We start from the raw sequence: 57,671 nt of genomic DNA, 5'->3' as shown, positions 1-57,671 counted from the left end.
AGAAGAACACGCCTTCGGTCAGCGTGATGTACGCCTTCACGCCGGACTTGCATGGCTATGTGAGCGCGGGCAAAGGCTTCGAAACCCCGACCCAGGCCGAGTCGGCATATTCGACCACTTCAAATGGCTTCAACTTCGCCTTGAAGCCGTCAGTCAGCAAACAATTTGAAGTCGGCTTGAAGGCAAAGATAGGCCAGGACACGCGAGTCAACGCGGCCCTGTTTCAAATCACCACTGACGACGAACTGGTGGTGCTGTCATCCAAGGACGGCCGCACTACCTACCAGAACGCCGGCCGCACCTTGCGCCGAGGCTTCGAACTGGGCATCGAAAGCCAGCTCTCGGAACAATGGAGCACCAACCTCGCCTATACCCGCCTGCAAGCCACCTATGACAGCGATTTCATGGGCGGCGGCAAGCCTGTGGACAAAGGCAACTACCTGCCGGGCGTACCGCAAACCACGCTCTTCGCCGAGCTGAACTGGAAACCCCGCGACTGGGTCAGCACCGCCCTCGAAGGCATGTACCGCAGCAAGGTTTACGTCGAAGACACCAACCAGCAACGCGCCGCGCCGGGCTACAGCGTGTTCAACTGGCGGGCGCGCTTCGAACAAAAGGTGGAGCACTGGACCTTTCACCAGACGGTGCGCCTGGATAACTTGCTGGATCGCCAGTATGTCGGTTCGGTAATTGTTGGGGACGGCAACTTCCGTTACTACGAGGCGGCGCCGGGAAGGTCGTGGTATGCGGGGGCCGGGGCTGAATACCAGTTCTGAGTATCGGGCTGATCGTTCCCACGCTCCGCGTGGGAATGCATCCCGTGACGCTCCGCGTCACCTTGCACGTGGCTTGAGGAGCGGGACGCAGAGCGTCCGGGGCGGCATTCCCACGCAGAGCGTGGGAACGATCATTGCACCTGTTTGGGCAAACGCTGATCTATAAGCTGGTACAGCGCACTGCTCTCAGGCCAGTTACGCATAAACCGCGCGCGGTCCTTGGCGAACGCCGGCGCGAAGCTTGCGACCGAGCTGTGCTGACACATGGCGTCCAGGTCGATCAACGCCCAGCGATCCTCGGCCCAGAACAGGTTATGGCCCTTGAAATCACCATGGCTGATGCGCTCGCGGATCAGCTCGGCGAACAAGTGATCCAGGGCCAGCAGTTCATTCTCGGGTGCGTCGCCTTTCTCAACATACGGTGCGAAACGCTCGATGATGTCCGGCCCCGGCAGGTATTCAGTCACCAGGTAAGCCCGGCTGCGCAGCCACAAAAAGCGCTTTTCCAGCACCGCCAGCGGTTTGGGCGTGGCGATGCCGAGGAACGCCAGGCGGTTGCCTTCACGCCACGAATGCCAGGCCCGGCTGGGGCGCCAGAAGCGCTTGAGCCAATGGGCAAACCCCTTGATGTTATAGCGCTTGATCACCAAAGGCCGCCCGCCCGCTTCGACCTTGGCGACGGTGGCCGCACCACCGGTTTTGTACAAATGGCCTTGGTCGAGCAGCGCGTCGGCCTGCTCCAGCACCGGCAGCATTGCCGCCTCTTCCTCACGACGAATCGCACGCAAGGCAAAGGCGCCACGCACCACGCTGAACAGCGTGCATTCACGGCCGACCTTGTTCAAAAAGTCTTTCAAGCGCCAGGCGCTGACCTTGCGCACCTGTTTTTCCAGCGCTTGCAGCGGCAAGGCGTGCTCGCCGTTGCCCAGCAGGTAGTACACCAGCAATTCTTCGGTGAACGGCTCGAGGTTTTTCGGCAACTGGGCGAAGAACACGCCAAGGTTTTCCAGCACCCGGTTGCGCGACAGCGGCTTGCCCGCCTCCTCAACACGAATCCCGGCGCCATCAATCAGATACAGCTTGCCGTCCTGGCGCAGCAGGTTGTCCAGGTGCAGGTCTTCCTGCCACAGGCCTTTGGCGTGCATCTGCGCAATTGCGCCCAACGCCTCTGCGAGCACAGCCGTTTGCTCGTCCGCCAATGGTGGCAACCCTTCGACCGCCTGCCAGGCATCGGCGAGGCTTTCGGCACCTTCGATAAATTCAAACAGCAGCCAGCCGCCCTCGCCTTCCTGCAAGCCATCGGCCAGCAATTGTGGCGTGGTCAGGCCTTGCTCGGCCAGCAGGCGCACGCCGCTGAGTTCACGCTGAAAATGCCGCGCGGCCTTGCTGCCTACCAGCAACTTGGCCAACACCGGACGGCCGCGCCAGACGGCGGCGCCCACGTAGCGTTCGCCCGGCAACACGCGCAACAGGTTAAGCAGTTGCAGCTGGCCAGGGCCTGCGGCGTCGGCCAGCTCGAGGGTCAGCGGCAGCTCGGGCGTGCGGCCGGCTTTTTTCAGTTCGGACAAGCGCATCAGCGCTTCTCCTTGTGACTGCGCCGGGCCGTCAGGCGCTCGAACCAGGCGCCCACCCGCGCGCTGTCTTCAGGCTGGTCCAGATACGCTGCCAGCAGCTGCCGCACTTGCGCGTCCGACCATTGCGGCGCACGGCGCAGCAATGGCTCCAGGTCCTTGACCCGATCACGCCGGCCAAACAGCAGCGGGCGGGTTTTCTCCAGGTCGATCAACTGCGCGGCATAACCGTCTCCGAGCGGTTGCAGGAAAATATGCTTGGGGTAAAAACAGCCATGCACTTGCCCTACGCTGTGCAGGTGGCGCGCCAGCTGACCACAGGCCAGCAAGATCGCACGGTGCTGGTCGTCACTCAGCTGCGGCCATTGTTCGAGCAGTGAATCCAGGTCATTCCAGCCATCCAGGGCTCGGGTCAGCAACATCGCGCGGCGCTCGCCTTCAACCTTGCGCTCACCGAAAAACGCCGCCTGCAACGCCGGAATGCCCAGCTTCCGGTAGCGGCTGATATTACGGAACTCGCGGGCAAACGTCGGCTCGCCAAACGGCTTGCTGAGCGTGCGCGTCAGGTAGTTGCTCTGGCGCTTGAGGTAGTAACCCTGGCCATCAAGCTCCAGGCGAAACACGCTGCTCCAGCCGCCGTCGCTGGTATTGGGTTCATCCACCGCGTCCAGTTGCCTGGCCCACAGCGCATCGAAGTCAGCCAGGCCGTGGCGCGCAAGCAATGCGCGATCATCGGCCGCCAGGAAATCAGTCATTCGCGCCCCTCGAAAAACTTCACCACGTGACGGATTCGCTGTTTGTCCGAAGCCGTCAGGTGCTTACGTTGGCGGTATTGCATGTAGAAACGCAGGCGCTGGGTGGCCGACAAGTGATACTTGGCGACTTTATCCAGGCAGGCCAGGTCCTTGGTAATACGGTACTTGAGCCAGAAACCGCGCCAGAAATCGCCGTTGGGGCAATCGATCAGGTACAGCGTACGGTTATCGTCAACCAGCAGGTTGCGCCACTTCAAGTCGTTATGGGTAAAGCGGTGTTCGTGCATCGTGCGCGTGTATTCGGCGAGCTGACGGCTGATCACGTTGACCCACTGGGGGTCTTTCAAGCACGGATCGTTACGATCGGCCAGCACCGACAGGTCTTCGGTCTTGGGCAGCTCGCGGGTAATCATCGCCCCGCGCGCATAGGCCAAACCCTTGCGCTCAAGGCCCCAGGCCACCACGTCGGCGGTGGGAATCCCCCACTTGGCGAAGCGCTTGAGGTTCTGCCATTCGGACTTTACCCGAGGTTTTCCCAGGTAACGGCGCAGGCCTTTGCCGGCGCCTACGTAGCGTTTGACGTAGTAATTGACCCCGCCACGCTCCACCCGAATCACTTCCGACAAGGGGTCGCGCGTCAGTCGCTCACCCTGCAAGGCAAACACCGCCTCCAGGCTGCCGAAATCATCCGCCAGGGCGGCGTAAGCAGGTTCCAGGTTCCAACCCGCCATCAGATCGCATCCCCCAGGCGTTGCTTGCGCGCATACAGCTTGTCTGCCTTGCGCTGCAACAGGCTCAGGGACGCCGACTGCTCGGCCAGGATCTGGCGCAGCGGCTGTCGGAAGTAGCCTTTGAGAAAGCGCAGTTTGTCGCGCTGAGTCAGGCCGATGTCCAGCGCCGAGTAGTACAGCGCGGACAAGTCCTTGTCGCGCCAGCGCAGCGGCAGATGGGCACGCAATTGGGCACGGTGCAGGTCGATCACTGAAAGCTTGATGGTGCGCGCATCGATCGGCCGGGACGTATCCAGCAGGAAGTGGCACAGGTAGCAGTCGCGGTGATTGACGCCGCCACGGTGCATGTCGCCGACCATGCGCGCCAGTTCAGCGGTGAGCGCATGGCGCAATGCCGGTGCCGGCGGCTCGGCCACCCAGTTGACGGTCAGGTCTTCCAGGCTGATGGTCGGGGCCAGTTCTTCGGTGATGATGAACGAGTGCTGGTCGGCCGGGTTGCTGCCTTTTTCACCGAAGGCCACGCCGGTCATGGTCGGCACACCCAGTTCCTGCAAGCGGTGGATGGCCGACCATTCCAGGCCGGCACCCAGCACCGGCAGCTTGGCGGTGATCAGGTTCTTGAAGATCTCGCCCCAACCGATGCCACGGTGGATTTTCACGAAATACGGGCGGCCCTCCACCTCGGTACGCAAGGTGCGACGCGCCGCCAGTTCACGAAATACCTGGCCTTGCAGTTTCTCGACTTCGGCAAAGGCGTCACGCCCGGCCCATAAGGTCTTGAACGGTTCGGCAAGAATCAACTTCATCGTTTCGGCTCCGCCAGAATCACATCTGCCGCGTGCTGCGGCATGCTGTAGAGGTCGGCCGTCTCGGCGAAGGCCAAACCATTACGGCCCCAGGCCGCGCGCTGTGCAGTGTCGGTAAGCATGTGCGTGAGGTACTGGTTGAGCTGCGCTTGTTCAAACGGCTCATCCAGCACCAGCCCGCTGTCGGCTTCGCCAATGTAGTGGGCATACCCACACACCGCCGAGACCAGCACCGGCAACCCGGCCACCAGGGCTTCGAGCAACACGGTACCGGTATTTTCGTTGTACGCCGGGTGAATCAACAGGTCGGCGCCCAGCAGGAAACGCGGGATATCGCTGCGGCCCTTGAGGAACTGCACGTTATCGCCCAGCCCCAATGTGGCGCTCTGCAACTGGAATACTTTGGGGTCGTCCTGGCCGATTACAAACAGGCGCGTACGTTTTTTAAGCTCGGTCGGTAGCGCGGCCACGGCCTTGAGGCTGCGGTCGACGCCCTTGGTCTTGAAGCCGGAACCGATTTGTACCAGCAGCAACTCGTCGTCGCGCAGGTTGAACTCCTTGCGGAAACCTTCGCGGATTTCGGCCGCATTTGGCGGCGCGCGGCGGTCCTGGGCAATGCCCGGCGGCAGCAGGTGGAAGCGCTCCAGCGGCGTGTCGTAATGCTTAATGAACAGCGGTTGCTGCACTTCGGAGATCATCAACACTTCGGTCTTGGCGTCTTTGGCGAACACCGCACGTTCGTACTCGGCAAAGTGCTTGTAACGGCCAAAGCTTTTGTACAGCGAGTGACGCAGGTTTTGCGCCTTGTCTTCAAAGCAGCCGTCGGCGGCGTAGTAAACGTCCAGGCCGGGCATTTTGTTGAAGCCGATCAAACGGTCCACCGGGCGCTTGGCCAGGTCAGCGTCCATCCAGGCCAACAGTTTCTCGTTGCGCCGATGGTTGAAGAACGCCTTGACCGGCGCCACCAGCACTTCAAAGCCGGGCGGAATGTCGCCTTCCCAGATCAGCGTGTAGACCCGGATCGTATGGCCGCGCTGCTGGCACTCCAGGGCGATGCGCATGAAGTCGCGCTGCAGGCCACCGAAGGGGAAATATTTGTACAAAACAAAAGCCAGTTGCATCAGTGCAGCTCCTCAGCCAATAACAACGTGCTCAGCCGGCTTGCCACACGCTCAGGGTTCAAGCGCGTGAAGCACAGGGGTGACTCGCGCTTGATGTCGAACCGACGCAGGTCGTCGGCCGTCGGTTGATAGGTACAGTTTTTTTGCAGGCACGGTGCGCATGGGAAATCGCTGGCCAGGTGAATCTGGCCTTTGCCGTAGGCGCCCGTCAGGCCCGGGTTGGTGGGGCCGAACAGGGAGATAGTCGGCACGTCCAGCGCGGCGGCCAAGTGGCCCAGCCCCGTGTCCACCGCCACACAGGCGCGGGCACCGGCCAGCACACGGGCGACGCCGGCCAGGTTGAGTTTGGGCAGCACTTCGGCGTTTTGCAGGCCTTGGGCCAGACGCTCGGCGCGGGCCTTTTCGGCGGCATTGCCCCATGGCAATTTCACGTCCACACCCAGGCGGCCCATGCGTTCGGCCAGCTCACGCCAGTAGGCTTCGGGCCAGTGCTTGGTGTCCCAGGTGGTGCCATGCAGCAGCAGTACAAAGGGTTTTTTCGGCGGCAGGCCGAGCAACTTGTCGACGCTCAGGCCGTAATCGCCCAGGCCTTTGGGCAAGTCATAACCCAACGCCACGGCGAACAGCTGGCGCAAGCGTTCTACTGCATGCTGCCCACGGGCCACGGCCAGCCGGCGCGAGTAGAAACGCGCAGCCATCGGTTCACGGGCAGAATTCTTATCAAAACCGGCCACCGGCGCGCGTACATAGCGCGTCAGCCAGGCGCTTTTGAGCAGCCCTTGGGCATCGATCACCAAATCGTACTTGGTCGACTGCACGCTCTGCTTGAAGCGCCGCCATTCACCGCTCTTGATGGTTTGCCAGATGTTCTTGCGCCAGCGACGAATCGCCACCGGGATCACTTTGTCCACGGCTGGGTGCCAGGTGGGAATCTCGGCAAAGCCTTCTTCCACCACCCAGTCAAAGCGGATGCCAGGGATCGCCCGCGCCGCGTCGGTCAGTGCCGGCAAGGCGTGGATCACATCGCCCAGGGATGAGGTCTTGACTACCAATACGCGCAAACTAGCGAACCTCGACCGCGGAACCCTGCAACCGCTGCAAGGCTTCATTCACCGGCTGCGGCAGCAACTGACGCATGCAGTTGTAATGGCCAAAACGGCAGGTACGCTCAAAGCACGGGCTGCAATCCAGGCCCAGGCGCACCACCTCAACCTTGTCGGCCAAAGGCGGGGTAAAACCGGGCGACGTCGAGCCATACACCGCCACCAAGGGGCGATTCAGCGCCGCCGCCACGTGCATCAGGCCGGAGTCGTTGGACACCACTGAGTCCGCGCAGGAGAGTAAATCGATAGCCTCGGCCAGCGACGTGTCGCCACTGAGGTTCACCGCTTCTTCACGCAGGCCGGGGATCAGGCGCTGGCGAATGTCTTCGCCGACCGGATGATCCTTCTTCGAACCAAACAGCCACACCTGCCAGCCTTCGCGAATCTTCATCTCGGCGACTTTGGCGTAATGCTCCGACGGCCAGCGCTTGGACTCGCCAAACTCGGCGCCGGGGCACAGCGCCAGCACTGGACGGTCAAGCGCCAGGCCGAACTTGGCCAGCGCCGCGTCACGGCTCACCGGATCGATCTGCAGGCTCGGGCGCGGGTACGGCGTGGGCAACTCGGCGCCGGGCTCGTAGGCCAGCGCCATGAAACGTTCGATCATCAGCGGGTAGCGCGCCTTGTCGAGGGTGCGCACGTCATTAAGCAACACGTAGCGAAACTCGCCGCGCCAGCCGGTACGTTTAGGGATGCCGGCAAAGTACGGCACCAACGCCGACTTGAGCGAGTTGGGCAGCAAAATCGCCTGGTCGTACTGGCCGACCATGGATTTACCGATGCGTCGGCGCGTCGCCAATTCAAGGGCGCCATGGCCGAGCGGGAAGCTCAAGGCCGTGCGCACTTCGGGCATGCGCTCGAGGATCGGCCGGCTCCACTCAGGGGCGAGCACGTCGATTTGGCAGTCGGGATGACGTTGCTTGAGGCACTGGAACAGTGTCTGCGCCATCACCATGTCACCGACCCAACTAGGCCCAACGATCAGAATATTCATGTAGTTTCCACAAACGATGCGGGGAGGCTTATGCCTCCCCGCATCGTTATTTACTGTAGGTCACGGTAGCCACTTTGTGTCAGAGCTGGCTTGTGTGGGAGCTGGCTTGCCTGCGAAGGCATCAACTCGGTATCACTGATAAACCGAGGCGTCTGCATCGCGGGCAAGCCCGGCTCCCACACAAAGCTGTGTGTCCACATTAGATTGGCATCCCACATTTAATCGAGTTTCAGCTTAACCCCAGTTCATTCCAGATTCGCATCACCTGGCGCCGTTCGTCGGCGAACTGATCCCCGGCTACCGTGCCGGCCTCGTTTTGCAAGGCCTGGCGGTGCGCAGCGGAACGGTAGGCCTTATACACCTCCCGCAGCAGATGGGCATCGGCAGCGGGCATCAGCCCGACCTGCTCCAGGCCTTCCAGAATGCGGATATTGTCGGTATAGCGCAGCAACGATGGATGTTGCGCAGACCACGCCAAAGCCGCGTATTGCACCATAAATTCAATATCGACGATACCACCGGCGTCTTGCTTGAGGTCGAACACGGTCGTCGGCTCGAAGGCGTTCGCCCCCGTCCCGGCAGCCGTCGCCTTGGTGCCCAGGTTATCGCGCATCTTGGCGCGCATCTCGCTGACCTCCTGGCGCAGCTTCGCCAAGTCACGTTCACGCCCCAGTACGTTAGCGCGTACCTGCTCGAACGCATGGCCCACATCCTGGCTGCCCACCAGTACCCGCGCGCGGATCAAGGCCTGATGTTCCCAAGTCCAGGCTTCATTTTCCTGGTAGCGCTCAAACGCCCCCAACGAGCTGACCAGCAAACCGGAGGCGCCGGAAGGTCGCAGGCGCATGTCCACTTCATACAATTGGCCGGAGTTGGTCTGGGTGGTGAGCAGGTGAATGATCCGCTGGCCCAGACGCGTAAAGAACTGCGCGCCGTCGATGGGTTTGGCGCCATCGGTCTCGGCCTGGGGATCACCGTCGTGGATGAACACCAGGTCAAGGTCCGAGCCATGCCCCAGCTCGATGCCGCCGACTTTCCCGTAACCCACAATGATGAACCCCGGGTCGCACAGGCTGCCGTCCACGCGCTGCGGTGAGCCATGACGGGCGACCGTCTGGCGCCAGGCCAGGGCCAGCACTTGTTCGAGGATAGCTTCGGCGAGCCAGGTCAAATAGTCGCTGACCTTCATCAACGGCAGGCTGCCGGCGATTTCCGAAGCGGCTACACGCAGTCGGTGGGCCAGTTTGAAGTGACGCAAGGCCTCCATCTGTTGTTCAAGGTCATCTTCGGGGATGCGTGTGAGGCGCTCACGCAGCTCAGCGGCGAGCTCCGGCGCCAAAGGTGGCTTGAACAGGCGGCCTTCGTTGAGCAACTCATCGAGCAGCAGCGGGAAGCGCGTGATTTGCTCGGCAATCCACGGGCTGGCGGCGCACAGCGTTAACAAGCGGCGCAGGGCGTCGGGGTTTTCGGTCAGCAGCACCAGGTAAGCAGAACGTCGCGCCACAGCCTCCACCAGCGGCAGCACGCGCTCGAGCACCAGATCCGGGTTGGCGTGCTCGACGGCCTGGGCCAGCAGGCGCGGGATAAAGGCGTCGAGCCGCTCGCGACCGAGGCGCTGCATGGCGCGCAACTGCGGGCTGCCACGCAGGCCAGCCAAGGCTTTGAGGGCTTTGGACGCGTCAGTAAAACCACCCTCGGCCAGTTGGCGACAAGCGGCGTCTTCGTCCTGGGACTCTTCCCACAACGGTAACCACTCCCCGCCCACCACCAGCTCGCTTTCTTCGCCTTCTTCTTCGTCAGGATCAGCAATCACCTGACGGAAGTGCCAGTCCACCCGGCCACGCCAATACATCAAACGCTCATGGAACGCGGCCCAGTCGACAAAGCCCAGCATAAAGGCAATGCGCGCCTGATCTTCGGGGCTGTCCGGCAGCATTTGCGTCTGACGGTCGGCAATCGCCTGGATCGCGTGCTCGGTATAACGCAGGAACTCATAACCATTGCGCAACTCCGCGATCACCGCAGGCGGCAAGTAGCCCTGGCCTTCCAGCGTGCCGAGCACCATCAGCAACGGCCGCTGCTGCAGGCTCAGGTCGCGGCCACCGTGGATCAACTGGAACGCCTGGGCGATAAATTCCACCTCGCGGATGCCGCCCGAGCCCAGCTTGATATTCTCGGCCATGCCCTTGCGCCGCACTTCCTGCTGGATCAGCTGTTTCATGGTGCGCAATGCTTCAATCGCAGAAAAATCCAGGTAACGGCGGTAAACGAACGGGCGCAGCATATCCAGCAATTGCGCGCCGGCCACCTGGTCGCCGGCCACCACGCGCGCCTTGATCATGGCGTAGCGTTCCCAGTCGCGGCCTTGATCCTGGTAGTACTGCTCCAGCGCATTGAAGCTGAGCACCAGCGCACCGGCCGAACCGTAGGGGCGCAAGCGCATGTCGACACGGAACACAAAACCATCGACCGTCATCGGGTCGAGCGCCTTGATCAATTTTTGACCAAGGCGAATGAAAAACTCCTGGTTGTCCAAGGCGCGCTTCACGCCGACCGTTTCGCCGCCTTCGGGGTAGGCGAAGATCAGGTCGATGTCCGACGACAGGTTCAACTCCACCGCGCCGAGCTTGCCCATGCCGAGGATGACCATGTGCTGGGCTTCGCCGCTGCGCCGGCCAGTGGGCGTGCCGAACTGTACGCAGTGGCGCTGGTACAGCCACTGGTAAGCCTGGTCGATGCTGGCGTCGGCCATGTCGGAAAGGTCGCGACAGGTTTGCACCAGGTCCGCCTGTCGGGTCAGGTCGCGCCAGATAATGCGCACTTGCTGACGTGTGCGTTGGCGGCGCAGCACCCGGCCCAACTCATCTTCTGTTTCGGCCTGTTGCACGGCACCGGCGATCTGACTGCACAGCTCACCGGGCGCAAAGCCGCGGTCCAGCTCGCCCCAGGCCACCAGCTCAAGCAACATCAAAGGGTCACGAACACTCTGTTCAATGACGAAATCACTGGCGGCGCACACCCGGGCAAAGTCGGCCCACCGTTGCGGCGTCCACGCAGAAAGTCCATGATCGGCGTCCAGCGCGGCCACTGCGTCACGAAATGACTGCTCGGCCCGCTGGGCAAAAGGCAAGAGAATGGCCGGCAGTTCGGCCAGCGTTGGAAGGCTCATGGTCTATCCTTGATCGGCGCGCGAAAGGCATGTGGTTGTGAAGGCAAGAACCACGCTTGGTGAAGGACTGTCGAACAAAGGTTAGAAATAGCTGAAATTAATTTCATCTTGGCAGCCAGCATCAAACTTTCACCTTTTCTTGTTCGCAAATGATCAACAATAACGATTATGCTCACCAGCCAGACCGAGCCATACGCTCAGTCTTGTGTAGTTTTACTACTCGTATATACATTCGAAAGGCTGAAATGGCCGACGATTTGTAGTAAAACTACAGGACGCCGAAGCAACCTTCGGTCATCCAAGAATTTATGTCGTCTGCCCACAAGGCCAGTCGCAAACTTCAGGCAACCGATTCTGGTAGCCTTTCCGCCCTGGAGCAAGCCATGCAAGACCTCGATCCCGTCGAAACCCAGGAATGGCTGGACGCCCTGGAATCGGTTCTCGACAAAGAAGGCGAAGACCGTGCTCATTATTTGATGACCCGTATGGGCGAACTCGCGACCCGCAGCGGCTCGCAATTGCCTTACGCCATCACCACGCCATACCGCAACACCATCCCCGTTACCCACGAAGCACGCATGCCTGGCGACCTGTTCATGGAACGCCGCATTCGCTCGCTGGTACGTTGGAACGCCATGGCGATGGTAATGCGCACGAACTTGAAAGATTCTGACCTGGGCGGTCACATCTCCAGCTTCGCTTCCAGCGCAACCCTGTATGACATCGGCTTCAACTACTTCTTCCAGGCCCCGACCGACGAACACGGCGGCGACCTGATCTACTTCCAGGGCCACACCTCGCCAGGCGTCTATGCCCGTGCGTTCATGGAAGGCCGCATCACCGAAGAACACATGAACAACTTCCGCCAGGAAGTGGACGGTAACGGCCTGTCGTCGTACCCGCACCCTTGGCTGATGCCTGATTTCTGGCAGTTCCCGACAGTATCCATGGGCCTTGGCCCGATCCAGGCGATCTACCAGGCACGCTTCATGAAGTACCTGGAAGCCCGTGGTTTCATCCCTGAAGGCAAGCAGAAAGTCTGGTGCTTCCTGGGCGACGGCGAGTGTGACGAGCCGGAATCCCTGGGCGCCATCTCCCTGGCCGGCCGCGAGAAGCTCGACAACCTGATCTTCGTCATCAACTGCAACCTGCAGCGCCTCGACGGCCCGGTTCGCGGCAACGGCAAGATCATCCAGGAACTCGAAGGCGTGTTCCGCGGTGCTCAGTGGAACGTGACCAAAGTCATCTGGGGCCGTTTCTGGGACCCACTGCTGGCCAAGGACGTCGACGGTATCCTGCAACGTCGCATGGACGAAGTCATCGACGGCGAGTACCAGAACTACAAAGCCAAAGACGGCGCGTTCGTACGTGAACACTTCTTCAACACGCCTGAACTCAAGGCAATGGTTGCAGACCTGTCCGACGACGAGATCTGGAAACTCAACCGTGGCGGCCACGACCCGTACAAGGTCTACGCGGCGTACCACGAAGCGGTCAACCACAAAGAACAACCTACCGTCATCCTGGCCAAGACCATCAAAGGTTATGGCACCGGTGCCGGCGAAGCGAAGAACACTGCGCACAACACCAAGAAAGTTGATGTTGAAAGCCTGAAGCTGTTCCGCGATCGCTTCGACATCCCGGTCAAGGATGAAGAGCTGGAAAACCTGCCGTTCTTCAAGCCGGAGCCAAACAGCGCCGAAGCCCGCTACCTCAGCGAGCGTCGCACTGCACTGGGCGGTTTCGTGCCACAGCGCCGCGCCAAGTCTTTCGACATCCCGACTCCGCCACTCGATACCCTCAAGGCTATCCTGGACGGCTCGGGCGACCGTGAAATCTCCACCACCATGGCTTTCGTGCGCATCCTGGCGCAGTTGGTCAAGGACAAGGAAATCGGTTCGCGCATCGTCCCGATCATCCCGGACGAAGCCCGTACCTTCGGTATGGAAGGCATGTTCCGTCAGTTGGGCATCTACTCCTCCGTCGGCCAGCTCTACGAGCCAGTCGATAAAGACCAGGTGATGTTCTACAAGGAAGACAAGAAGGGCCAGATCCTCGAAGAAGGCATCAACGAAGCGGGCGCCATGAGCTCCTTCATCGCTGCCGGTACTTCGTACTCCAGCCACAACCAGCCGATGCTGCCGTTCTACATCTTCTACTCGATGTTCGGCTTCCAGCGTATCGGCGACCTGGCGTGGGCAGCAGGCGACAGCCGTACCCGTGGCTTCCTGATCGGCGGCACCGCCGGCCGGACCACGCTGAACGGCGAAGGCCTGCAACACGAAGACGGTCACAGCCACATCCTGGCTGCCACCATCCCGAACTGCCGCACCTTTGATCCAACCTACGGCTATGAGCTGGCGGTGATCATCCAGGACGGCATGAAGAAGATGACCGAAGAGCAGCAGGACGTTTTCTACTACATCACTGTGATGAACGAGTCCTACCAGCAACCTGCCATGCCGGCTGGTGTTGAGGAAGGCATCATCAAGGGCATGTACCTGCTCGAAGAAGACACCAAGGAAGCGGCGCACCACGTGCAGCTGATGGGCTCCGGCACCATCCTGCGTGAAGTGCGTGAAGCGGCGAAGATCCTGCGTGAAGAGTTCAACGTCGGCGCTGACGTGTGGAGCGTTACCAGCTTCAACGAACTGCGTCGCGACGGCCTGGCAGTCGAGCGCAACAACCGCCTGCACCCAGGTCAGAAACCAGCCAAGAGCTACGTCGAAGAGTGCCTGGCCGGCCGTAAAGGTCCAGTCATTGCCTCTACCGACTACATGAAGCTGTTTGCTGAACAGATTCGCCAGTGGGTCCCGTCCAAGGAATTCAAAGTCCTGGGCACCGACGGTTTCGGCCGCAGTGACAGCCGCAAAAAGCTGCGTCACTTCTTCGAAGTTGACCGTCACTTCGTGGTGTTGGCAGCCCTGGAAGCCTTGGCTGACCGTGGTGAGATCGAACCTAAGGTGGTGGCTGACGCTATCGTCAAGTTCGGGATCAACCCGGAAAAACGCAACCCACTGGACTGCTGAGGAGATTTTTTGTGAGCGAACTCATTCGCGTACCTGACATCGGCAGCGGTGAAGGTGAAGTAATCGAGCTGTTTGTGAAGGTCGGCGACACCGTCGAAGCCGACCAGAGCATCCTGACCCTGGAGTCGGACAAGGCGAGCATGGAAATCCCTGCTCCCAAGGCCGGCGTGGTCAAGAGCCTGAAAGTGAAGCTGGGCGACCGCCTGAAAGAAGGCGACGAACTGCTGGAACTGGAAATCGAAGGCGCCGCTGATGCGGCCCCTGCGCCAGCCCCGGCTGCCGCTGCTGCACCCGCACCTGCCGCTGCTGCACCCGCACCTGCCGCTGAAAAACCTGCTGCTGCCGAGGCCCCTGCGGCCCCGGCTGCTGCTCCGGCCGCTGCCACTGTTCAGGATATTCATGTTCCGGACATCGGCTCGTCGGGCAAGGCCAAGATCATCGAGCTGCTGGTCAAGGTCGGCGACACCGTCGAAGCCGACCAGTCACTGATCACCCTGGAGTCCGACAAGGCCTCCATGGAAATCCCATCGCCGGCTGCCGGCGTAGTGGAAAGCATCGCGGTCAAGCTGGAAGACGAAGTCGGCACTGGCGACTTCATCCTCAAGCTCAAAGTACAAGGCGCTGCACCTGCTGCAGCTGCGCCAGCACCGGCTGCTGCTCCGGCTGCCAAGGCTGAAGCTGCTCCGGCGGCTGCCGCTCCTGCACCTGCTGCAAAAGCCGAGGCCGCACCGGCGGCTGCGTCTGCACCTGCGCCAAGCGGTGCCAAGGTTCACGCCGGCCCTGCCGTGCGTCAGCTGGCCCGTGAGTTCGGCGTTGAGCTCAACGCTGTGTCGGCCACCGGCCCGCATGGTCGCGTGCTGAAGGAAGACGTGCAGGTTTACGTCAAAGCCATGATGCAGAAGGCCAAGGAAGCTCCGGCTGCCGGCGCTGCGACTGGCGGCGCTGGTATTCCACCGATCCCGGTCGTGGACTTCAGCCGCTTCGGCGAAACCGAAGAAGTGCCGATGACCCGCCTGATGCAAATCGGCGCGTCGAGCCTGCACCGCAGCTGGCTGAACATCCCGCACGTGACTCAGTTCGACCAGGCCGATATCACCGACCTGGAAGCGTTCCGCGTTGCGCAGAAAGCCGTGGCCGAAAAAGCCGGTGTGAAACTGACCGTGCTGCCACTGTTGCTCAAGGCGTGCGCGCACCTGCTCAAGGAGCTGCCGGACTTCAACAGTTCGCTGGCACCAAGCGGCAAGGCGATCATTCGCAAGAAGTACGTGAACGTAGGTTTCGCCGTGGATACCCCGGACGGCCTGCTGGTTCCTGTGATCAAGAACGTTGATCAGAAGAGCCTGCTGCAACTCGCCGCTGAAGCTGCTGCGCTGGCTGCCAAGGCCCGCGACAAGAAGCTCACCGCCGATGACATGCAAGGCGCTTGCTTCACGATCTCCAGCCTTGGTCACATTGGCGGTACTGGCTTCACGCCAATCGTCAACGCGCCGGAAGTGGCGATCCTGGGTGTGTCCAAGGCCACTATCCAGCCTGTGTGGGACGGTAAAGCGTTCCAGCCGAAGCTGATGCTGCCGCTGTCGTTGTCCTACGATCACCGTGTGATCAACGGCGCTGCTGCTGCCCGCTTCACGCAGCGTCTGAGCCAACTGCTCAACGACATCCGCACCATCTTGCTATAAGCCTCAAACGGGCCTCCCTGTCACCGGGGAGGCCTGGCACTACCGATTTCCGAGCGCCACGCTCGTACCTCAACCCCGCCACTTGGCGGGGCTTTTTTTGGGTGTCTGTTGAACACGCAAAACAGGTTTGTACACCTTCCATCACCCCGATTGCAGAAATCCCCCACGCGGCCGATAACAGGGTTATAGCACTTAGCCTTCATCCTCTCTTGTCAGTGCGTGCTGCATGATGCAACCTTGCCGCAGGTGACAGTAAAGAGGGCGTGAGCCCGGCGCCGTGCGCATCTTCCCAAGCGAGTTTCCCCCATGAAAAGCCAACCCGATGTCGCCCGTATGGCGGCCGAGGTAGTGACGCAATTACCGGTGCCTTCGCGCCTCGGTATGCTGCGTTTCGAGCGGCTTAATGAGGCAAGCTGGGCGCTGCTGTACCTGGACCCCAATTGCGAGCGCCAATTCGGCCTGCCGGCGGTGGAACTGTGCGCCTTGATCGGCACCCCCTACGCCAGCCTGATGGAACCCCAGGCGCGCTATCAACTGCACGACACCATCCAGCAGCAGCTGGCCCATAGCCCGCATTACCTGGTGCGCTACACCCTGCACACCAACGATGGGCCTTTGAGCCTGCTGGAGATGGGCGAGGCGTATAAACAACACAATCGCCACCTGTTGCGCGGCTACCTGATGGTGGTCGACGGCCTGTTCAGCGAAATCCCCACCGCCGCCCCGACCGCCGACCTGGAAAACCAGAACAGCCGCCTGCAGATTGCCCTGGAACTCAACCAGCGTGCCCAGCAGGAACAGCTGCAGCACCTTGAACGGGTACGCGCCCAACAGGAGCTGATCCTGCTGCTGGCGCGCCAGCGCTACACCACGCCGAATTCGCTGCAAGAAGCCGCCGAGCTGATCACCCGCAGTGCCTGCGATATCTACCAGATCGACTGCGCCAGCATCTGGAACCTCGAAGGCCAGCGCCTGGTGCCGATCTCGGCCTACCACCGCGAAGACCAGCAGCACCACTTGCCCGAAGCGATTGACGCCAGCAACTTCCCGGATTACCTGGAAGCCCTGCATTCGAGCCGTGCCATCGACGCCACCCACGCGATGCGTGACCCGCGCACCCGGGAAATGGCCGAGAGCCTGCGCGCCAAGGACGTCCACGCCATGCTCGACGCCAGCATCCGCGTAGATGGCCAGGTCGTCGGTGTGTTGTGCCTGGAGCAAAGTGGCAGCTCGCGTGCCTGGCAGTCGGATGAGATCGCCTTTGCCGGCGAGCTGGCGGACCAGTTCGCGCAAGTGATCAATAACCACAACCGCCGCACCGCCACCAGCGCCTTGCACCTGTTCCAGCGCGCGGTGGAACAAAGCGCCAACGCCTTTCTGCTGGTCAATTGCGACGGCGTGGTGGAGTACGTCAACCCAAGCTTTACCGCGATCACCCAGTACAGTGCCGAAGAAGTCCACGGCCACCGCCTGGCACAGTTGCCGGCCCTGGAAAACCTCAGCGAACTGCTGTTCGACGCGCCGTCGAGCCTGGCCAAGAGCAACAGCTGGCAGGGTGAATTCAAGAGCCGGCGCAAAAACCTGGAACCCTATTGGGGCCAGCTGTCGATCTCCAAGGTGTATGGCGACAACCGTGAGTTGACCCACTACATCGGCATCTACGAAGACATCACCCAGACCAAGCTCGCGCAGCAGCGTATCGAGCGCCTGGCCTACACCGATAACCTGACCAACCTGGGCAACCGCCCGGCGTTTATTCGCAACCTTGATGAACGCTTCGCCCGCGACAGCGACAGCCCGATCAGCCTGCTGCTGGTGGACATCGACAACTTCAAGCGCATCAACGACAGCCTCGGTCACCAGACCGGTGACAAACTGCTGATCAGCCTGGCCCGGCGCCTGCGCAACAGCCTGAGTGCCGGTGGCAGCCTGGCGCGTTTTGCCAGTAACGAGTTTGCGGTGTTGCTGGACGATACCGACCTTGAGACCGGCCAACAGGTGGCCAGCCAATTGCTGACCACCCTCGACAAGCCGATGTTTGTCGACAACCAGTTGATCAGCGTCACCGGCTCCGTGGGCCTGGCCTGTGCACCGCTGCACGGCCGCGACCCACAGACCCTGATGCGTAACGCCGGTTTGGCCCTGCACAAGGCCAAGGCCAACGGCAAACATCAGGTGCAGGTCTTCACCGAGGCCCTGAACGCCGAGGCCAGTTACAAGCTGTTCGTGGAAAACAACCTGCGCCGCGCCCTGACCCAAAACGAGCTGGACGTGTTCTACCAGCCCAAACTGTGCCTGCGCAGCGGCCGCTTGCTGGGCATGGAAGCGCTGCTGCGCTGGAATCACCCGGAAAAGGGCATGATCCGCCCGGACCAGTTCATCAGCGTGGCCGAAGAAACCGGGTTGATCATCCCCATCGGCAAATGGATCGCGCGCCAGGCCTGCCGCATGAGCAAGCAGTTGAGCGCAGGCGGCATGGGCAATCTGCAGGTGGCGATCAACCTGTCGCCCAAGCAGTTCTCCGACCCGGACCTGGTGGCGTCGATCGCCACCATCCTCAAGGAAGAACAACTCCCGGCCAACCTGCTGGAGCTGGAGTTGACCGAAGGTTTGCTGCTCGAAGCCACCGAAGACACGCGCCTTCAACTCGACCAGCTCAAGAGCTTCGGCCTGACCCTGGCCATGGACGACTTCGGCACCGGCTACTCGTCGCTGAGCTACCTGAAAAAATTCCCCATCGACATCATCAAGATCGATCGCAGCTTTATCCACGAAATCCCGGACAACCAGGACGACATGGAGATCACCTCGGCGGTCATCGCCATGGCCCATAACCTCAAGCTCAAGGTAGTGGCCGAGGGCATCGAGACGGCCGAACAGCTGGCGTTCCTGCGCCGCCATCGCTGCGATGTGGGCCAGGGCTACCTGTTCGACCGGCCGATCCCCGGTGCAGAGCTGTTGGAAAAGCTTAAACGCTATCCGCGCGGGCCAATCGCCTGACAGCGCTGTAACACTCGGGCACACTGGCTGTCTGTCTTAATACATAACTCAATCTGACTGAGAGGACTGATCATGGTCTTGCGCTCGGAAATTCTGGTGAACAAAAACGTGCTGCCGACTCAAGAACAAGCTTTGCCTGGCCGTGAAACGCCGATGAACCTGCCCGAAACCCACTTCGTCAACGGCAACCCGCTGCTTGGCCCCTTTGTCGACAACGTAGAGTTTGCGATCTTCGGCCTCGGTTGCTTCTGGGGTGCCGAACGGCGGTTCTGGCAGCGCGACGGCGTGGTCAGCACCGTGGTCGGTTACGCCGGTGGCTACACGCCGAACCCGACCTACGAAGAAGTCTGCTCGGGCCTGACCGGCCACAGCGAGGTGGTACTGGTTGTGTTTGACCAGGACAAGATCAGCTATGAAGAACTGCTGAAAATGTTCTGGGAGTTGCACAACCCCACCCAGGGCATGCGCCAGGGCAACGACATCGGCACCCAATACCGCTCGGTGATCTACGCGGTGAAACCTGAGCATCTGGAAGCGGCCAAGGCCAGCGCCGATGCCTATCAGGCTGAATTGAACAAGGCGGGCCTGGGTGTGATCACGACTGAAATCGAACAAGCCCCGACGGTGTATTTCGCCGAGGCGTACCACCAGCAGTACCTGGCGAAGAATCCGCAAGGCTATTGCGGCATCGGCGGTACCGGCGTGACCTGCCCTATCTGACGCCAAAAGCATCGCGGGCAAGCCCGCTCCCACCTTGGAATGCATTCCAAATGTGGGAGCGGGCTTGCCCGCGATAGCGTTCCGACAGGCGACTCATTACTCAGCGATGAGCCAATCCATCTGCCACCCACCCTGGGTCTGACCAAGTTTCTTGGACAGCCACGGCAGCAGCTCACGAAGCTCCTCCTCCAGCCCCCACGGCGGGTTGGCAATCGCCAGGCCCGAGCCGGTCAGGGTGTTGGGCGTGTCCAACGGATGCACCAGCAATTCCACACGCAGCAGCTTCGGCGCGCCGGTGCCGGCCAGGTCCTGATAGAAACGCCGCAGCATGCGCTGGTCCTTCACCGGGTACCAGATCGCCGCGACGGTCTGGCGCATGCGGCTGACCGCTTCCTTGAGGGACGCCGCGCAGCGCTGCATCTCATCAAGTTGTTCAAACGGCGGATCGATCAGCATCAACGCGCGTTTTTCCGGCACTGGCAGCAAAGCACGTGGCACATGCCAGCCTTCGCCCAAGTGCACTTTGACCCGGCGATCGCCTTTCATGTTGTCCTTGAGCAGCACGCCGTCTTCCGGGTGCTTCTCATTGAGCAATACACGGTCCTGGGGCCGCGTGAGGCGGCGCGCCAGCTCCGGCGAGCCTGGGTAGTAGCGCAACTGGCCGTCCGGGTTCATCTCGTGCAGCACACGCATGTAGTCGGCGGTGAGTGGCGGCAGGTCGCTTTCGCCCCACAGGCGCGCAATGCCTTCCAGGTATTCGCCGGTGCGGTTGGCCTGGTCGCCCTGCAAGTCGTACAGGCCAATCCCTGCGTGGGTGTCGAGGTAGGCGAACGGCTGCTCCTTGCGCGACATCAGGGCGATGAGGCGGGTCAAGGTCAGGTGTTTGAAGACATCGGCGTGGTTGCCGGCGTGAAAGGCGTGACGATAATTCATGGTTGCTCCTGCGCAGGGGCGAAGTTTACCTTCTACGGCGGCAAAGGTGCAGGGCTGCGTGTCGGGCGGTGCTTATGTCGCAAAGGCAGGCGCACTGCCGAAAACAATCTATGGCTGCTGTGGGAGCTGGCTTGCCTGCGATGGCATCACCGCGGTATTACCCGTACACCGCGGTGCTGGCATCGCAGGCAAGCCAGCCCCCACATTGCTTGGGGGCAACCCTGGAATCCAAGGAGGTCAACCCGCATCATGAAAGACGCCACCATTGCATTGCACCACGGCTTCAAGTCGGACCCGACCACCAAGGCCGTCGCCGTGCCGATCTACCAGAACGTCGCCTTCGAGTTCGATAATGCCCAGCATGGCGCCGACCTGTTCAATCTGGACGTGCCCGGCAACATCTACACACGCATCATGAACCCGACCAACGACGTGCTGGAGCAGCGCATTGCCGCCCTTGAAGGCGGTATCGCCGCCCTGGCCGTGTCGGCCGGTAGCGCGGCGATTCACTATGCAATCCAGACCCTCACCCGTGCGGGCGACAATATCGTCACCACGCCCCAGCTTTACGGCGGCACCTACACCTTGTTCGCCCACCTGCTGCCAAGCTTTGGCGTCGACGTGCGCTTCGCCCGCGACGACTCTGCCCAGGCCATCGCCGAACTGATCGACGACAACACCAAGCTGGTCTACTGCGAAAGCATCGGCAACCCGGCAGGCAATATTATCGACATTGAAGCCCTGGCCGATGTCGCCCATGCGCGCGGCGTACCACTGATGGTGGATAACACCGTGGCCACGCCGATCCTGTGCAAGCCGATTCAGTTCGGCGCCGACATCGTGGTGCACTCGGTCACCAAATATGTGGGTGGCCATGGCAACTCCCTGGGCGGTGTGATCGTCGACAGCGGCAGCTTCCCCTGGACCCAATACCCGGAAAAATTCCCCGGTCTCAACCAACCGGAGCCGGCCTACCACGGGGTGGTCTACACGGAAAAGTTCGGCCCCGCCGCCTTCATTGCCCGCGCCCGCACCGTGCCGTTGCGCAACACCGGGGCGGCGCTGGCGCCAATGAATGCGTTCCTGTTGCTGCAAGGCCTGGAAACCCTGGCCTTGCGCATGGAGCGCCATACCGAAAACGCGCTGAAGGTTGCGCAGTTCCTGCAAGGCCACGCCGAGGTGGAGTGGGTCAGCTACGCCGGGCTGCCGGACCACCCGCACCACGCCTTGGCGCAGAAATACATGCAGGGCAAACCCTCGGCGATCCTGTCATTCGGCTTGAAAGGCGGCTATGACGCGGGCGTGCGTTTCTACGATGCCCTGCAAATCTTCAAGCGGTTGGTGAATATTGGCGATGCCAAATCCCTGGCCTGCCACCCCGCGTCCACCACTCACCGGCAGATGAACGAGCAGGAACAGGCCAAGGCCGGCGTGAAGCCGGAGATGATTCGCCTGTCGGTCGGCATCGAGGCGATTGAAGACTTGATCGAGGACCTGCAGCAGGCCCTGGCTTCAACTCAACTCTGAAGCCAGATAATCCGCCAGCGCTTGAGGGCTGACGTCGGGCCTGCGCGAAAAGTAGGCGACCTTGTGCCGCAAAGTCGCAGGCCTGAACGCGGTGTAGAGGTCCGGGCGCTGCTCTTCGAGCCATTGCAGCAGGTTGCCGATCAGCACCTGCGGCGATCGCTCTGCCAAGTGCTCAAGCAGCGACGCAGGCACTTGCCACCATGGGCTGGCCTTGGCCGCCGTGGCCGGGCCGGTGCTGACGGCCAGCGGCTGGCCATTGATCAGGTAGCGCTGAAACACCGGCAACACGCGTGCGGCCTCATCGCCGAGCTTCTGCAGAATGGGCAGCCACTGAGCGCCATCCCAAAAGCGTAAAAACACCGCCTGCTCATCCGGCAACCACACTTTGGTCAGGCCTTGCAGGTGCGCAGCCACCGTCTCCGGCGGGCTGGACGAGACCGCGAGCCAACCCCAGTCCGTTGCCTCGGCGCTGGCGACCCAATCAAGGAAGGCACTGCCCGGCTCAACAATGCCCACATAAGGCATGACGTCGACCCATTCGGCGTAAGCCGTACCGGCCCATATCGAATGCGGCAATTTCCTCGGTGCCAGGGTTTGCCATGCATTAAGCGGCCTGGCTTCGCTGGCGCTGCCCAACACTGCGTAGAGGCGCTCCTCGGGTTGTAGTGGCCACTGTGCGAGCCAGGCGCTGGGAACCATGGACTGAAACATCGGGATAAATTCCATTTAAGGGTGAGAGTGTCCGGGAATATCACACTGGCCGTTCTTGCAGCGCTCACACTCCTCGCAAAACGGCGCACTGCGCTTGAGGCTGGCAACCTGTACGCCACTGAGTGGTGCAGCAACAGCCGCTGACAACGTTTCGGTAAGACCCGGCATCAACGGCATCGGCACGGCAGCGGGTGCACCGCCAACCTGGATCGGCACACTGCTGAAAATTCCGGCGGCCGACAGCGTGATCGATTGCCCTCCGGCCTGGATTGTCACGCTGGCGCCCGCATCGATGACCACGCTTTGCCCGGCGCCGATCTGGATGGTCCGCCCGGCCCGCACCTGCTGCGAGCCAGCGACGACCAGATGATCATCCTGCTTGAGTTCCGCGAGGCGATTGCCATGGGTGATGCGCTGCTCTTCACCCAGCAGCTCATGGTGGGATTCGCCGCCCACCTTGATCCGACGCTGGTTATCCACCTGGACGTGTTGGTCATGCAAGACGTGCTGGGTCCAGTCGCGCTGGGCACGCAGGTAAATCTCCTCGGCGCCTTTGCGATCCTCAATGCGCAACTCGTTGTAACCGCCGCCGCCCGGGGTGCTTTGGCTTCGGAACAGGCTGCGGGTCTTTTCCGCCGGCAGGTCAAGGGGCAACAGATTCGCCGCGTTGGGCAGGCAGCCCATCACCAGCGGCATATCCACGTCGCCATTGACGAAGCCCACCAGCACCTCCATGCCGACCCGCGGGATCAGCACCGCACCGTAACGGTCGTGAGCCCAGCCGCTGGCTACCCGCAGCCAGCAACTGGAGTACTCGTTGTGTTCGCCGTCGCGATCCCAGGCCATCTGCACTTTGACGCGACCGTATTCGTCGCAATGGACCTCAGCGTCGGCAGGCCCGGTGACCACTGCGTTCTGGTAGCCCGATATTTGCGGGCGGGACATGATCAGCGGCGTTCGAAACGGCACATCCCAAGGTGTGACGACAAACTCATTGTGGTAGCCGGGGGAGACGCCATCGTCATAAGTGTCAGGCGCAGATTCCTCAAGGACCTGAGGCTGTTGCCCTGAATGGTACAACCGGGTAACCAACCACAAATTATTCCATTCCGGACGAGGGTGCCCGGTCATCTTCAGGAACTGCCCAGTGGACAAGGCCGGCTGGTCACCACTGCCGCTGGCTTGGCGAAAGTCACTGCGATGACGCTCAAGCACCCGTTGCGCCAAGTACTTGCCATGGGCTCGATCAGTGAAGTGCCCAGGGTAGTACTGCTCATTCAGCACAGGCTGTTGCCCGCTGGATGCCGCGCTTTCCAGGACCAGACCGGGCTTTTTGAAATCATAATCGCGCACGCTTACGCCGGTGGTGCGGGTCTCCAACCGCAGGATGAAGTGCTTGATCGCAGGGGCCCCGGCCACCATGGCGGAACCGGCCGAGTAGGGAGTGGCTTGGTCTGGCTGGGTGAACACGCTTTGGTCATCGCCAAACACCAACAGATGGCGTTCGGGGCTGTGCTGGAAGTGATAGTGAATGCCCGACTCCACGCACAAGCGCTGAATGAACGCCAGATCGGTTTCGCCGAACTGAACACAGTACTCACGCTCGGGGTATTGCCCACTCACCTGAAACGCAAAGGCATCACCCTGGATACCCTGTGCCTCCAGTACCAGCGCAATGATCTGCGGCACGGTTTTTTTCTGAAAGATCCGCTGGTGCGTGCTGTGCTCCAGATAAGCCAACTGCGGCACCAGGGTGATCTGGTAACGGGTCAGGCGCTTGCCGGAATCGCCTTGCGCCACCCGGTACACCTGGCCATGAACGCCGTGCCCTTGCGTATCAAACCCCAGGAACGCCTGACGGTGCAGGAGGCTATCGAGGTCCAGGTCGGGTTGTTCGCTCACCAACTCAAGGTCAAAACGAAAAGGCAGGCTGATAAATTCATCACCCGAAAACCCTCGAACCTTGAGTTCACTGGGCTGCCCATCAAGGGTCAGGTTAAAGGCACTTTGATTGGCAAGAGCAAACATCCGGTGTCTCTCCGCAAGGGGTGGGCGAGCGATTCTGCACCAGCTTTTCACCCACCAGAGCACACCACGGACAAATCAGTAAGCTCCTACACCCTGGGTGCCGGATTCTTCATGTATCTGGCGTCGAAGGCACGCCAAGGCCGTGCTAGCGTAATAGCTCCTCCTCACCGGATCACTGGAAAAAGCATGGCCACCCGCTACGCAAAAATCATCCTGACCCTGGCCCTCGCCGCCTTCGCCACCCTGGTTGCGTTCAACAACATCACGGACTACGGCTCCAACTTCGCCTTCGTCCAACACGTGTTGAGCATGGACACCACTTTCCCGAACAACGCCGCCATGTATCGGGCAATCACGACGCCGTGGATGTGGCACGCGGCCTACGTGCTGATCATTCTCGGCGAGGCGCTCACCGCTGTACTGCTGGCGCGGGGCGCGCTATCGCTATGGCGCGCGCGGCATGCAGGCGGGAGCGAATTCAACCGCGCCAAGGCAGGTGCAACAGCCGGCCTGACCCTCGGCTTTGTGGTGTGGTTTTTTGGCTTTATGGTGGTGGGCGGTGAGTGGTTTCTGATGTGGCAGTCCCATCAGTGGAACGGCCAGGAAGCGGCATTCAAGTTCTACATGGCGATCCTGGGCGTGCTGATTTTTCTCAATCAGCCGGATGCTGGCTGAACTGACAGCGGGACGCGGAGCGTACGGGGTGGCATTCCCACGCGGAGCATGGGAACGATCAAAACGATCAAAAAAAGGCCCGCCATCCTTAGGATGCGGGCCTTTTTTCTAACGCAATTGGCGCTTACCGCCCACCGAGTTACTTGTTGAGGTTGTAGTCTTTTTCCGCTGCATCAAAACGCTCGACCATACCCGCAGTCGGTGCGCCCATCTTGCTCACGAAATAGATCGCCAGGCTGGCGAAGATAAAGCCCGGGATGATTTCGTACAGGCCCAGCAGATTGAAGTGCTTCCACACGATCACGGTGATCGCGCCGACCAGAATACCGGCCAGTGCGCCGTTACGGGTCATGCCTTTCCAGATCACCGAGATCAGCACCACAGGGCCGAACGCAGCGCCGAAGCCGGCCCAGGCGTAGCTCACCAGGCCCAGTACGCGGTTGTCCGGGTTGGCGGCCATGGCGATGGCGATCAGGGCCACCAACAGCACCATCGCGCGACCCACCCACACCAGCTCAACCTGGGAGGCGTTTTTGCGCAGGAAGGTTTTGTAGAAGTCTTCGGTCAGCGCGCTGGAGCACACCAACAGTTGGCAGCTCAGGGTGCTCATCACCGCCGCCAGGATGGCCGACAGCAGCACGCCCGCGATCCATGGGTTGAACAGCAGCTTGGCCAGCTCGATAAACACACGCTCGTGGTTCTCGGTGACAGGACCGGCCACTTCCGGGTGCGCGGAGAAGTAAGCAATACCGAAGAAGCCCACCGCCACGGTGCCGGCGAGGCACAGGATCATCCAGGTCATGGAGATGCGACGCGCCTTGGCGATCGACTTCACCGAATCCGCCGCCATGAAACGCGCGAGGATATGCGGCTGGCCGAAGTAACCCAGGCCCCAGCCCATCAGCGAGATGATGCCGATGAAACTGGTGTTTTTGAGCATGTTGAAGTTGTCGGGGTTCTTGGCTTCGATCGCCAGGAACGTGGTGTCGACGCCACCGGTGGCCAGCAGCACGATGATTGGCGTGAGGATCAGCGCGAAGATCATCAGCGTAGCTTGCACAGTGTCGGTCCAGCTGACCGCCAGGAAGCCACCCACGAAGGTGTAGGCGATGGTCGCCGCAGCACCGGCCCACAGCGCGGTCTCGTAGGACATGCCGAAGGTGCTTTCAAACAGACGGGCGCCCGCCACGATGCCGGACGCGCAGTAGATGGTGAAGAACACCAGGATCACTACCGCAGAGATGATCCGCAGCAGGCCGCTTTTATCTTCGAAACGGCTGGAGAAGTAATCCGGCAGCGTCAGGGCGTCGCCGTTGTGCTCGGTCTGCACCCGCAGGCGACCGGCCACGAACAGCCAGTTGAGGTAGGCACCGACGATCAGGCCGATGGCAATCCAGCTTTCCGACAGGCCGGACATGTAGATCGCGCCCGGCAAGCCCATCAGCAACCAGCCGCTCATGTCCGAGGCACCGGCCGACAAGGCCGTGACCACGCTACCGAGGCTGCGACCGCCGAGGATGTAATCAGAAAGGTTGTTGGTGGAGCGATAGGCCATGAAGCCGATCAGCACCATTGCTGCGATGTAGATCACGAATGTGATCAGGGTTGGATTGCTAACGCTCATAGGAGTGACGCCCTGGCTTTGTTTTTATGTAGCAGCGGTCTGGCAGACGGCCACCCATTGGTAACGGGTAGACGATACGGCGAGCCGCGCATTTATGACTGGCGTTTCCCCAGGAAAGCCGCCAGCCGATGAACCGACCCTTGCGAGTGGTTGCACCTTGGGCGCGAATGCTATTCAACAAAGTAAATAAGGTGCAACCAGTTTCTTGAGATTAAGTTGCACCTCGATGTGTTTTCGCGAAAATACCGGGTTTTTGCTCCTTTTCGGAGCAAGAACAGCCGATTTTAGAAGTAAACGCACCAAGACGCAGCGTATTCCGTCGAGGGCCGGAATTTTTCCCGATCACGATCGAAAAATTCCTGAACAATTTGGGTTGCACCCGGTTGCACCTCTGCATGCGCAAAGCTAATCTTGCCGCCAGCAGATGCCACTCGGTAGTGGCACCCATGAGGATAAAAAGATGGCAACGACCACCCTTGGGGTCAAACTCGACGACCCGACCCGCGAACGCCTCAAGGCAGCCGCGACCTCCATTGATCGCACGCCGCACTGGCTGATCAAGCAGGCGATTTTCAATTACCTGGAGAAACTCGAGGGTGGTGCAACCCTGACCGAGCTCAATGGCTCGGGCAGCAAGGACGCTGAAGACGCCGGCGAAGTGCAACCGGACCATGCCCACCAGTGCTTCCTGGAGTTTGCCGAAAGCATTCTGCCGCAATCGGTATTGCGCGCCTCGATCACCGCCGCTTACCGCCGCCCGGAGCCGGAAGTGGTGCCGATGCTGATCGAGCAGGCGCGCCTGCCGCAGCCAATGGCCGAGGCCACCAACAAGCTGGCCGCCTCGATTGCCGAAAAACTGCGCAATCAGAAGAGCGCTGGCGGCCGTGCCGGTATTGTTCAGGGCTTGCTGCAAGAATTCTCCCTGTCGTCCCAGGAAGGCGTAGCGCTGATGTGCCTGGCCGAAGCGCTGCTGCGCATCCCGGACAAGGGCACCCGCGACGCGCTGATCCGCGACAAGATCAGCACCGGCAACTGGCAGCCGCACTTGGGCAACAGCCCATCGCTGTTCGTTAACGCGGCCACCTGGGGCTTGCTGCTGACCGGCAAACTGGTTGCCACCCATAACGAAGCGGGCTTGACCTCGTCCCTGAGCCGCATCATCGGCAAGAGCGGCGAGCCGATGATCCGCAAGGGCGTCGACATGGCCATGCGCCTGATGGGCGAGCAGTTCGTCACCGGCGAAACCATCGCCGAAGCCCTGGCCAATGCGAGCAAGTTCGAAGCCAAGGGTTTCCGCTATTCCTACGACATGCTCGGTGAAGCCGCGCTGACCGAACACGACGCCCAGAAGTACCTGGCCTCGTACGAACAAGCCATTCACTCCATCGGCAAAGCCTCCCACGGCCGTGGGATTTATGAAGGCCCGGGCATCTCCATCAAACTCTCGGCACTGCACCCGCGTTACAGCCGTGCGCAGTACGAGCGCGTGATGGACGAGCTGTACCCGCGCCTGCTGTCGCTGACCTTGCTGGCCAAGCAATACGACATCGGCCTGAACATCGACGCCGAAGAGGCCGACCGCCTGGAGCTGTCGCTCGACCTGCTGGAACGCCTGTGCTTCGAGCCGCAACTGACCGGCTGGAACGGCATCGGCTTCGTGATCCAGGCCTACCAGAAGCGTTGCCCGTATGTGATCGACTACGTGATCGACCTGGCACGCCGCAGCCGCCATCGCCTGATGATCCGCCTGGTAAAAGGCGCGTACTGGGACAGCGAAATCAAACGCGCCCAGGTCGAAGGCCTGGAAGGCTACCCGGTGTACACCCGCAAGGTGTACACCGACGTTTCCTACATTGCCTGCGCACGCAAACTGCTGTCGGTGCCGGAAGTCATCTACCCGCAGTTCGCCACGCACAACGCCCACACGCTGTCGGCCATTTACCATATCGCCGGTCAAAACTATTACCCCGGCCAGTACGAGTTCCAGTGCCTGCACGGCATGGGCGAACCGCTGTACGAGCAGGTTGTAGGCAAGGTTTCCGAGGGCAAGCTGAACCGTCCGTGCCGCGTGTACGCTCCGGTCGGCACCCACGAAACATTGCTGGCGTACCTGGTGCGTCGCCTGCTGGAAAACGGCGCCAACACCTCATTCGTCAACCGCATTGCCGACCATACCATTTCGATTCAGGAGCTGGTGGCCGACCCAGTGGCCAACATCGAGCAGATGGCCACGCTGGAAGGCGGCTTCGGCCTGCCGCACCCGCGTATCCCGCTGCCGCGTGACCTGTATGGCAGCGACCGCGCCAACTCGGCCGGTATCGACCTGGCCAACGAACATCGCTTGGCGTCGCTGTCTTGCGCACTGTTGGCCACCGCGCACAACAACTGGAAAGCCGCGCCGATGCTGGGCTGCGCTTCCAGTAATGAAGCCGCTGCAGCGGTGCTGAACCCGTCCGATCTGCGTGATGTGGTGGGCCATGTACAGGAAGCCACCGTCGAAGACGTCGACAATGCGATCCAGTGCGCCATCAACGCCGGCCCGATCTGGCAGGCCACGCCGCCCGCCGAACGTGCCGCGATCCTGGAGCGCGCCGCCGACTTGATGGAAGGCGAGATCCAGCCGCTGATGGGCCTGCTGGCCCGTGAAGCCGGCAAAACCTTCGCCAATGCCATCGCCGAAGTGCGCGAAGCCGTGGACTTCCTGCGTTACTACGCGGTGCAGGCGCGCAACGATTTCACCAACGATGCCCACCGCCCCCTCGGCCCAGTGGTCTGCATCAGCCCGTGGAACTTCCCGCTGGCAATCTTCAGCGGTCAAGTGGCCGCTGCACTGGCCGCCGGTAACCCGGTACTGGCCAAGCCGGCCGAACAAACCCCACTGGTGGCCGCACAGGCCGTGCGTATCCTGCTCGAAGCCGGTATCCCGGAAGGCGTGCTGCAACTGCTGCCGGGCCAGGGCGAAACCGTCGGTGCCCGTCTGGTCGGTGATGATCGCGTCAAAGGCGTGATGTTTACCGGTTCCACAGAGGTGGCGCGCCTGCTGCAACGCAATGTCGCCGGTCGCCTGGATGCCCAGGGCCGCCCGATCCCGCTGATCGCCGAAACCGGTGGCCAGAACGCGATGATCGTCGATTCTTCGGCGCTCACCGAACAAGTGGTGATCGACGTCGTTTCCTCGGCCTTCGACAGCGCTGGCCAGCGTTGCTCGGCCCTGCGCGTACTCTGCCTGCAGGAAGATTCGGCAGACCGCGTGATCGAAATGCTCAAGGGCGCCATGGCTGAGTGCCGCCTGGGCAACCCGGAGCGCCTGTCGGTGGATATCGGCCCGGTGATCGACGCCGAAGCCAAGGCCGGCATCGAGAAACACATCCAGGCCATGCGCGACAAAGGCCGCAACGTGTACCAGGTGGCGATCGCCGACGGCGAAGAGATCAAGCGCGGCACCTTCGTGATGCCAACCCTGATCGAGCTGGAAAGCTTCGACGAGCTGCAACGCGAGATCTTCGGCCCGGTACTGCACGTGGTGCGCTACAAGCGCAAAGAGATCGACCAGTTGATCGGCCAGATCAATGCCTCCGGCTACGGCCTGACCCTGGGCGTGCACACGCGCATCGACGAGACCATCGCCAAGGTGATCGACAATGTGCATGCCGGTAACGTCTATGTGAACCGCAACATCGTCGGTGCCGTGGTCGGCGTGCAGCCGTTCGGCGGCGAAGGTTTGTCGGGTACTGGCCCGAAAGCTGGCGGTCCGCTGTACCTGTACCGCCTGCTGTCGACTCGCCCTACGGATGCCATCGAGCAATCCTTCGTGCGCGGCGACAAGCTGGCTGCACCGGACGTGCGCCTGCGCGACGCCATGAGCCAACCGCTGACCGCCCTGAAAACCTGGGCCGACAGCAACACGTTCAGCGACCTGAGCGCCCTGTGCAGCCAGTTCGCCGCGCAATCGCAAAGCGGTATCACCCGCCAACTGGCCGGCCCGACCGGCGAGCGCAACAGCTATGCCATCCTGCCCCGCGAGCACGTGTTGTGCCTGGCGGAAGTGGAAGGCGACCTGCTGACGCAACTGGCGGCAGTGCTGGCGGTGGGCGGTTCGGCGGTATGGCCGGAAACTGACTTGACCAAGGCCTTGTTCCCACGCTTGCCGCGGGAAATTCAGGCGAAGATCAAGCGCGTGGCTGACTGGACCAAGGACGAGGTGGTGTTCGACGCGGTCGTGCACCACGGCGATTCCGACCAACTGCGTGCGGTGTGCCAGCAAGTGGCGCAGCGCGGTGGCGCGATTGTCGGGGTGCACGGCTTGTCGCAAGGTGAGACGGCGATTGCGCTGGAGCGCCTGGTGATCGAGCGGGCATTGAGCGTTAACACCGCTGCGGCGGGTGGTAACGCGAGCCTGATGACCATCGGTTAACTCATGTGGGAGCTGGCTTGCCTGCGATAGCGGTGGGCCAGTGACTTAGATGTCAGCTGGCACGGCCTCATCGCGGGCAATCCAGCCCCCACATTGACCGCATCCAACCTTTCGCCCGCGTTCTGCCTCTCCATCACGCAAATCAATCTTGCTATCCAGCCTTTATTCGCGCACTTAGACTCAGGCCATTCCCTTCAAAGGTAAGCCGCCATGTCCGAGACGCTGCTCAGTTCCCGCAATCTGGCTTTCGAGCTGTACGAAGTCCTCGATGCCGAGGGCCTGACCCAGCGCGAGCGGTTTGCCGAGCACAACCGTGAAACCTTCGACGCCGCCATCAGCACGGCGCGCAGCATTGCCGAGAAGTATTTCGCGCCGCACAACCGCAAAAATGACGAGAACGAACCGCGCTACGAAGATGGCCAGGCGATCCTGATCCCTGAAGTCAAACCCGCTGTGGACGCTTTTCTGCAAGCGGGCTTTCTGAACGCTGCCCGCAGTTTCGAAGCCGGTGGCATGCAGTTGCCTACCCTGCTCTCCCAAGCCTGTTTCGCGCACTTTCAGTCGGCCAACGCAGCGTCAACGTCCTACCCGTTCCTGACCATGGGCGCCGCCAACCTGATCGAAAGCTTCGGCACCGAGGCGCAAAAACAGCGCTTCCTGCAGCCGATGATCGAAGGCCGCTTCTTCGGCACCATGGCCCTCACCGAGCCACATGCCGGCTCGTCGCTGTCGGATATTCGTACCCGCGCAGAGCCTGCGTCCGACGGCACGTATCGACTCAAGGGCAACAAGATCTTCATCTCCGGCGGCGACCACCCGCTGTCGGAAAACATCGTGCACATGGTGCTGGCCAAGCTGCCGGACGCGCCGCCTGGGGTGAAGGGCATTTCGCTGTTTATCGTGCCCAAATTCCTGGTCAACGAGGATGGCAGCCTGGGCGCGCGTAACGACGTGCTGCTGGCCGGGCTGTTTCACAAGATGGGCTGGCGGGGCACCACGTCCACAGCACTTAACTTCGGCGATAACGGCAACTGCGTCGGCTATCTGGTGGGCAAACCCCATCAGGGCTTGAGTTGCATGTTCCAGATGATGAACGAGGCACGCATCGGCGTGGGCATGGGTGCGGTGATGCTGGGTTACGCCGGCTACCTCTATTCACTGGAATACGCCCGCGAACGCCCGCAAGGTCGCCTGCCTGACAGCAAAGACCCGAGCACCGCGCCGGTTTCGATTATCCAGCACGCCGATATCAAGCGCATGCTGTTGACCCAGAAAGCCTATGTGGAAGGTGCCTTCGACCTGGGCCTGTACGCGGCTCGGTTGTTTGACGACACCACCACGCTGGAAACCGAAGCCGAGCGCAAGCACGCCCACGAACTGCTCGACCTGCTCACGCCCATCGTCAAATCCTGGCCATCGGAGTTCTGCCTCAAGGCCAACGAACTGGCAATCCAGATCCTCGGCGGCCACGGCTACACCCGCGAATACCCGGTGGAGCAGTACTACCGCGATAACCGCCTGAACCCGATCCATGAAGGCACCCACGGCATCCAGTCCCTGGATTTGCTCGGGCGCAAGCTCGCGCAAAACGGCGGCGCGGGCTTGAAGCAACTGGTCCGCCTGATCGCCGAAACCGGCGCTCGGGCTCAGGAATACGCCTCACTGACGGCCCTGCGCGAACCGCTGGAGCAATTGGTCAGCCGCCTGCAAAGCGTGACGATTGGCCTGCTGACGGATCTCGCCCACGGCAAGGTCAACAGCAGCCTGGCGAACTCGGCACTGTACTTGAAGGTGTTCGGGCACACGGTGATTGGCTGGCGCTGGCTGGAGCAGGCGATTCGCGCCGAGGAAGGTTTGGCCAAGGGGAATGCGGCCGATGTGGCCTTTTATAAAGGCAAGCTCCAGGCCGCCCGGTACTTCCTGACCTGGGAAGTACCGAGCTGCCATCATGAACTGGCGATTCTGGAGGCACGCGATGACACGTGCCTGGGCATGCAGGACGCGTGGTTCTAAGGCGTTCCGATCGCCTTGGATATCACTTCGACCGTGGCGCTGACTTGCTCTTGGTAACGGTCGAGTTCCTGCTGGTGATGCTTTTGCATGTCGATCTGCTCGGCGCACAGGTTCAGCGCAGCCAGTACCAATAATTTGTCACCGATCAGGGTCGGGTACTTTTTCTTGGTGGTGGCCAGGGAGGCCTTGAGCATGGTCACGGCGTGCATCAGGGTTTGATCCTCCCCTTGCGGCGCCTTGATCGAGTAATCCTCTCCGAGAATCGAAACGACCTTTATCCCTTCATTCATGCGCCGACAGGCCCTGCGCTCACACGCTCAACCAGCGCCTGGATACGCGCGGCGGTGGCGCCATGTTTTTCTTCCTGTTCCATCAGGTTCAGTTGCAGGCTGTCGTTTTCATCCTTGGCGCGGGCCAGTTCCGCCTTCAGGGCTTCATTGCTGCCGAGCAGGTCTTGGTTTTGTTGTACGAGGTCAGTGACCATCTGTTCAAGCTGGCTGAGGGATGCTTCTAACATTTTGATTTCTCGGGCATTTTCAAAGGGCGGTGACGATAAAGAAAATTCACCTCGGATGCCAGGGTTATCCCCGGCAGGCAGCCCGTTTTTTAAGGGCCGGGCCGCACTTTCGAGCCTTAGTGACTGCATTTACCCGATCTGGTTCCTGAATCCGTCCAACCCCTCGTCAGATGCGACAAAAGCGCGCACCCCCTTAAGACTTTAGTCGCATGGCCGATACGCAATGCACACCTCGTCTCATGGCCGCACGGATCGCGCTTCTCCCCAGGACTCCCGCATGTCTCTTCGTAATATGAATATCGCTCCGAGGGCTTTCCTTGGCTTTGCGTTTATTGGCGCGCTGATGTTGTTTCTCGGTGTGTTCGCCTTGAACCAGATGAGCAAAATTCGCGCAGCCACCGAAGACATCACCCAGTCCAGCGTGCCGAGCATTCGCGCCCTCGACGAATTCACCCAGCTGACCCTGCGCCTGCGCGTGCTGTCGTACCGCCTGCTGACCAACCGCGAGCCGGACGTGCAGCAAAAAACCCTGGAAGCCTTTGAGCTGCGCAACCAGCAGATTCGTGCCGCCCAAGGCGTCTACGAAAAACTTATAGAAAGCAGCGAAGAGCGCGCCACCTACAACGAATACGTACGTTTGCTCGGCCAGTACCATCAGATCGAGGAGCGCATGAAGAGCCTGTCACGCGCCAACCAGATTGATGAGCTGCGCGCCTTGCTCAACACCGAATTACTGAGTAATTCCGAGCAAGTCAACGCGGTGCTCACGCGCCTGCTGGACATCAACAACCAAATGGCCAACGCCACCAACCAAGAAGCCAAAGACCAATACGACATGGCCTTTGATCTGGTAGTGGGCCTGCTGATCATTGCCACCGCGCTGACCCTGCTGTTCGCCTGGCTGCTGACCCGCAGCATCACGCTGCCCATTGCCCAGGCCCTGGAAGCCGCCGAAGAAGTCGCTGAAGGCAACCTCACACGCCCGATCAAGGTTGATGGCAACGATGAAGCCGGCCGCCTGCTCGCTGCCATGGCCAAGATGCAGGACAAGCTGCGCGACACCCTGCAACGCATCGCTGGCTCCGCGACCCAGCTTGCGTCCGCGGCAGAAGAACTGAATGCCGTCACCGACGAAAGTGCCCGTGGCCTGACCCAGCAGAACAATGAAATCGAGCAAGCCGCCACCGCCGTCAACGAGATGACCAGTGCCGTTGAAGAAGTCGCGCGCAACGCGGTGAGCACCTCCGAAGCCTCGCGCAACGCCACCACCTCTGCCGGTGACGGCCGTGACCTGGTACAGGAAACCGTCAGCGCCATCGAGCGCATGAGCGGCGACGTACAGGCCACCGCCACCTTGATTGGCGACCTGGCCAACGAGTCCCGCGATATCGGCAAAGTGCTCGACGTGATTCGCGGCCTGGCCGACCAGACCAACCTGCTGGCCCTGAACGCCGCGATTGAAGCGGCGCGCGCCGGTGAAGCCGGTCGTGGGTTTGCCGTGGTGGCCGATGAAGTGCGCGCGCTGGCCCATCGCACCCAGCAGTCGACCAGCGAGATCGAGCGGATGATCGGCAGCATTCAGGCCGGCACCGAGCATGCGGTGGATTCGATGCGCAACAGCACCGAACGTGCGGAGTCGACGTTGAACATCGCCAAAGGCGCGGGAATGTCGCTGGACACCATCAACACTGCGATTGTGGAGATCAACGAACGCAACCTGGTGATCGCCAGCGCGGCCGAAGAGCAGGCGCAAGTGGCGCGGGAAGTGGACCGTAACCTGGTGAATATTCGTGATTTGTCGGTGCAGTCGGCCACGGGTGCCAGCCAGACCAGTGCGGCGAGCAGTGAGTTGTCGCGCTTGGCGGTGGACCTGAATGGGATGGTGGGGCGCTTCAGGCTCTAACTGACACCAGTGATCCCTTGTGGGAGCTGGCTTGCCTGCGATAGCAATCTAACAGTCAATAACCCCAGTGACTGATACACCGCTATCGCAGGCAAGCCAGCTCACACATTGACAGCGGACGCAGAGCGTCCAACGAGGCATTCCCACGCAGAGCGTGGGAACGATCTTTTGACAGCACAGCAATTCAACAGGTTAGAATCGCTGGCACGCAGACTGCATGGTCAGTTTGCGCCCCGTCTTCCCCGCTCTGGAGTACTGCCTTTGAATGCAACGACCATCAACAGCCTGTTCTTGATCGGCGCGTTGCTGGTGGGTGCGAGCATTCTGGTGAGTTCTCTTTCCTCGCGCTTAGGGATCCCGATTCTGGTGATCATCCTGGCGGTGGGCATGGCCGCCGGCGTCGATGGCGGCGGCATCATCTTCGATAACTACCCAACCGCGTACCTGGTGGGCAACCTCGCATTGGCCGTGATCCTGCTCGACGGCGGTTTGCGCACACGGGTGGCGAGTTTTCGCGTGGCACTCTGGCCGGCGTTGTCGCTGGCCACGGTGGGGGTGTTGATCACCACCGGCCTCACCGGCATGGCGGCGGCCTGGCTGTTCGACCTCAATATCATCCAAGGCTTGCTGATCGGCGCGATTGTTGGCTCCACGGACGCCGCAGCCGTGTTCTCACTGCTGGGCGGCAAGGGCCTGAACGAGCGGGTCACCGCCAGCCTGGAAATCGAATCCGGCAGCAACGACCCGATGGCGGTATTCCTCACCGTCACCCTGATCGACATGCTGGCCAGCGGCCAGACCGGCCTGCACTGGAGCTTGCTGGCTCACCTGATTCGCGAATTCGGCATCGGCGGCATCGTCGGCCTGGGCGGTGGCTGGCTGATGCTGCAAATGGTCAACCGCATCAACCTGGCCACCGGCCTGTACCCGATCCTGGTGATCGCCGGTGGCCTGGTGGTGTTCGCCCTGACCAATGCCCTGCACGGCAGCGGCTTCCTCGCCGTGTACCTGTGCGGGCTGGTGATCGGCAACCGCCCGGTGCGCAGCCGTCATGGCATTTTGCATATGCTCGATGGCATGGCGTGGCTGGCACAGATCGGCATGTTCCTGGTGCTGGGCCTGCTGGTCACACCCCATGACTTGCTGCCCATCGCCCTGCCGGCGCTGGGCCTGGCGCTGTGGATGATCCTGTTTGCGCGGCCGCTGTCGGTGATAGTCGGCCTGCTGCCGTTCAAGGCCTTCCACGGCCGCGAAAAAGCCTTTATCGCCTGGGTCGGCTTGCGCGGCGCGGTGCCGATCATTCTGGCGGTGTTCCCGCTGATGGCCGGCCTGCCGCACGCGCAGCTGTACTTCAACCTGGCATTCTTTATTGTGCTGGTGTCGCTGCTGGTGCAAGGCACCAGCCTGCCGTGGGTGGCCAAATTGCTGAAGGTCACCGTGCCGCCGGAACCGGCGCCCATCTCCCGCGCCGCGCTGGAAGTGCACGTCACCAGCGAGTGGGAGCTGTTCGTCTACCGCCTGGGCGCGGAAAAATGGTGCATCGGCGCCGCCCTGCGCGAGCTGAAAATGCCCGAAGGCACACGCATCGCCGCACTGTTCCGTGGCCAGCAACTGCTCCATCCGTCGGGTAGTACGGTGCTGGAAGTCGACGATTTACTCTGCGTGATCGGCCACGAACACAACCTGCCGGCCCTCGGCAAACTGTTCAGCCAGGCGCCGCAACGCGGCCTCGACCTGCGTTTCTTCGGCGATTTCGTGCTCGAAGGCGACGCCCAGCTGGGCGCGGTCTCCGCCCTGTACGGGCTTAAGCTCGACGGCATCGACCCGGATATGCCGCTCAGCAGCTTCATCACCCAGAAGGTCGGCGGCGCGCCCATCGTCGGCGACCAGGTGGAGTGGAACAACACAATCTGGACCGTCGCGGTCATGGACGGGAACAAGATCGGAAAAGTCGGCGTCAAATTCCCCGAAGGAAGTCGTCCAGGCCCTGGACTCTTCCTCTAAACTGCGAGGCTATGGCGCCACGCCACCAGCCTCTTTACCTTGCTCGACCGGTATCCATGACCCTACTGCGCACCTTTTTAGCCACTGCCCTGCTGGGCCTGACCCTCTGCGTGGGCAACGTCTACGCCGCCGACCCGCCCAGCACCGACGCCATCCAGCAAAGCCTGGACAAGCTGCCCGACCGCAAGCTGCCCGACGCCGACATGAAGGCGTTGCAGAGCATCCTGCAACAGACGTTGACGTACCTGGGCAACAAGCAGGATTACGAGCAGCGCCTGGCCGACCTCAAGCGCCAGCTGGCAGACGCCCCGCGCCAGACCACCGACAACCAGCGTGAATTGGTGCGGCTCAAGGCGACTAAAATTGTCCCCGTGGCCCAACGCTATGCCTCGCTGCCCGTGCCGCAACTTGAGCAATTGCTCGTGCAGCGCAGCACCCAGCAAGGCGACCTGCAAAAAGAGTTGGCCGACGCCAACAGCCTGACCATCGCCGCCCAGACCCGTCCAGAGCGCGCCCAGACCGAAATCAGCAGCAGCCAGACGCGCATCCAGCAGATCAATTCGATCCTCAAGGCTGGTAAAGACAACGGCAAAACCCTCAGCGGCGACCAGCGCAACCAATTGAATGCCGAACTTGCGGCCCTTAATGCCCTGATCCCGCTGCGCCGCCAGGAACTGGCCGGCAACAGCCAACTGCAAGACCTGGGCAACAGCCAGCATGACCTGGTGGTGGAAAAGACCGCGCGCCTGGAACAAGAGATCCAGGACCTGCAAACCCTGATCAACCAGAAACGCCTGGCCCAGTCCCAGCAGACCGTGACCCAGCAGTCCATCGAAGCGCAAAAGGCCGGCGGCAGCAGCCTGCTCGCGACCGAAAGCGCGGCCAACCTCAAGCTCTCCGACTACCTGCTCAAAAGCACTGACCGTCTCAATGACCTGACCCAGAAAAATCTGCAGACCAAGCAGCAACTGGACACCGTCACCCAAAGCGACTCGGCCCTGGACGAGCAGATCAATGTGCTCAAGGGCAGCCTGCTGCTCTCCAAAATCCTCTACAAACAAAAACAGGCGCTGCCGCGTCTTACCGTCGACCGCAACCTGGCGGACGACATCGCCAACATTCGCCTGTACCAGTTCGAGGTCAACCAGCAACGCGAACTGATCAGTACGCCCAGCACCTATGTGGATAGCCTGCTGGCCAACCAGTCGCCGGATGACGTGACGCCACAATTGCGCCGCACTTTGCTGGAACTGGCGATCACTCGCAGCGACCTGCTCGAACGCCTGAGCCGTGAGCTGAGCGCGCTGCTGAACGAATCCATCACCCTGCAACTGAACCAGAAACAACTGCTCAGCACCGCCACCAACCTGCGCGCGACCCTCGACGAGCAAATGTTCTGGATCCCCAGCAACAAGCCGCTGGACACCGAGTGGCTGGAAACCGTGCCGGACCACCTGACCAAGCAAGTCACCACCCTGCCGTGGGCTTCGAGCGTCAGCGAACTGTATGACGGCCTGACCCAGCGCCCGCTGCTGTTCTTGCCGTTGCTGCTGTTGATTGGCGCACTGCTGTGGCGGCGTAAAGCCTTGTACGCGCGCCTGAAAAAGATCCACCTCGATATTGGCCACTTCAAGCGCGACAGCCAATGGCACACGCCGGTGGCCATCCTGGTGAATATCCTGCTGGCGCTGCCGGTGGCCCTGGCGCTGGCATTGTGCGGCTACGCGCTGCAAATAGACGCCCGTGGGCAAAACGCCAACTTGGGCGCGGCCTTGCTGCTGATCGCCCAAGCGTGGCTGGTGTTCTACACCGCCTACCGGATTCTCGCGCCGGGTGGCGTGGCCGAACTGCATTTCCGCTGGGAAAAGCCCCAGGTCGAGTTCCTCCAGGGCTGGATCCGCAAGCTCGGGCTGGTGGTGCTGGCGCTGGTAGCGGTAGTGGCCATCGCCGAACACCAGCCGGCCGCGCTGGCCGACGACGTGCTGGGTATCGCTGTGGTGCTGACCTGCTACGCGCTGATGGCCTGGCTGCTGAGTCGCCTGCTGCTGCACAGCCCGACCCACGAAAAAGCCTCATTGTTCCGTAAGGCCGTGGGCCTGGTGTTTACCGCCCTGCCCGTCGCGCTGTTTATCGCCGTGTGCTTTGGCTACTATTACACCGCGCTCAAACTCAGCGACCGGCTGATCAACACGCTGTACCTGCTGATGTTCTGGCTGGTCATCGAGGCCACCTTTGTCCGTGGCCTCGGCGTTGCTGCACGACGCCTGGCCTATGCCCGCGCCCTGGCCAAACGCCAGGCCGCCAAGGAAGCCGGCGACGGCGAAGCGGTGATCGAAGAACCGACCCTGGACATCGAGCAGGTCAACGAACAGTCCATGCGCCTGATCCGCCTGGCCTTGCTCGGCGGCTTTATCGCCGCGCTGTACTGGGTGTGGAAAGACCTGATCACTGTGTTCTCCTACCTGGACAACGTGACCCTCTACGAATACACCAGCGGCACTGGTGCCAATATCAGCATGGTGCCGATCAGCATCGGCGACTTGCTCGGCGCCTCGATCATCGTCGGCATCACCTTCGCCCTGGCGCGCAACCTGCCCGGCCTGCTCGAAGTACTGGTGCTGTCCAAGCTGGACCTGGCCCAAGGCAGCGCTTATGCCACGACCACCTTGCTGTCCTATGTGATCGCCGGCGTCGGTTTCGTCTCCACCTTGTCCACCCTCGGCGTGAGCTGGGACAAGTTGCAATGGCTGGTGGCGGCGCTGTCGGTGGGGTTGGGCTTTGGTATGCAGGAGATCTTCGCCAACTTTATCTCCGGCATCATGATCCTGTTCGAACGCCCGGTGCGCATCGGCGACACCATCACCATCGGCAACCTGTCGGGCACGGTGAGCAAGATCCGCATCCGCGCCACCACGATTACCGACTTCGACCGCAAGGACATCATTGTCCCGAACAAGACGTTTATCACCGGGCAACTGATCAACTGGTCACTGACCGACACCATCACCCGCGTCACCCTGAAACTCGGTGTTGACTACGGCTCTGATCTGGACCTGGTGAAGGAATTGCTGCTCAAGGCCGCGCGTGAAAACCCGCGCGTGCTGAAAGAACCCGAACCCCATGTGTACTTCCTCAACTTCGGCGAAAGCACCCTCGACCACGAACTGCGCATGCACGTGCGCGACCTGGGTGACCGCAACCCGGTGATCGACGAGGTGAACCGCTTTATCAACCGCGAGTTCAAGAACCACCACATCAACATCTCGTTCCGCCAGATGGAGGTCTACCTCAAGAACCTTCACGGCCAGGAATACAAGCTGGTGGAAGTCGACGCACCGACCAAACCCGCCAACGACGGCGGCGTGCAAGAACCGCCGCCGAGCAAACTCGACTAAACGCCCTATCCCCAGCAGAATGCTCGGACATTCTGCTGGAGATGGCCGGTGAAAGCCCTCGACGAACTGACCTTCGACAACCGCTTCGCACGCCTGGGCGACGCGTTTTCAACCCACGTACTGCCTGAGCCCCTCGACGCGCCGCGCCTTGTGGTGGCGAGCGACGCCGCCATGGCCTTGCTCGACCTCGACCCGACCGTGGCCGAAACGCCGGTATTTGCCGAGCTGTTTGGCGGGCACAAACTGTGGGCCGAAGCAGAACCGCGGGCAATGGTCTATTCCGGGCACCAGTTCGGCGGCTATACCCCGCAACTGGGCGACGGCCGCGGGTTGTTGCTGGGTGAGGTGTACAACCAGGCCGGCGAGCATTGGGACTTGCACCTCAAGGGCGCCGGGATGACGCCGTATTCGCGCATGGGCGATGGGCGTGCGGTGCTGCGCTCTTCGATTCGTGAGTTTCTCGCTTCCGAAGCCCTGCATGCCTTGGGTATTCCCAGCAGCCGCGCCCTCTGCGTGATTGGCTCCGACACGCCGGTATGGCGCGAGAAACAAGAGCGCGGCGCCATGGTATTGCGCTTGGCTCACAGCCATATCCGCTTCGGGCATTTCGAATACTTCTACTACACCAAGAAGCCCGAGCAGCAGGCCGAATTGGCCGAGCACGTGTTGAATCTGCACTACCCCGAGTGCCGCGAACAGCCCGAACCGTACCTGGCAATGTTCCGCGAAATCGTCGAGCGCAATGCCGAAATGATCGCAAAATGGCAGGCCTATGGCTTCTGCCACGGCGTGATGAACACCGACAATATGTCGATCCTCGGCATCACCTTCGACTTCGGGCCGTTTGCGTTTCTGGATGATTTTGACGCGCACTTCATCTGCAACCATTCGGACCATGAAGGGCGCTACTCCTTCAGCAACCAAGTGCCGATCGGGCAGTGGAACCTGAGCGCGCTGGCCCAGGCGCTGACGCCGTTTATCAGTGTGGATGCCTTAAAAGAAGCCCTTGGGCTGTATCTGCCGCTGTATCAGGCGCACTACCTGGACCTGATGCGTCGACGCTTGGGGCTCACCACGGCTGAAGACGCTGACCAGCCACTGGTGGAACGCTTGCTGAAACTGATGCAGAACAGCGGCGTGGACTACACGCTGTTCTTCCGCCGTCTGGGTGATGAGTCTGCGGCACTGGCCGTGGCGCGCTTGCGCGATGACTTTGTCGACCTGGCCGGGTTTGATGCCTGGGCCGAGCAGTACAAGGCACGCGTCGCACGGGATGGCGATGACAGCCAAGAACGCCGCCGCGAACGCATGCACGCGGTGAACCCGCTGTACATTCTGCGCAACTATCTGGCACAGAACGCCATCGCGGCTGCCGAGTCAGGTGACTACAGCGAAGTGCGGCGGCTGCATGAGGTGCTGAGCAAGCCGTTTGAGGAACAGGCCGGGATGGAGCAATACGCGCAGCGGCCGCCGGATTGGGGCAAGCATTTGGAGATTAGTTGCTCGTCGTAAGATGATCGTTCCCACGCTCTGCGTGGGAATGCCGCCTGGGACGCTCCGCGTCCCGCCTTTTGCAGTGCATCTGCGCACGGGTGACGCGGAGCGTCACGGGATGCATTACCACGCGGAGCGTGGGAACGATCAGTGTTTCATCCTTTTCGCCTGGTCTTGATAAACCTCGTTGCCGGCTCCAGATTGAACCCATTGGCCACGTCCTAGGAGCCCACCATGTCCGAACCTCTTGTAATCCCCTGCCCGCATTGCAACGGCCTCAACCGCATCCCCGGCGAACGCTTGGGTGATGCGCCTAAATGCGGGCGCTGCAAGCAGCCTGTTTTGTTGAACAAGCCTTTCGAGCTGAAACAAGGCGACTACGCCAGCCAGATCAAGGGTGACCTGCCGTTGTTGGTGGATGTGTGGGCCGAGTGGTGTGGGCCGTGCAAATCGTTTGCGCCGGTGTTTGAGCAGGCGGGTGGGCAGTTGGAGGGTAAATGTCGGTTGGCCAAGCTGGATAGTGAGGCTAATCAGCAGCTGTCGGCGCAGTTGGGGATTCGCTCGATTCCGAGTTTGATTCTGTTCAAGAACGGCCGCGAAGTGGCGCGCCAGAGTGGCGCGTTTCCGTTGCCGCAGTTAATGAGTTGGTTGCGTAGCCAAGGGGTGTAAACCAGCCCCTCAAGCAACGGGGTCAACTGTGGGAGCTGGCTTGCCTGCGATGGCCTCACCTCGGTCTGACTGATAGACCGAGTTGCCTGCATCGCAGGCAAGCCAGCTCCCACATTGACCGCGTTTTAAGCTCGGGCTACGGGGGTTTCGTGGTCCATCATCTGGCCGACCAGCATTACGCCGAGCTCGCTTAATTGATGGATGGCCAGGGCCACGTCGCGGTGCTCGCCGGTGAGGTCGTTGGAGAGCTTGAGTAACAGCGTACGGACGGAAGAGAAGGTTTCGTAGCTGTTGAGTACGAGGGTTTCGGTAGGGAGGCTGGGTGCAACTGTATAAAGGTTAACCATGGAACGTCTCCGAGCAGGAGCCGCAACCAGCCGCTACTAAACGGAGGGTGGCAGCTGTACGCAGGTTAGTAGACCGGGGAGACTCACCGGCGCGCTCGAAAGCGCCCTCCGTACAGCCGCCATCAAATACAGGGCAGTCCTGATCAATGATTTGCTGTACGTCTCACCACGGGCTACTAAACCCGATCACTGAACATTCAGCGACCGGCCAACCTTAGAGACGCCCATCCAGACGCACAAGCCGGGCGATTCTGGCTTAGCTGTAGGCAACGATACAACCCACAACCCCATTTGCCAGACCCTTCCTACAGCCTCAGTAGGAACAATCCAAATCCCCCTGCTGAAACACAAAAACAAATGTGGGAGCTGGCTTGCCTGCGATGGCATCACCTCGGTCTAACTGATAGACCGAGTTGTCTGCATCGCAGGCAAGCCAGCTCCCACATGAGTTCACAGGGGATTTGTGTTGCTATAGGGATCAGGCATTTTCCAGCAAGTTATGCAGCTCCACAAACTGCAACGTCAGCTTGTGCCGTGGGTCCAGGTGGATCAGCGGCTTGCTCTCCTGGTGCGACTCGCGCATGCGCACCGAGCTGGCCAGGTACACCGGCAGTACCGGCAAACCTTCGGCAATCAACTCATCCAGCATCTGCTGCGGCAGGCTCGCACGGGCCTGGAACTGGTTGACCACGATGCCTTCCACTTCGAGGCCTTCGTTGTGGTCTTCCTTCAACTCTTCGATTTCACGCAACAGGCCATACAGCGCCTGACGCGAGAAGCTGTCGCAATCAAACGGGATCAGCACGCGATCAGCGGCAATCAACGCCGAAACCGCATAAAAATTCAGTGCCGGCGGCGTATCCAGGTAAATCCGGTCGTAATCTTCGCTCAACTCATCCAGCAGCTTTCGCAGCTTGTTGATCTTGTGCTTGGCCTCAAGCTTGGGCTGCAGGTCTGCAAGCTCGGCGGTCGCGGTGATCACGTGCAGGTTGTCGAATGGCGTTTCGTAGATATCCACCTGATTTTTCTTCGAAAACGGCCCGGAAGACAGGGTTTGCTTGAAGAAGTCGGCGATGCCCATCGGGATATCGTCGCCGGTCAGCCCTGTGAGGTACTGAGTTGAGTTCGCTTGTGCATCGAGGTCCACCAACAGGGTCCGATAGCCTTCACTGGCGCTCACCGCCGCCAGGTTGCAGGCAATGCTGGACTTGCCAACGCCGCCTTTTTGATTGAACACCACACGCCGCATGGAAAAAACCTCCGTGTATCAATGAATGTCCGAGTGTAGAGGGCAAAAGCGCCTGTTAGCTACCTCGTTCATCCATGCACTGGCGCATCACCTGTCGAACAAAAGGAGGAGTCCTACAATCCACACACCGCACGGGTAAAGGACAATCTGTAAATCTTTTCCGGCAAATTGTATTCATCCGTGAACAAATCTTTACCAAAGTTTGCTAGAACCCCACGGCACCGGGATAATGCGCGCCATTCGGCCATTGTTCCCTGTCCCGGTATTCGGGGCCAACGGCTGCACATGGAAGCCCGCAGGGGCGGGATAACTTCTCAGTGATCACTTTCAATATCGACCAATGGCGCGCCTGGGCTCCGGGCCTTGAGACTGCGCAGGACTGGCGCGCCTGGTGCCAGGCTCCGGTGTTAGTGCCGGCCAGCGATGCGTCACCCGATGTGTCGTTCCTGCCCGCCATGCAGCGCCGCCGCCTGAGCCGGCTGGCGCGCATGGCGTTCAGCGTGGGCTGGCCGTTGGCCGAGGGCCGGCAAGACCTGCCGCTGGTATTTGTTTCCCGGCACGGCGAAACCCCGCGCACCCTCGATATACTCAGCGACCTGGCCAACGACGAGCCGCTGTCGCCCACCCAGTTCAGCCTGTCGGTGCATAACGCGGTGATTGGCCTGTGGTCGATCCTGCGCAATGAGACCTGCGAAATGACCGCCCTCGCCGCCGCCGGCGATGGCCTGGAACACGGCATGCTCGAAGCCGCCGCGCTGCTCAACGAAGGCGCCCCGGCGGTGTTGCTGGTGATCACCGAAGAACAACCGCCTGCGGCTTACGCCGACTGGATCCGTGACGTGCCCTTCCCTTATGCCCTCGGCCTGCTGCTGACCCCGGGCGACGAGTGGCAACTGGAACTAAACAGCGGCGCTGTCCAACTCACTCAAACCCAGTGGCCCCACGCCCTGAACCTGCTGCGCACCCTGCTTACCGAGCAGGCCACCTGCCAACATGCCTGGAAGAACCGTGTATGGAACTGGCAACGCAAGCCCTGACCGACAAGCCACGGGACGCCTATTACTGGCGCCTGTTCGCCACCGCCGCGAGCTTCTTCTGCTTCGGTGTCGGCGGGCTGTGCCTGCGTTTGCTGGTGTTCCCGCTGCTCAGTTGCCTGCCAGGCAGTGCCGCTAAACACCAGCGCCGCGCCCGCCACACCATCAGCAAGCTGTTCTGGCTGTTTATCCGCATGATGCAACGCGCCGGTGTGCTGACCTACAGCGTTGAAGGCGCAGAAAACCTCGGGCGCCCCGGCCAGATGATCATCGCCAACCACCCGTCGCTGATCGACGTGGTGTTTTTGATCGGCCTGATGCGCCAGACCAACTGCGTGGTCAAGCAGAGCCTGTTCCAGAACCCGTTCACCCGTGGGCCGGTGCGCGACGCCGGTTACATCAGCAATGACGGCAGCGCCGATATGCTCGATGCCGCGGCCGATGCGCTGCGCGATGGCCAGACGCTGATCATCTTTCCCGAGGGCACGCGCACCACGCCCGGCGTAGCACCGGCCTTTCATCGCGGCGGCGCGGCCATTGCGCTGCGCGGTGCGACAATCATCACCCCGGTGGTGATCAAGGTCAGCCCCACCACCCTGACCAAGGCCGAACCCTGGTATCGCATTCCCAAACGCCGTTTTCACTTCAGTTTGCGCGTAGGTGCCGATATAGACCCACAGGCGTTTGCCACACTGGGGCCAGCGCCCCAGGCTTCACGCAAGCTCAACGATTACCTGCATCACTATTTCATTAAGGAGCTCGCCGAAGATGAGCAACCAACACAGCCTTGAGCACGACATAAAGGCGCTGATCATCGAGGCCCTGGGCCTGGAAGACATCAGCCCCGACGACATTGGCAGCGACCAGACCCTGTTCGGCGAAGGCCTGGGCCTGGATTCGGTGGACGCCCTGGAGTTGGGCCTGGCGATCCAGAAAAAGTACGGCATCAAGATCGATGCCGACGCCAAAGACACGCGCAATCACTTCACCAACGTGGCCAGCCTTGCGGCATTCGTCACGGCTAAAAAGGCAGCTTGAGACCGGACCATGCAAACTCGTGACGATATTTTCAACACCCTGCGCGATGCCTTGGTGGAACTGTTTGAACTGCCGCCTGAGCGCGTCACCCTCGACGCCAACCTGTATCAGGACCTGGAAATCGACAGCATCGATGCCGTGGACCTGATCGACCATATCAAGCGCCAGACCGGCAAGAAGATCGCCGCCGAAGAGTTCAAGGCGGTGCGCACTGTCAACGACGTGGTTGAGGCGGTGTACCGTCTGGTCCAGCCTGCCGCATGAGCCGGCTGATCGGCCTTGGCCTGTTGCTGGCGGGGCTGCTGTACCCTTTTGCGGTGTATTACGGCACCGAGCACTTCGCGCCGTGGCAATTCGGTTTGCTGCTGGGCAGCCTGTGGCTGTTGCGTGCGCTGACCGGCGCACGGCGCCCCGGCAGCCGCTGGATGGCCGTGGCGGTGATCGTGTTCTGCCTGCTGTTGGCCTGGTTCGACAACCCGCAGTTGCTGCGCTGGTACCCGAGCCTGGTCAGCGCGTTCATGCTGGCGCTGTTCGGCATGAGCCTCAAATACGGGCCGCCGATGGTCGAGCGTCTTGCACGCATGACCGACCCGCAGCTGCCGCCCAAAGCAATTGTGTACACGCGCCAGGTCACCGTGGTGTGGAGTGTGTTTTTTCTGTGTAATGGCTTGCTCGCCGCCGCCCTCACGCTGTGGGCGCCACTGAGCTGGTGGACGTTGTACAACGGCCTCATCGCCTACGGGCTGATGGGGCTGCTGTTTGCCGTGGAATGGCTGGTACGACAAAGGGTTCGAGGCCGCGTATGAATGGGTTGAAACTTGAGCACTTGCTGCTTGAGGCGCTGGAACAACGTTCGGTCACCACCGAACCTGCGATGAATCACGTCCAACTCTGCGAGCAGGCCCTGAGCCTCGCGGCGGGCCTGCAGGCGCGCGGCATCCAGCGCTTGGCGGTGCACCTGGAAGACGCCGGCGTGCTGGCCGTTGCCCTGCTGGGCGCCTGGCGTGCCGGGGTCAGTGTGCTGCTGCCTGCCGACTTGCAGCCCCAGACCCGCCAACGCTGGGACGACAGCGTGGACGCCTGGCTGGTAGAGGCAGCCGACCTTGACGCGTTGTATCAGGCGCCATTGAGCCCTGCCGCGCTCGACCTCGACGCCTGCCAATTGAGCCTGTGCACCTCCGGCTCCAGCGGCGAACCCAAGCGCATCGACAAGACCCTGCGCCAACTGGCCAACGAAGTGGCGGCGCTGGAAGCGCTGTGGGGCGCAGGCCTCAAAGACGCCTGCATCATCGGCAGCGTGGCCACCCAACATATCTATGGTTTGCTGTTCCGGGTGTTGTGGCCGCTGTGCGCCGGTCGCACCTTTGTGCGCAAGCAACTGGCCTTCCCTGAAGACATGCAGCGCGCCAGCCGCGAACATGCGCAATTTGCCTGGGTCGCCAGCCCCGCACTGCTCAAGCGCATGGGCGACAACCTCGACTGGCCCGCACTGAGTAAAGTGTCGCGAGTGTTCTCCTCCGGCGGCGCGCTGCCAGTGGAAGCCGCCGGCAGCCTGTACGACCGCTTGCAGCAATGGCCGACGGAAATCCTCGGCAGCTCGGAAACCGGCGGTATCGCCTGGCGCCAGGGCGCACATCCGTGGCAGCCATTTGCCGATGTGGAACTGAGCCAGGATGCCGACGGCGCCCTGCGCATTGCCTCGCCGTACCTGCCGGCCGGGCATATCGAACAAACCGCCGACGCGGCGCGCATTCATTCCGATGGCCGCTTCGAGCTGCTCGGGCGCCTGGACCGCATCGTCAAACTGGAAGAAAAGCGCATCTCCCTGCCCATGCTCGAACAGGCACTGCTGACCCACGCCTGGGTCGCTGAAACCCGTCTGGGCGTGGTGCAGGAAAACCGCGCTTCACTTGGCGCGCTGGTGGTGCTGAGCGCCGAGGGCCTGCATGCGCTGCGCAATCAGGGGCGACGCAGCGTCACCCAAACCCTGCGCGAGCATTTAAGCCAACATTGCGAAGCCCTGGCCCTGCCACGTCGCTGGCGTTTGCTGCGCCAGCTGCCGCTGAACAGCCAAGGCAAACTGCCCCAGGCTGACGCAGAGGCATTGCTGCTGGCACCACGCCCAAAAGCACCCGAAGTGCTGGAACAGGTCGAAGCCAACGGCGAATGGACTGTGCAACTGAGCATCCCGCCGGACCTGGCCTACTTCAGCGGCCATTTCCCGGTCACGCCGGTGCTGCCCGGCGTGGTGCAGGTGGAATGGGCCTTCAACCTCGGCCAGCAACTGCTCGATTTACCCGCGACCTTTGCCGGGATGGAAGTGCTCAAGTTCCAGCAACTGGTGCGCCCTGGTGATCAGGTTGAACTGCACCTGCGCTTCGATCCGGAGCGCGGCAAGCTGTACTTCGCGTACCGCAACGGCGATGCGGCCTGCTCCAGCGGCCGGATCGTGCTGGAGGCCCCAAGTGAATAGGCTTTTGTGGCGAGGGAGCTTGCTCCCGCTGGAGTGCGAAGCGCTCCCAACTCAGGCGCCGCAATGCGCCAGGATGCTCTCGGCCGACTGGACTGGGGCTGCTTCGCAGCCCAACGGGAGCAAGCTCCCTCGCCACAAGGGTCGCAGTAATCCTGGGAATGTTCAGCATGCATAACCCCTGCGCCCTCATCCCGGTCTACAACCACGAAACCGCCGTACCCGCCGTGGTTCACAGCCTGTTGAACAGCGGCCTGCCGTGCCTGCTGGTCGATGACGGCAGCAGCCCGGCGTGCGCGGCGGTATTGGCGCAACTGGCAACGCTCGATCACGTCACCTTGCTGACCCTGCCAAACAACCAAGGCAAAGGCGGCGCGGTCATGGCCGGTTTTCGCGAAGCCGCGCGCCTGGGCTACACCCACGCGCTGCAGGTAGACGCCGACGGCCAGCACGACCTGCGCGAAGTCGACAGCTTCCTCGACGCCTCGCGCACGCACCCAAATGCGGTGATCTGCGGCTACCCCGAATACGACGACAGCGTGCCCAAAGGTCGCCTTTACGCGCGCTACCTGACCCACGTGTGGGTGTGGATCAACACCCTGTCGCTGCAAATTCGCGACTCGATGTGCGGTTTTCGCGTGTACCCGCTGGCGCCGACGCTGGCCTTGATGGATTCGGCGTACATCGGCACGCGCATGGATTTCGACTCCGACATCCTGGTACGCCTGGCCTGGCGCAACCAGCCGATGCGCTGGCTGCCGACCCAAGTGCATTACCCTACCGATGGCGTGTCACACTTCCGCCTGTTCCGCGACAACGTGCGCATCAGCGCCATGCACACCCGGCTGTTCTTCGGCATGCTGGTACGCGCGCCGATGATTGTGTGGCGACGGTGGCAGGCATGAGCGACAGCACCAAACACTGGGCCGACCGCGAAGAGCGCGGCAGCTTCTGGCTGATGAAGCTCACCGCGTTCGCGGCCAAAGTACTGGGCCGCCGCCTGCTGAGCCCGGTGCTGTACGGCATTGTGTTGTACTTTTTCCTGTTCGGGCGCACGGCGCGCCAAAGTGCCTGGCAATACCAGCAGCGCCTGGCCGACTGGAGCGGGCGCGATGCGTTGCGGCCCAGCCATAAAAGCGTGTTCGCGCAGTTCATGGCCTTCGCCGACTCCTTGCTCGACAAGCTCGACGTGTGGAACGGCAAGCTGCGCATCGAACAGATCGAAATCAACGACCCGGCGCAATTGCGCGGGCAGTTACGCGGCAAGCGCGGCCAGATGCTGGTGGGCGCGCACTTGGGCAACCTGGAGGTGTGCCGCGCACTCGCAGAGATTGGCGAACAAGTCACCATGAACGTGTTGGTGCACACCAAGCACGCCGAACAATTCAACCGCCTGCTGGGCGAGGCCGGGGCCACGCACTTGCGCCTGATCCAGGTCAGCGAGCTGGACCCGGCGACCATGCTGCTGCTCAGCCAGCGCCTGGACGAGGGCGAGTGGCTGGCGATTGCCGGTGACCGCGTGCCCCTGCACGGCGGGCGCAAGGTGCGCGTGGACTTTCTCGGGCATGCCGCCGCGTTCCCCCAAGGCCCGTGGCTGCTGGCCGGCCTGCTTAAATGCCCGGTCAACCTGCTGATGTGCCTCAAGCACAATGGCCGCTATCGCCTGACCATCGAGCCGTTCGCCGCCTTGATCGAATGGAAGCGCAGCACCCGCGAGCACGTCATCGCCCAGTGGACCGCCCGCTACGCCGCACGCCTGGGCGATTTTTGCCTGGAGGCGCCCCAACAATGGTTCAACTTTTACCCTTTCTGGAAGACCGATGACCCCGCATCTTGAGCCGGTAATTTTTGGCGAACGCCACCTGCCAATCGAAGACGTGCTGGCCCTGGCCAACCGTCAGGCGCCCACGCAATTGCAGGATGACGCCGCTTATCGCCAGCGCATCGCCAAGGGCGCGCAGTTCCTCGACTCGCTGCTGGACAAGGAAGGCGTGATCTATGGCGTGACTACCGGCTACGGCGATTCATGCGTGGTGGCGGTGCCGTTGCAGCACGTCGAGGCGTTGCCGCGTCACCTCTACACCTTCCACGGTTGCGGCCTGGGCAAGTTGCTCGACGCACAGGCCACCCGCGCCGTACTCGCCGCACGCTTGCAGTCGCTGTGCCACGGCGTGTCCGGCGTGCGTGTGGAGTTGCTGGAGCGCCTGCATGCGTTCCTCGAACACGACGTGCTGCCGCTGATTCCGGAAGAAGGTTCAGTGGGCGCCAGCGGTGATCTGACGCCGCTGTCCTACGTGGCGGCGACCCTGTCCGGTGAGCGCGAAGTGCTGTTCCGTGGCGAACGCCGCCAGGCTGCCGACGTACACCGCGAACTCGGTTGGGAGCCGCTGGTGCTGCGCCCCAAGGAAGCCCTGGCCTTGATGAACGGCACCGCCGTGATGACCGGCCTTGCCTGCCTGGCCTTCGCCCGCGCCGACTACCTGCTGCAACTGGCCACGCGCATCACCGCATTGAACGTGGTAGCGCTGCAAGGCAACCCGGAACACTTCGACGAGCGCCTGTTCGCCGCCAAGCCGCACCCGGGGCAGATGCAAGTGGCCGCCTGGCTGCGCAAGGACCTGGCGATCGATGCGCCGACTGCGCCGCTGCATCGTTTGCAGGATCGCTACTCGCTGCGCTGCGCGCCCCATGTGCTGGGCGTGCTGGCCGACAGCCTGAACTGGCTGCGCTCGTTCATTGAAATCGAGCTGAACAGCGCCAACGACAACCCGATTATCGACGCCGAAGAAGAGCGCGTGCTGCACGGCGGGCACTTCTACGGCGGGCATATCGCCTTTGCCATGGACAGCCTCAAGACCCTGGTGGCTAACGTCGCCGACCTGCTCGACCGTCAGCTCGCGCTGCTGGTGGATGTGCGTTACAACCACGGCCTGCCGAGCAACCTGTCCGGCGCGCCGGCCGACCGCGCGATGATCAACCACGGCTTCAAGGCCGTGCAGATCGGCACCAGCGCCTGGACCGCCGAAGCGCTGAAAAACACCATGCCGGCCAGCGTGTTCTCGCGTTCCACCGAATGCCACAACCAGGACAAGGTGAGCATGGGCACCATCGCCGCCCGCGACGCAATCCGCGTGCTGGAGCTGACCGAACAGGTCGCCGCCGCCACCTTGCTCGCCGCCAACCAGGGCGTGTGGTTGCGCGCCCAGGCTGAAGACGCACGCCCACTGCCACCTGCCTTGGCGGCCATGCATATCGAGCTGGCCAAAGACTTCCCGCCGGTGATCGAAGACCGCGCATTGGAAGGCGAACTGCGCCTGTGCCTCAAACGTATCGCCGAGCAACACTGGAGGCTGCATGCGTAGCCAGGGCGTTTTGCATTGCGACACGCAAATCCTCGTGCCGTTTTTTGATGTCGACACCATGAACGTGGTGTGGCACGGGCATTACGTGAAATACCTGGAAGTGGCGCGCTGCGCGTTGCTGGACAAGCTCGGCCACAACTACACGGCGATGCTCGAATCCGGCTACGCCTGGCCGGTGATCGACATGCAGCTGCGCTATGTGCGCGGCGCAGTGTTCGGCCAGACCCTCAACGTGCGCGCCAGTCTGGTGGAATGGGAAAACCGTTTGAAGGTGAATTACCTGATCACCGACCTCGCCAGCGGCGAGCGCCTGACCCGCGCCAGCACCGTGCAAGTGGCGGTGGAAATCGCCAGCCGCGAGATGCAGCTGGCCTCGCCAAAAGTATTCACCGACGCCGTAGAGAGAGCCCTGAAATGAGATCTAATGTGGGAGCGGGCTTGCCCGCGATGATCGTCAACGATAACGCGCTTCGCCTGATACTGCGCAGCGCCCTCAGGTTCATCGCGGGCAAGCCCGCTCCCACATTGATCGGGTTGCTACTGAGTTTCAGTGCTCACGCCTTCGACCTGCAGCAGCTAAGCGACCAACTGGCCAAACCCGCCGTAATCCACGGCAGCTTCATCCAGGAAAAACACCTGCGCGCCCTGCCCCAGCCCTTGGTCAGCAAAGGCACGTTCGTACTCGCCAAAGACCACGGCCTGCTGTGGCTGTTGAAAACCCCGCTGCAACAGGACTACCGCATCAGCGCCCAAGGCATCGCCCGACGTGACGCCAACGGCTGGCAATTGCTGCCGAACAAGAGCGCCGGTGCCGAGCAGAATCGCCTGTTCCTTGCCGTACTCCAAGGCGACAGCAGTGGCTTGCAGCGCGATTTCGAGCTGCAGCTGCAAGGCGAAGCCCAACAGTGGAAGCTGACGCTGGTCCCACGTTCGCTGCTGCTCAAGCAGGTATTCACCCAGATCAATATCGACGGCGGCGAGCTGGTGCAAACAATCGAACTGCTCGAAACCCAGGGCGACAGCACCGTGCTGCGCATGCAGGACAGCACTGCCGGCCAACCGTTGAGCGAATCGGAGCAACACGACTTTGCCCAGTGAGCGCTGGCTGCCACGCCTGTTCCTGATCCTGCTGGTGGCAGTATTGGCGCTGGCCGGCTGGCAGTGGCGCCATGGCGCGCCATTGTCGGCCAACCTGATGGAACTGGTGCCGGGCAGCACGCCGGATGCGCTGGAACTCAAGGCCGAACAGCGTATGCAGGAACCGCTGAACCGCGAAATGCTGGTGTTGGTGGGGCATGCCGATCGGCAAAAAGCCGTAGCAGTGGCGCAGCAAATGGGCGAACGCTGGCAGGCCAGCGGGCTGTTTGAAAAAGTGCAATGGAACCTGCAAGCCGACTTGCCCGCCCTGCGTGAACAACTGCTGCGCGGTCGGCTGGCGATGCTCTCGGCCAAGGACCGCGAACAACTGATCGAGCACCCAGACGCGTTCATTCAGCAGCGCGTGCAAGCGCTGTTCGACCCGTTTACCGGGTTCAGCCTGGTGCCGAGCCAGGACGACTGGCTGGGCCTTACCGGTCGCATCCAGAACAGCCAGCCGCAGCACGGTTCGGTGCAGCTCGATATCGGCAGCGGCGCCTTGATTGCCGATGCCGACGGCAAAAGCTGGGTGCTGCTGCGTGCGCGCACCACCGGCAATGCCTTTGACATGAAACTGCCGCTGCAAGTGGCGGACCTGCTCCAGGCCAGTCGCGAACAGGCCAGCGAGCAAGGCGCGCAATTGCTCGCTGCCAGCGGCCTGCTTTACGCCGCCAACGGGCAGCAACAGGCCACGCGGGAAATCACCTGGGTGGGCGGTGGCGCCACGCTGGGCATCCTGTTGTTGCTGTTGCTGGCGTTCCGGCGCTGGCGGGTGCTGCTGGCGTTTGTGCCGGTGCTGGTGGGTATGCTGTTTGGCGCGGTAGCCTGTGTGGCACTGTTCGGCCATATGCATGTGATGACCCTGGTGCTGGGCTCCAGCCTGATCGGCGTGGCGGTGGATTACCCGCTGCATTACCTGTCCAAAAGCTGGAGCCTGCAACCCTGGCGCAGCTGGCCGGCATTGCGCCTGACCTTGCCAGGGCTGAGCCTGAGCCTGGCGACCAGTTGCATTGGCTACCTGGCGCTTGCATGGACGCCGTTCCCGGCGCTGACGCAAATCGCCGTGTTCTCCGCCGCCGGTTTAGTCGGTGCCTACCTGTCGGCGGTGTGCCTGCTGCCCGCGCTGCTCAAGGGTGTGGAGCTGCGCCCGGCACAGTGGCCGCTGCGGATTGCCGAATGCCTGTGGCTATTGCGCGCCGCGCTGCTCAAGCGCGTGCCAAGCCCGGTGCTGCTGGCACTGTTGCTGCTGTTTTGCGCGGGCGGCCTGTGGCACTTGAACAGTAAAAATGATATCCGCCAGTGGATCGGTGCCCCGCCGCAATTGCTGCAAGAAGCGCAGGCCGTGGCGCGCATCACTGGTTTCCAGCCCACCAGCCAGTTTTTCCTGGTGCGCGCCGACAACCAGCAGCAGTTGCTGGAACGCCAGGCCGCCCTGGGCGAACGCCTGGATCAGTTGGTGAACATGGGCAAGCTGCAAGGCTACCTGGCGCTCAACCAACTGGTGAGCCTGCCGGCTGAGCAGCAACACCTTCGTGATGCGCTGAACAACCTCGCGCAGCACTGGCAGCCGCTGCTGGACCTTGGCGTGCCGGCCAGCGCGCTGCAAGCCGAAGTCACGCAACTGCAAGCGCTGCCCACCGAAGACATCGATGCCGCGCTGGTTGGCCCATTGGCTGAGCCTTGGCGCACCTTGTGGCTGGGGCCGGTAAACGGCGGCGTGGCGGCGATGGTCAGCCTGCAAGGCCTGAACAACCCGGCGCTGTTGCGCGTGCAGGCGCTGGATTTACCCGGCGTGCAACTGGTTGACCGGCTGGGTGATTTGAACCAAGTGTTTGCCGACACGCAGATCAGCGCGGCTGAGTTGAAGCTGATGTCGTGTGTGCTGATCGTGCTGTTATTGATTATGCCGTTCGGTTTTGGCGGTGCCCTGCGCATCGTCGCCCTGCCACTGCTCGCGGCACTGTGCAGCCTCGCCAGCCTCGGTTGGCTGGGCCAGCCGCTAACCCTGTTCAGCCTGTTCGGCCTGCTGTTGGTCACCGCCATCAGCGTCGACTATGCGATCTTGATGCGCGAGCAGATCGGCGGCGCGGCCGTGAGTCTTTTAGGTACGCTGCTGGCAGCACTGACGACCTGGTTGTCGTTTGGCCTGCTGGCGGTGTCGAGTACACCCGCCGTGAGCAATTTCGGCCTGTCGGTCAGCCTCGGCCTGGCGTTCAGCTTTATGCTGGCGCCTTGGGCCGGGCATCAGAAGCACGCCTTATGAATGTGTTAATCGCCAAAGTGGCAAGGAGCCCTCGTGCCCACAGTTGAAATGGAACGTCGCCAGGTGGTGGTGATTGGTGCCGGGCCATCCGGCGCTATCGCCGCCGCGCTGTTAAAGCGCCACGGGCATGATGTATTGATTATCGAGCGCGAGCATTTCCCACGCTTCTCGATTGGCGAAAGCCTGCTGTCGCACTGCATCGACTTTATCGAAGAAGCCGGCATGCTCGACGCCGTACAGGCCGCGGGTTTCCAGGTAAAAACCGGCGCGGCGTTCGCCTGGGGCGAGCGCTACAGTGCGTTTGATTTCGGTGACACCTTCAGCAACGGCAAGCCCACCACCTTCCAGGTGCAGCGCGGCGAGTTCGACAAGTTGCTGGCTGATCAAGCGGCGCTGCAAGGCGTAGAGATTCGCTATGGCGAAAGCATCGTCGGTGTGGATTTCGCCGGTGAAAGCCGCTACCTGCACGTGCGTCGCCAGAATGGCAGCGAGTATCACCTCAAGGCCAAGTTCGTGCTCGATGCCAGCGGCTACGGCCGCGTGCTGTCGCGCCTGCTGGACCTGGAAGCACCGTCGAATTTCCCGGTGCGCCAGGCGGTGTTTACCCACGTTGAAGATCACATCACACACCCAGGTTTTGATCGCAGCAAAATCCTCGTCACCACTCACCCGACCCAACGCGATATCTGGTTCTGGACCATCCCGTTCAGCCATGGCCGCTGCTCGGTAGGCGTGGTGGCGGCAAAAGAACATTTCGACGGCCGCGACAGCGACCTCGACGCCTGCCTGCGCGGTTTCATCGCTGAGACGCCAAGCCTGGCGGGCGTGCTGCAAAACGCCGTGTGGGATACGCCCGCGCGTACCCTCGCCGGCTATTCGGCCAACGTCAAAACCCTGCACGGCCCGGGCTTTGCGCTGCTGGGCAATGCGGCGGAATTTCTCGACCCGGTGTTCTCTTCCGGCGTGACCATCGCCATGCGATCGGCGAGCATGGCCGCAGCGCTGTTACATCGCCAACTCAAGGGCGAAACCGTCGACTGGCAAACCGAGTTCGCCGAGCCGCTGAAACGCGGGGTCGACACCTTCCGTTGCTATGTCGAAGGCTGGTATGCAGGCACCTTCCGGGACGTGATCTTTCACCCAGGCAGCTCGCCGGAGATTCGCCGGATGATCAGTTCGATCCTCGCCGGTTACGCCTGGGATGAGCGCAACCCGTTTGTCAGCGAGCCCAAGCGGCGGCTGCGGATGTTGTCTGAAATTTGTGCGGGTGAGCCGGTATGAGTAGCCAATACCTGAGTAAAAACTACGTCGAAGAAACCAAATTCGGCTTCTGGTTCCTGCGCAGCCACACTTGGCAGCACCATGTATTGCGCGTGGCGATCAACGACCTGCGCGGCCTGTTCACCGACC

44 protein-coding genes and 1 pseudogene (2 of these 45 cut by a window edge) are annotated in these 57,671 nt (G+C 61.7%); 29 read left to right on the top strand and 16 right to left on the bottom strand.

Going from position 1 to position 57,671, the window contains the following annotated elements; genetic code table 11:
* A protein-coding gene (locus tag HX790_RS15000) for a TonB-dependent receptor (protein WP_176991749.1) crosses the window boundary here: on the top strand, window positions 1–776 show its end. Its footprint begins 1,309 nt before the window's first position; 776 of the gene's 2,085 nt are visible here — the last part of the coding sequence; its start codon lies off the left edge, out of view; its stop codon occupies window positions 774–776.
* Between the two features lie 131 nt (window positions 777–907).
* Here HX790_RS15000 and HX790_RS14995 read toward each other — a convergent pair whose 3' ends face one another.
* The 8 genes from HX790_RS14995 to glnE form a co-directional block, all read right to left on the bottom strand.
* On the bottom strand, window positions 908–2,350 hold the full coding sequence (locus HX790_RS14995; protein WP_176991748.1) for a lipopolysaccharide kinase InaA family protein: 1,443 nt from the start codon (window positions 2,348–2,350) through the stop codon (window positions 908–910).
* Entirely contained in the window at window positions 2,350–3,102 is a 753-nt protein-coding gene (locus HX790_RS14990; RefSeq protein WP_176991747.1) for a lipopolysaccharide kinase InaA family protein, read from the bottom strand. Before HX790_RS14990 ends, HX790_RS14995 begins: the two co-directional genes overlap by 1 nt.
* The gene (locus HX790_RS14985) at window positions 3,099–3,833 is read right to left on the bottom strand and encodes a lipopolysaccharide kinase InaA family protein (RefSeq protein WP_017138512.1); all 735 of its coding nucleotides are present in this window, start codon (window positions 3,831–3,833) and stop codon (window positions 3,099–3,101) included. The genes HX790_RS14990 and HX790_RS14985 overlap by 4 nt, the downstream gene beginning before the upstream one ends.
* Window positions 3,833–4,639, bottom strand: coding sequence for a lipopolysaccharide core heptose(I) kinase RfaP (gene rfaP / locus HX790_RS14980; protein WP_017138513.1), 807 nt, complete (start codon window positions 4,637–4,639; stop codon window positions 3,833–3,835). The genes HX790_RS14985 and rfaP overlap by 1 nt, the downstream gene beginning before the upstream one ends.
* Window positions 4,636–5,760 (bottom strand): glycosyltransferase family 4 protein, encoded by a 1,125-nt coding sequence (locus HX790_RS14975; protein ID WP_176991746.1) that lies wholly within the window; start codon window positions 5,758–5,760, stop codon window positions 4,636–4,638. The genes rfaP and HX790_RS14975 overlap by 4 nt, the downstream gene beginning before the upstream one ends.
* The gene (waaC, locus tag HX790_RS14970) at window positions 5,760–6,821 is read right to left on the bottom strand and encodes a lipopolysaccharide heptosyltransferase I (protein ID WP_176991745.1); all 1,062 of its coding nucleotides are present in this window, start codon (window positions 6,819–6,821) and stop codon (window positions 5,760–5,762) included. The genes HX790_RS14975 and waaC overlap by 1 nt, the downstream gene beginning before the upstream one ends.
* Before the next feature lies 1 nt (window position 6,822).
* On the bottom strand, window positions 6,823–7,857 hold the full coding sequence (gene waaF / locus HX790_RS14965; protein ID WP_017138516.1) for a lipopolysaccharide heptosyltransferase II: 1,035 nt from the start codon (window positions 7,855–7,857) through the stop codon (window positions 6,823–6,825).
* A gap of 229 nt (window positions 7,858–8,086) precedes the next feature.
* Window positions 8,087–11,026 (bottom strand): bifunctional [glutamate--ammonia ligase]-adenylyl-L-tyrosine phosphorylase/[glutamate--ammonia-ligase] adenylyltransferase, encoded by a 2,940-nt coding sequence (glnE, locus tag HX790_RS14960; protein ID WP_017138518.1) that lies wholly within the window; start codon window positions 11,024–11,026, stop codon window positions 8,087–8,089.
* Window positions 11,027–11,409: 383 nt separating this feature from the next.
* On the opposite strand from glnE, the gene aceE reads away from it, so the two are divergent.
* The 4 genes from aceE (at window position 11,410) to msrA (ending at window position 19,454) form a co-directional block, all read left to right on the top strand.
* Complete coding sequence (gene aceE / locus HX790_RS14955) at window positions 11,410–14,055, top strand: pyruvate dehydrogenase (acetyl-transferring), homodimeric type (RefSeq protein WP_017138519.1); 2,646 nt, start codon at window positions 11,410–11,412, stop codon at window positions 14,053–14,055.
* A gap of 11 nt (window positions 14,056–14,066) precedes the next feature.
* On the top strand, window positions 14,067–15,734 hold the full coding sequence (gene aceF / locus HX790_RS14950; RefSeq protein WP_176991744.1) for a dihydrolipoyllysine-residue acetyltransferase: 1,668 nt from the start codon (window positions 14,067–14,069) through the stop codon (window positions 15,732–15,734).
* Window positions 15,735–16,040: 306 nt separating this feature from the next.
* The gene (locus tag HX790_RS14945; RefSeq protein WP_017138521.1) at window positions 16,041–18,734 is read left to right on the top strand and encodes a bifunctional diguanylate cyclase/phosphodiesterase; all 2,694 of its coding nucleotides are present in this window, start codon (window positions 16,041–16,043) and stop codon (window positions 18,732–18,734) included.
* Between the two features lie 72 nt (window positions 18,735–18,806).
* Window positions 18,807–19,454: a peptide-methionine (S)-S-oxide reductase MsrA gene (gene msrA, locus HX790_RS14940; protein ID WP_017138522.1), complete on the top strand. Its 648-nt coding sequence runs from the start codon at window positions 18,807–18,809 to the stop codon at window positions 19,452–19,454.
* Window positions 19,455–19,550: 96 nt separating this feature from the next.
* Here the strand turns inward: msrA and HX790_RS14935 are convergent, their stop codons facing one another.
* Complete coding sequence (locus HX790_RS14935; protein WP_017138523.1) at window positions 19,551–20,387, bottom strand: 23S rRNA (adenine(2030)-N(6))-methyltransferase RlmJ; 837 nt, start codon at window positions 20,385–20,387, stop codon at window positions 19,551–19,553.
* A gap of 249 nt (window positions 20,388–20,636) precedes the next feature.
* Here HX790_RS14935 and HX790_RS14930 point away from each other — a divergent pair, with 249 nt between their 5' ends.
* Window positions 20,637–21,914, top strand: a complete 1,278-nt coding sequence (locus HX790_RS14930; RefSeq protein WP_176991743.1) for an O-acetylhomoserine aminocarboxypropyltransferase/cysteine synthase family protein — start codon at window positions 20,637–20,639, stop codon at window positions 21,912–21,914.
* On the opposite strand, the gene HX790_RS14925 is transcribed toward HX790_RS14930, so the two are convergent.
* Both HX790_RS14925 and HX790_RS14920 read right to left on the bottom strand, forming a co-directional pair.
* Complete coding sequence (locus HX790_RS14925) at window positions 21,900–22,625, bottom strand: DUF4123 domain-containing protein (RefSeq protein WP_176991742.1); 726 nt, start codon at window positions 22,623–22,625, stop codon at window positions 21,900–21,902. The genes HX790_RS14930 and HX790_RS14925 overlap by 15 nt on opposite strands.
* Window positions 22,626–22,640: 15 nt before the next feature.
* On the bottom strand, window positions 22,641–24,653 hold the full coding sequence (locus HX790_RS14920) for a type VI secretion system tip protein VgrG (protein WP_176991741.1): 2,013 nt from the start codon (window positions 24,651–24,653) through the stop codon (window positions 22,641–22,643).
* 186 nt (window positions 24,654–24,839) lie between these two features.
* Here HX790_RS14920 and HX790_RS14915 point away from each other — a divergent pair, with 186 nt between their 5' ends.
* Window positions 24,840–25,328 (top strand): DUF2165 family protein, encoded by a 489-nt coding sequence (locus HX790_RS14915; RefSeq protein ID WP_099548069.1) that lies wholly within the window; start codon window positions 24,840–24,842, stop codon window positions 25,326–25,328.
* 139 nt (window positions 25,329–25,467) lie between these two features.
* On the opposite strand, the gene putP is transcribed toward HX790_RS14915, so the two are convergent.
* Window positions 25,468–26,952 (bottom strand): sodium/proline symporter PutP, encoded by a 1,485-nt coding sequence (putP, locus tag HX790_RS14910; RefSeq protein ID WP_017138528.1) that lies wholly within the window; start codon window positions 26,950–26,952, stop codon window positions 25,468–25,470.
* 460 nt (window positions 26,953–27,412) lie between these two features.
* On the opposite strand from putP, the gene putA reads away from it, so the two are divergent.
* Both putA and HX790_RS14900 read left to right on the top strand, forming a co-directional pair.
* Window positions 27,413–31,366, top strand: a complete 3,954-nt coding sequence (gene putA / locus HX790_RS14905; RefSeq protein ID WP_176991740.1) for a trifunctional transcriptional regulator/proline dehydrogenase/L-glutamate gamma-semialdehyde dehydrogenase — start codon at window positions 27,413–27,415, stop codon at window positions 31,364–31,366.
* Between the two features lie 210 nt (window positions 31,367–31,576).
* On the top strand, window positions 31,577–33,379 hold the full coding sequence (locus HX790_RS14900; protein ID WP_176991739.1) for an acyl-CoA dehydrogenase: 1,803 nt from the start codon (window positions 31,577–31,579) through the stop codon (window positions 33,377–33,379).
* On the opposite strand, the gene HX790_RS14895 is transcribed toward HX790_RS14900, so the two are convergent.
* Both HX790_RS14895 and HX790_RS14890 read right to left on the bottom strand, forming a co-directional pair.
* Window positions 33,376–33,669: a cell division protein ZapA gene (locus HX790_RS14895; RefSeq protein WP_017138531.1), complete on the bottom strand. Its 294-nt coding sequence runs from the start codon at window positions 33,667–33,669 to the stop codon at window positions 33,376–33,378. The two genes, HX790_RS14900 and HX790_RS14895, sit on opposite strands and share 4 nt — an antisense overlap.
* Entirely contained in the window at window positions 33,666–33,896 is a 231-nt protein-coding gene (locus HX790_RS14890; RefSeq protein WP_176991738.1) for a hypothetical protein, read from the bottom strand. The genes HX790_RS14895 and HX790_RS14890 overlap by 4 nt, the downstream gene beginning before the upstream one ends.
* Before the next feature lie 223 nt (window positions 33,897–34,119).
* Between HX790_RS14890 and HX790_RS29875 the strand changes: the two are divergent.
* The 6 genes and pseudogenes from HX790_RS29875 to trxC all read left to right on the top strand — a co-directional run.
* Window positions 34,120–34,896, top strand: a pseudogene (locus tag HX790_RS29875) (MCP four helix bundle domain-containing protein); the annotation flags it as partial.
* Window positions 34,897–34,926: 30 nt separating this feature from the next.
* On the top strand, window positions 34,927–35,799 hold the full coding sequence (locus HX790_RS29870; protein ID WP_370694346.1) for a methyl-accepting chemotaxis protein: 873 nt from the start codon (window positions 34,927–34,929) through the stop codon (window positions 35,797–35,799).
* 261 nt (window positions 35,800–36,060) lie between these two features.
* Window positions 36,061–37,803, top strand: coding sequence for a potassium/proton antiporter (locus HX790_RS14880; protein WP_169986567.1), 1,743 nt, complete (start codon window positions 36,061–36,063; stop codon window positions 37,801–37,803).
* Between the two features lie 56 nt (window positions 37,804–37,859).
* Window positions 37,860–41,198, top strand: a complete 3,339-nt coding sequence (gene mscK / locus HX790_RS14875) for a mechanosensitive channel MscK (protein WP_017138535.1) — start codon at window positions 37,860–37,862, stop codon at window positions 41,196–41,198.
* A 48-nt stretch (window positions 41,199–41,246) separates the two neighbouring features.
* The gene (gene selO / locus HX790_RS14870; RefSeq protein WP_138450763.1) at window positions 41,247–42,710 is read left to right on the top strand and encodes a protein adenylyltransferase SelO; all 1,464 of its coding nucleotides are present in this window, start codon (window positions 41,247–41,249) and stop codon (window positions 42,708–42,710) included.
* Window positions 42,711–42,926: 216 nt separating this feature from the next.
* Entirely contained in the window at window positions 42,927–43,361 is a 435-nt protein-coding gene (gene trxC, locus HX790_RS14865) for a thioredoxin TrxC (RefSeq protein ID WP_176991737.1), read from the top strand.
* Window positions 43,362–43,486: 125 nt separating this feature from the next.
* Here the strand turns inward: trxC and HX790_RS14860 are convergent, their stop codons facing one another.
* Entirely contained in the window at window positions 43,487–43,708 is a 222-nt protein-coding gene (locus tag HX790_RS14860; RefSeq protein WP_169986573.1) for a DUF6124 family protein, read from the bottom strand.
* A gap of 478 nt (window positions 43,709–44,186) precedes the next feature.
* Window positions 44,187–44,957, bottom strand: coding sequence for a ParA family protein (locus tag HX790_RS14855; protein WP_017138539.1), 771 nt, complete (start codon window positions 44,955–44,957; stop codon window positions 44,187–44,189).
* Window positions 44,958–45,274: 317 nt separating this feature from the next.
* Between HX790_RS14855 and HX790_RS14850 the strand changes: the two genes are divergently transcribed.
* From HX790_RS14850 to HX790_RS14785, 14 genes are all read left to right on the top strand, one after another.
* Window positions 45,275–45,994 (top strand): beta-ketoacyl synthase chain length factor, encoded by a 720-nt coding sequence (locus HX790_RS14850; protein ID WP_017138540.1) that lies wholly within the window; start codon window positions 45,275–45,277, stop codon window positions 45,992–45,994.
* Entirely contained in the window at window positions 45,970–46,782 is an 813-nt protein-coding gene (locus HX790_RS14845; protein WP_017138541.1) for a 1-acyl-sn-glycerol-3-phosphate acyltransferase, read from the top strand. The genes HX790_RS14850 and HX790_RS14845 overlap by 25 nt, the downstream gene beginning before the upstream one ends.
* Window positions 46,760–47,029: a phosphopantetheine-binding protein gene (locus HX790_RS14840; RefSeq protein ID WP_017138542.1), complete on the top strand. Its 270-nt coding sequence runs from the start codon at window positions 46,760–46,762 to the stop codon at window positions 47,027–47,029. The genes HX790_RS14845 and HX790_RS14840 overlap by 23 nt, the downstream gene beginning before the upstream one ends.
* Window positions 47,030–47,038: 9 nt before the next feature.
* A complete protein-coding gene (locus HX790_RS14835; RefSeq protein ID WP_003187949.1) occupies window positions 47,039–47,293 on the top strand; it encodes an acyl carrier protein in 255 nt (84 codons plus the stop codon).
* A complete protein-coding gene (locus tag HX790_RS14830; RefSeq protein ID WP_017138543.1) occupies window positions 47,290–47,835 on the top strand; it encodes a membrane protein in 546 nt (181 codons plus the stop codon). The genes HX790_RS14835 and HX790_RS14830 overlap by 4 nt, the downstream gene beginning before the upstream one ends.
* Window positions 47,832–49,502 carry an acyl-CoA synthetase family protein gene (locus HX790_RS14825; protein WP_176991736.1) on the top strand — a complete coding sequence of 557 codons (1,671 nt, stop codon included), beginning with the start codon at window positions 47,832–47,834 and terminating at the stop codon, window positions 49,500–49,502. The genes HX790_RS14830 and HX790_RS14825 overlap by 4 nt, the downstream gene beginning before the upstream one ends.
* A 167-nt stretch (window positions 49,503–49,669) precedes the next feature.
* Window positions 49,670–50,404, top strand: coding sequence for a glycosyltransferase family 2 protein (locus HX790_RS14820; protein WP_176991735.1), 735 nt, complete (start codon window positions 49,670–49,672; stop codon window positions 50,402–50,404).
* On the top strand, window positions 50,401–51,336 hold the full coding sequence (locus HX790_RS14815) for a glycosyl transferase (RefSeq protein WP_176991734.1): 936 nt from the start codon (window positions 50,401–50,403) through the stop codon (window positions 51,334–51,336). The genes HX790_RS14820 and HX790_RS14815 overlap by 4 nt, the downstream gene beginning before the upstream one ends.
* Entirely contained in the window at window positions 51,320–52,861 is a 1,542-nt protein-coding gene (gene hutH, locus HX790_RS14810) for a histidine ammonia-lyase (RefSeq protein ID WP_099548062.1), read from the top strand. The genes HX790_RS14815 and hutH overlap by 17 nt, the downstream gene beginning before the upstream one ends.
* Window positions 52,854–53,279, top strand: coding sequence for a thioesterase family protein (locus tag HX790_RS14805; protein WP_017138548.1), 426 nt, complete (start codon window positions 52,854–52,856; stop codon window positions 53,277–53,279). Before hutH ends, HX790_RS14805 begins: the two co-directional genes overlap by 8 nt.
* A 29-nt stretch (window positions 53,280–53,308) precedes the next feature.
* Window positions 53,309–53,959 (top strand): outer membrane lipoprotein carrier protein LolA, encoded by a 651-nt coding sequence (locus tag HX790_RS14800; RefSeq protein WP_017138549.1) that lies wholly within the window; start codon window positions 53,309–53,311, stop codon window positions 53,957–53,959.
* On the top strand, window positions 53,949–56,261 hold the full coding sequence (locus HX790_RS14795; protein ID WP_176991733.1) for an MMPL family transporter: 2,313 nt from the start codon (window positions 53,949–53,951) through the stop codon (window positions 56,259–56,261). The genes HX790_RS14800 and HX790_RS14795 overlap by 11 nt, the downstream gene beginning before the upstream one ends.
* 33 nt (window positions 56,262–56,294) lie before the next feature.
* Entirely contained in the window at window positions 56,295–57,542 is a 1,248-nt protein-coding gene (locus tag HX790_RS14790) for a tryptophan 7-halogenase (RefSeq protein WP_176991732.1), read from the top strand.
* Window positions 57,539–57,671, top strand: the 5' end (the start) of a protein-coding gene (locus HX790_RS14785) for a class I SAM-dependent methyltransferase (RefSeq protein WP_138452431.1). It continues 602 nt past the right edge of the window; only the first 133 of its 735 coding nucleotides appear in the window; it begins with the start codon at window positions 57,539–57,541; its stop codon lies beyond the right edge, outside the window. The genes HX790_RS14790 and HX790_RS14785 overlap by 4 nt, the downstream gene beginning before the upstream one ends.

The organism is Pseudomonas sp. IPO3747 (assembly GCF_013385245.1).
GTDB lineage: Bacteria > Pseudomonadota > Gammaproteobacteria > Pseudomonadales > Pseudomonadaceae > Aquipseudomonas > Aquipseudomonas edaphica.
This window is presented reverse-complemented; position numbering and strand designations above follow the sequence as displayed.

What these genes read in the sequence shown, in the direction of transcription:
- HX790_RS14860 (WP_169986573.1), bottom strand. Translation starts at nt 43,708, where the DNA reads ATGGTTAACCTTTATACAGTTGCACCCAGCCTCCCTACCGAAACCCTC.
- HX790_RS14975 (WP_176991746.1), bottom strand. Translation starts at nt 5,760, where the DNA reads ATGCAACTGGCTTTTGTTTTGTACAAATATTTCCCCTTCGGTGGCCTG.
- HX790_RS14930 (WP_176991743.1), top strand. Translation starts at nt 20,637, where the DNA reads ATGAAAGACGCCACCATTGCATTGCACCACGGCTTCAAGTCGGACCCG.
- HX790_RS14805 (WP_017138548.1), top strand. Translation starts at nt 52,854, where the DNA reads ATGCGTAGCCAGGGCGTTTTGCATTGCGACACGCAAATCCTCGTGCCG.
- HX790_RS14855 (WP_017138539.1), bottom strand. Translation starts at nt 44,957, where the DNA reads ATGCGGCGTGTGGTGTTCAATCAAAAAGGCGGCGTTGGCAAGTCCAGC.
- HX790_RS14985 (WP_017138512.1), bottom strand. Translation starts at nt 3,833, where the DNA reads ATGGCGGGTTGGAACCTGGAACCTGCTTACGCCGCCCTGGCGGATGAT.
- aceE (WP_017138519.1), top strand. Translation starts at nt 11,410, where the DNA reads ATGCAAGACCTCGATCCCGTCGAAACCCAGGAATGGCTGGACGCCCTG.
- HX790_RS14830 (WP_017138543.1), top strand. Translation starts at nt 47,290, where the DNA reads ATGAGCCGGCTGATCGGCCTTGGCCTGTTGCTGGCGGGGCTGCTGTAC.
- HX790_RS14990 (WP_176991747.1), bottom strand. Translation starts at nt 3,102, where the DNA reads ATGACTGATTTCCTGGCGGCCGATGATCGCGCATTGCTTGCGCGCCAC.
- glnE (WP_017138518.1), bottom strand. Translation starts at nt 11,026, where the DNA reads ATGAGCCTTCCAACGCTGGCCGAACTGCCGGCCATTCTCTTGCCTTTT.
- HX790_RS14935 (WP_017138523.1), bottom strand. Translation starts at nt 20,387, where the DNA reads ATGAATTATCGTCACGCCTTTCACGCCGGCAACCACGCCGATGTCTTC.
- msrA (WP_017138522.1), top strand. Translation starts at nt 18,807, where the DNA reads ATGGTCTTGCGCTCGGAAATTCTGGTGAACAAAAACGTGCTGCCGACT.
- putP (WP_017138528.1), bottom strand. Translation starts at nt 26,952, where the DNA reads ATGAGCGTTAGCAATCCAACCCTGATCACATTCGTGATCTACATCGCA.
- HX790_RS14925 (WP_176991742.1), bottom strand. Translation starts at nt 22,625, where the DNA reads ATGTTTCAGTCCATGGTTCCCAGCGCCTGGCTCGCACAGTGGCCACTA.
- HX790_RS14820 (WP_176991735.1), top strand. Translation starts at nt 49,670, where the DNA reads ATGCATAACCCCTGCGCCCTCATCCCGGTCTACAACCACGAAACCGCC.
- waaF (WP_017138516.1), bottom strand. Translation starts at nt 7,857, where the DNA reads ATGAATATTCTGATCGTTGGGCCTAGTTGGGTCGGTGACATGGTGATG.
- HX790_RS14845 (WP_017138541.1), top strand. Translation starts at nt 45,970, where the DNA reads ATGGAACTGGCAACGCAAGCCCTGACCGACAAGCCACGGGACGCCTAT.
- HX790_RS14915 (WP_099548069.1), top strand. Translation starts at nt 24,840, where the DNA reads ATGGCCACCCGCTACGCAAAAATCATCCTGACCCTGGCCCTCGCCGCC.
- trxC (WP_176991737.1), top strand. Translation starts at nt 42,927, where the DNA reads ATGTCCGAACCTCTTGTAATCCCCTGCCCGCATTGCAACGGCCTCAAC.
- HX790_RS14995 (WP_176991748.1), bottom strand. Translation starts at nt 2,350, where the DNA reads ATGCGCTTGTCCGAACTGAAAAAAGCCGGCCGCACGCCCGAGCTGCCG.
- putA (WP_176991740.1), top strand. Translation starts at nt 27,413, where the DNA reads ATGGCAACGACCACCCTTGGGGTCAAACTCGACGACCCGACCCGCGAA.
- HX790_RS14895 (WP_017138531.1), bottom strand. Translation starts at nt 33,669, where the DNA reads ATGAATGAAGGGATAAAGGTCGTTTCGATTCTCGGAGAGGATTACTCG.
- HX790_RS14945 (WP_017138521.1), top strand. Translation starts at nt 16,041, where the DNA reads ATGAAAAGCCAACCCGATGTCGCCCGTATGGCGGCCGAGGTAGTGACG.
- HX790_RS14840 (WP_017138542.1), top strand. Translation starts at nt 46,760, where the DNA reads ATGAGCAACCAACACAGCCTTGAGCACGACATAAAGGCGCTGATCATC.
- mscK (WP_017138535.1), top strand. Translation starts at nt 37,860, where the DNA reads ATGACCCTACTGCGCACCTTTTTAGCCACTGCCCTGCTGGGCCTGACC.
- HX790_RS14900 (WP_176991739.1), top strand. Translation starts at nt 31,577, where the DNA reads ATGTCCGAGACGCTGCTCAGTTCCCGCAATCTGGCTTTCGAGCTGTAC.
- HX790_RS14815 (WP_176991734.1), top strand. Translation starts at nt 50,401, where the DNA reads ATGAGCGACAGCACCAAACACTGGGCCGACCGCGAAGAGCGCGGCAGC.
- rfaP (WP_017138513.1), bottom strand. Translation starts at nt 4,639, where the DNA reads ATGAAGTTGATTCTTGCCGAACCGTTCAAGACCTTATGGGCCGGGCGT.
- HX790_RS14835 (WP_003187949.1), top strand. Translation starts at nt 47,039, where the DNA reads ATGCAAACTCGTGACGATATTTTCAACACCCTGCGCGATGCCTTGGTG.
- HX790_RS14825 (WP_176991736.1), top strand. Translation starts at nt 47,832, where the DNA reads ATGAATGGGTTGAAACTTGAGCACTTGCTGCTTGAGGCGCTGGAACAA.
- HX790_RS29870 (WP_370694346.1), top strand. Translation starts at nt 34,927, where the DNA reads ATGGCCAAGATGCAGGACAAGCTGCGCGACACCCTGCAACGCATCGCT.
- HX790_RS14890 (WP_176991738.1), bottom strand. Translation starts at nt 33,896, where the DNA reads ATGTTAGAAGCATCCCTCAGCCAGCTTGAACAGATGGTCACTGACCTC.
- hutH (WP_099548062.1), top strand. Translation starts at nt 51,320, where the DNA reads ATGACCCCGCATCTTGAGCCGGTAATTTTTGGCGAACGCCACCTGCCA.
- HX790_RS14800 (WP_017138549.1), top strand. Translation starts at nt 53,309, where the DNA reads ATGATCGTCAACGATAACGCGCTTCGCCTGATACTGCGCAGCGCCCTC.
- HX790_RS14920 (WP_176991741.1), bottom strand. Translation starts at nt 24,653, where the DNA reads ATGTTTGCTCTTGCCAATCAAAGTGCCTTTAACCTGACCCTTGATGGG.